General features: G+C 50.5%; 48 protein-coding genes, 14 tRNA genes and 3 rRNA genes (2 of these 65 cut by a window edge). 50 read left to right on the top strand and 15 right to left on the bottom strand.

Annotation, left to right across the window (positions count from 1 at the left end; genetic code table 11):
* Positions 1-589, top strand: the 3' portion of a protein-coding gene (locus tag MKZ24_RS00560) for an ABC transporter ATP-binding protein (RefSeq protein ID WP_042232619.1). 428 nt of this gene lie to the left of the window's left edge; the window shows 589 of its 1,017 coding nt (coding positions 429-1,017); the start codon falls outside the window, past its left edge; it ends in the stop codon at positions 587-589.
* The gene (locus MKZ24_RS00555) at positions 586-1,611 is read left to right on the top strand and encodes an ABC transporter ATP-binding protein (protein ID WP_042232621.1); all 1,026 of its coding nucleotides are present in this window, start codon (positions 586-588) and stop codon (positions 1,609-1,611) included. The genes MKZ24_RS00560 and MKZ24_RS00555 overlap by 4 nt, the downstream gene beginning before the upstream one ends.
* A 128-nt stretch (positions 1,612-1,739) precedes the next feature.
* Here MKZ24_RS00555 and MKZ24_RS00550 read toward each other — a convergent pair whose 3' ends face one another.
* Positions 1,740-2,387 (bottom strand): TetR/AcrR family transcriptional regulator, encoded by a 648-nt coding sequence (locus MKZ24_RS00550; protein ID WP_042232623.1) that lies wholly within the window; start codon positions 2,385-2,387, stop codon positions 1,740-1,742.
* 173 nt (positions 2,388-2,560) lie between these two features.
* Between MKZ24_RS00550 and MKZ24_RS00545 the strand changes: the two genes are divergently transcribed.
* The 3 genes from MKZ24_RS00545 to MKZ24_RS00535 all read left to right on the top strand — a co-directional run bounded on the left by MKZ24_RS00545 (position 2,561) and on the right by MKZ24_RS00535 (position 5,581).
* Entirely contained in the window at positions 2,561-3,313 is a 753-nt protein-coding gene (locus MKZ24_RS00545; protein ID WP_042232625.1) for an SDR family NAD(P)-dependent oxidoreductase, read from the top strand.
* A 138-nt stretch (positions 3,314-3,451) separates the two neighbouring features.
* The gene (locus MKZ24_RS00540; RefSeq protein ID WP_042232627.1) at positions 3,452-4,903 is read left to right on the top strand and encodes a hypothetical protein; all 1,452 of its coding nucleotides are present in this window, start codon (positions 3,452-3,454) and stop codon (positions 4,901-4,903) included.
* Positions 4,904-4,927: 24 nt separating this feature from the next.
* The gene (locus tag MKZ24_RS00535; protein WP_042232628.1) at positions 4,928-5,581 is read left to right on the top strand and encodes a M48 family metallopeptidase; all 654 of its coding nucleotides are present in this window, start codon (positions 4,928-4,930) and stop codon (positions 5,579-5,581) included.
* 23 nt (positions 5,582-5,604) lie between these two features.
* On the opposite strand, the gene MKZ24_RS00530 is transcribed toward MKZ24_RS00535, so the two are convergent.
* A complete protein-coding gene (locus tag MKZ24_RS00530) occupies positions 5,605-6,489 on the bottom strand; it encodes a GNAT family N-acetyltransferase (RefSeq protein WP_340780957.1) in 885 nt (294 codons plus the stop codon).
* A 13-nt stretch (positions 6,490-6,502) separates the two neighbouring features.
* A complete protein-coding gene (locus MKZ24_RS00525) occupies positions 6,503-7,090 on the bottom strand; it encodes a GNAT family N-acetyltransferase (RefSeq protein WP_340780955.1) in 588 nt (195 codons plus the stop codon).
* Between the two features lie 281 nt (positions 7,091-7,371).
* Between MKZ24_RS00525 and MKZ24_RS00520 the strand changes: the two genes are divergently transcribed.
* The 6 genes from MKZ24_RS00520 (at position 7,372) to MKZ24_RS00495 (ending at position 13,074) form a co-directional block, all read left to right on the top strand.
* The gene (locus MKZ24_RS00520) at positions 7,372-9,297 is read left to right on the top strand and encodes an asparagine synthase-related protein (RefSeq protein WP_340780954.1); all 1,926 of its coding nucleotides are present in this window, start codon (positions 7,372-7,374) and stop codon (positions 9,295-9,297) included.
* A 29-nt stretch (positions 9,298-9,326) separates the two neighbouring features.
* Positions 9,327-9,452, top strand: coding sequence for a paeninodin family lasso peptide (locus MKZ24_RS00515; RefSeq protein ID WP_042232634.1), 126 nt, complete (start codon positions 9,327-9,329; stop codon positions 9,450-9,452).
* A gap of 116 nt (positions 9,453-9,568) precedes the next feature.
* Positions 9,569-10,504, top strand: a complete 936-nt coding sequence (locus tag MKZ24_RS00510) for an aldolase (RefSeq protein ID WP_340780952.1) — start codon at positions 9,569-9,571, stop codon at positions 10,502-10,504.
* A gap of 2 nt (positions 10,505-10,506) precedes the next feature.
* On the top strand, positions 10,507-10,806 hold the full coding sequence (locus MKZ24_RS00505; protein ID WP_042241519.1) for a lasso peptide biosynthesis PqqD family chaperone: 300 nt from the start codon (positions 10,507-10,509) through the stop codon (positions 10,804-10,806).
* On the top strand, positions 10,803-11,261 hold the full coding sequence (locus MKZ24_RS00500; RefSeq protein ID WP_042133659.1) for a lasso peptide biosynthesis B2 protein: 459 nt from the start codon (positions 10,803-10,805) through the stop codon (positions 11,259-11,261). Before MKZ24_RS00505 ends, MKZ24_RS00500 begins: the two co-directional genes overlap by 4 nt.
* Positions 11,262-11,274: 13 nt before the next feature.
* Positions 11,275-13,074 (top strand): ABC transporter ATP-binding protein, encoded by a 1,800-nt coding sequence (locus MKZ24_RS00495; protein WP_042232636.1) that lies wholly within the window; start codon positions 11,275-11,277, stop codon positions 13,072-13,074.
* A 553-nt stretch (positions 13,075-13,627) separates the two neighbouring features.
* Here MKZ24_RS00495 and MKZ24_RS00490 read toward each other — a convergent pair.
* Positions 13,628-13,765 (bottom strand): hypothetical protein, encoded by a 138-nt coding sequence (locus tag MKZ24_RS00490; RefSeq protein WP_156122929.1) that lies wholly within the window; start codon positions 13,763-13,765, stop codon positions 13,628-13,630.
* Positions 13,746-14,936 (bottom strand): nucleotidyltransferase domain-containing protein, encoded by a 1,191-nt coding sequence (locus MKZ24_RS00485; RefSeq protein WP_340780949.1) that lies wholly within the window; start codon positions 14,934-14,936, stop codon positions 13,746-13,748. The genes MKZ24_RS00490 and MKZ24_RS00485 overlap by 20 nt, the downstream gene beginning before the upstream one ends.
* 330 nt (positions 14,937-15,266) lie before the next feature.
* Between MKZ24_RS00485 and MKZ24_RS00480 the strand changes: the two genes are divergently transcribed.
* Positions 15,267-15,977 (top strand): DUF554 domain-containing protein, encoded by a 711-nt coding sequence (locus MKZ24_RS00480; RefSeq protein ID WP_042232639.1) that lies wholly within the window; start codon positions 15,267-15,269, stop codon positions 15,975-15,977.
* 41 nt (positions 15,978-16,018) lie between these two features.
* Here MKZ24_RS00480 and MKZ24_RS00475 read toward each other — a convergent pair whose 3' ends face one another.
* Positions 16,019-16,960, bottom strand: a complete 942-nt coding sequence (locus MKZ24_RS00475) for an NADP-dependent oxidoreductase (protein ID WP_340780946.1) — start codon at positions 16,958-16,960, stop codon at positions 16,019-16,021.
* Positions 16,961-17,219: 259 nt separating this feature from the next.
* On the opposite strand from MKZ24_RS00475, the gene MKZ24_RS00470 reads away from it, so the two are divergent.
* From MKZ24_RS00470 to MKZ24_RS00455, 4 genes are all read left to right on the top strand, one after another.
* A complete protein-coding gene (locus tag MKZ24_RS00470; protein ID WP_042232642.1) occupies positions 17,220-18,473 on the top strand; it encodes an MFS transporter in 1,254 nt (417 codons plus the stop codon).
* Between the two features lie 135 nt (positions 18,474-18,608).
* Entirely contained in the window at positions 18,609-19,049 is a 441-nt protein-coding gene (locus MKZ24_RS00465; RefSeq protein ID WP_039306501.1) for a HEAT repeat domain-containing protein, read from the top strand.
* Between the two features lie 268 nt (positions 19,050-19,317).
* Positions 19,318-19,890, top strand: coding sequence for a hypothetical protein (locus MKZ24_RS00460; protein ID WP_042232645.1), 573 nt, complete (start codon positions 19,318-19,320; stop codon positions 19,888-19,890).
* A gap of 108 nt (positions 19,891-19,998) precedes the next feature.
* Entirely contained in the window at positions 19,999-20,889 is an 891-nt protein-coding gene (locus tag MKZ24_RS00455) for a CPBP family intramembrane glutamic endopeptidase (protein WP_042232647.1), read from the top strand.
* A gap of 155 nt (positions 20,890-21,044) precedes the next feature.
* On the opposite strand, the gene MKZ24_RS00450 is transcribed toward MKZ24_RS00455, so the two are convergent.
* On the bottom strand, positions 21,045-22,580 hold the full coding sequence (locus tag MKZ24_RS00450; RefSeq protein ID WP_042241523.1) for an acyl-CoA synthetase: 1,536 nt from the start codon (positions 22,578-22,580) through the stop codon (positions 21,045-21,047).
* A gap of 365 nt (positions 22,581-22,945) precedes the next feature.
* Here MKZ24_RS00450 and MKZ24_RS00445 point away from each other — a divergent pair, with 365 nt between their 5' ends.
* Positions 22,946-23,485 carry a GNAT family N-acetyltransferase gene (locus tag MKZ24_RS00445; protein ID WP_340790020.1) on the top strand — a complete coding sequence of 180 codons (540 nt, stop codon included), beginning with the start codon at positions 22,946-22,948 and terminating at the stop codon, positions 23,483-23,485.
* Positions 23,486-23,609: 124 nt separating this feature from the next.
* Positions 23,610-24,326, top strand: coding sequence for a stalk domain-containing protein (locus MKZ24_RS00440; RefSeq protein ID WP_042232648.1), 717 nt, complete (start codon positions 23,610-23,612; stop codon positions 24,324-24,326).
* 156 nt (positions 24,327-24,482) lie between these two features.
* Here MKZ24_RS00440 and MKZ24_RS00435 read toward each other — a convergent pair whose 3' ends face one another.
* Entirely contained in the window at positions 24,483-24,608 is a 126-nt protein-coding gene (locus MKZ24_RS00435; protein WP_076248006.1) for a DUF4023 family protein, read from the bottom strand.
* Positions 24,609-24,884: 276 nt separating this feature from the next.
* Here MKZ24_RS00435 and MKZ24_RS00430 point away from each other — a divergent pair, with 276 nt between their 5' ends.
* From MKZ24_RS00430 to MKZ24_RS00335, 20 genes are all read left to right on the top strand, one after another.
* Complete coding sequence (locus MKZ24_RS00430) at positions 24,885-25,532, top strand: TetR/AcrR family transcriptional regulator (protein WP_052415974.1); 648 nt, start codon at positions 24,885-24,887, stop codon at positions 25,530-25,532.
* Between the two features lie 40 nt (positions 25,533-25,572).
* The gene (locus MKZ24_RS00425) at positions 25,573-26,748 is read left to right on the top strand and encodes an Acg family FMN-binding oxidoreductase (RefSeq protein WP_231637767.1); all 1,176 of its coding nucleotides are present in this window, start codon (positions 25,573-25,575) and stop codon (positions 26,746-26,748) included.
* 400 nt (positions 26,749-27,148) lie between these two features.
* Positions 27,149-28,706: ribosomal RNA gene (locus tag MKZ24_RS00420) — 16S ribosomal RNA — on the top strand.
* Positions 28,707-29,092: 386 nt separating this feature from the next.
* A 23S ribosomal RNA gene (locus MKZ24_RS00415) occupies positions 29,093-32,021 on the top strand.
* Positions 32,022-32,098: 77 nt separating this feature from the next.
* Positions 32,099-32,215: ribosomal RNA gene (gene rrf / locus MKZ24_RS00410) — 5S ribosomal RNA — on the top strand.
* Together the 16S, 23S and 5S rRNA genes with 14 tRNA genes alongside form the textbook arrangement of a ribosomal RNA operon.
* Positions 32,216-32,278: 63 nt before the next feature.
* Positions 32,279-32,355: transfer RNA gene (locus MKZ24_RS00405), tRNA-Ile, on the top strand.
* A 3-nt stretch (positions 32,356-32,358) separates the two neighbouring features.
* Positions 32,359-32,434: transfer RNA gene (locus tag MKZ24_RS00400), tRNA-Asn, on the top strand.
* A 3-nt stretch (positions 32,435-32,437) separates the two neighbouring features.
* A tRNA-Ser gene (locus MKZ24_RS00395) sits at positions 32,438-32,527 on the top strand.
* A gap of 168 nt (positions 32,528-32,695) precedes the next feature.
* A tRNA-Glu gene (locus MKZ24_RS00390) sits at positions 32,696-32,770 on the top strand.
* Between the two features lie 116 nt (positions 32,771-32,886).
* Positions 32,887-32,962, top strand: a tRNA-Val gene (locus MKZ24_RS00385).
* 33 nt (positions 32,963-32,995) lie between these two features.
* A tRNA-Met gene (locus MKZ24_RS00380) sits at positions 32,996-33,069 on the top strand.
* Between the two features lie 7 nt (positions 33,070-33,076).
* Positions 33,077-33,154, top strand: a tRNA-Asp gene (locus MKZ24_RS00375).
* A gap of 94 nt (positions 33,155-33,248) precedes the next feature.
* Positions 33,249-33,323, top strand: a tRNA-Gln gene (locus MKZ24_RS00370).
* 27 nt (positions 33,324-33,350) lie between these two features.
* A tRNA-Lys gene (locus tag MKZ24_RS00365) sits at positions 33,351-33,426 on the top strand.
* Positions 33,427-33,442: 16 nt separating this feature from the next.
* Positions 33,443-33,526, top strand: a tRNA-Leu gene (locus tag MKZ24_RS00360).
* Between the two features lie 7 nt (positions 33,527-33,533).
* Positions 33,534-33,608: transfer RNA gene (locus MKZ24_RS00355), tRNA-Gly, on the top strand.
* A gap of 10 nt (positions 33,609-33,618) precedes the next feature.
* A tRNA-Arg gene (locus MKZ24_RS00350) sits at positions 33,619-33,695 on the top strand.
* Between the two features lie 152 nt (positions 33,696-33,847).
* Positions 33,848-33,921, top strand: a tRNA-Pro gene (locus MKZ24_RS00345).
* A 12-nt stretch (positions 33,922-33,933) separates the two neighbouring features.
* A tRNA-Gly gene (locus MKZ24_RS00340) sits at positions 33,934-34,004 on the top strand.
* Positions 34,005-34,261: 257 nt separating this feature from the next.
* On the top strand, positions 34,262-35,212 hold the full coding sequence (locus MKZ24_RS00335) for a helix-turn-helix transcriptional regulator (RefSeq protein ID WP_042232652.1): 951 nt from the start codon (positions 34,262-34,264) through the stop codon (positions 35,210-35,212).
* A 94-nt stretch (positions 35,213-35,306) separates the two neighbouring features.
* Here the strand turns inward: MKZ24_RS00335 and katA are convergent, their stop codons facing one another.
* The 3 genes from katA to glgP all read right to left on the bottom strand — a co-directional run bounded on the left by katA (position 35,307) and on the right by glgP (position 39,631).
* Entirely contained in the window at positions 35,307-36,758 is a 1,452-nt protein-coding gene (gene katA, locus MKZ24_RS00330; protein WP_340780934.1) for a catalase KatA, read from the bottom strand.
* Between the two features lie 343 nt (positions 36,759-37,101).
* Positions 37,102-37,626, bottom strand: coding sequence for a discoidin domain-containing protein (locus MKZ24_RS00325; protein ID WP_042232656.1), 525 nt, complete (start codon positions 37,624-37,626; stop codon positions 37,102-37,104).
* A 388-nt stretch (positions 37,627-38,014) separates the two neighbouring features.
* Positions 38,015-39,631 carry an alpha-glucan family phosphorylase gene (gene glgP / locus MKZ24_RS00320; protein WP_340780933.1) on the bottom strand — a complete coding sequence of 539 codons (1,617 nt, stop codon included), beginning with the start codon at positions 39,629-39,631 and terminating at the stop codon, positions 38,015-38,017.
* A 292-nt stretch (positions 39,632-39,923) separates the two neighbouring features.
* Between glgP and rbsK the strand changes: the two genes are divergently transcribed.
* Both rbsK and aroD read left to right on the top strand, forming a co-directional pair.
* Entirely contained in the window at positions 39,924-40,892 is a 969-nt protein-coding gene (rbsK, locus tag MKZ24_RS00315; RefSeq protein ID WP_340780932.1) for a ribokinase, read from the top strand.
* Positions 40,893-41,086: 194 nt separating this feature from the next.
* Positions 41,087-41,851 carry a type I 3-dehydroquinate dehydratase gene (gene aroD / locus MKZ24_RS00310; protein WP_042232661.1) on the top strand — a complete coding sequence of 255 codons (765 nt, stop codon included), beginning with the start codon at positions 41,087-41,089 and terminating at the stop codon, positions 41,849-41,851.
* Between the two features lie 189 nt (positions 41,852-42,040).
* Here the strand turns inward: aroD and MKZ24_RS00305 are convergent, their stop codons facing one another.
* Positions 42,041-42,448: a carboxymuconolactone decarboxylase family protein gene (locus MKZ24_RS00305; RefSeq protein WP_042232662.1), complete on the bottom strand. Its 408-nt coding sequence runs from the start codon at positions 42,446-42,448 to the stop codon at positions 42,041-42,043.
* A 101-nt stretch (positions 42,449-42,549) separates the two neighbouring features.
* Here MKZ24_RS00305 and MKZ24_RS00300 point away from each other — a divergent pair, with 101 nt between their 5' ends.
* On the top strand, positions 42,550-42,927 hold the full coding sequence (locus MKZ24_RS00300) for a MerR family transcriptional regulator (RefSeq protein ID WP_042232664.1): 378 nt from the start codon (positions 42,550-42,552) through the stop codon (positions 42,925-42,927).
* Positions 42,928-43,087: 160 nt separating this feature from the next.
* Here the strand turns inward: MKZ24_RS00300 and MKZ24_RS00295 are convergent, their stop codons facing one another.
* Positions 43,088-43,855: a MerR family transcriptional regulator gene (locus tag MKZ24_RS00295; RefSeq protein ID WP_340790018.1), complete on the bottom strand. Its 768-nt coding sequence runs from the start codon at positions 43,853-43,855 to the stop codon at positions 43,088-43,090.
* A gap of 267 nt (positions 43,856-44,122) precedes the next feature.
* Positions 44,123-44,875 carry a 3'-5' exonuclease gene (locus MKZ24_RS00290; protein WP_039310164.1) on the bottom strand — a complete coding sequence of 251 codons (753 nt, stop codon included), beginning with the start codon at positions 44,873-44,875 and terminating at the stop codon, positions 44,123-44,125.
* A gap of 281 nt (positions 44,876-45,156) precedes the next feature.
* On the opposite strand from MKZ24_RS00290, the gene MKZ24_RS00285 reads away from it, so the two are divergent.
* The 8 genes from MKZ24_RS00285 to MKZ24_RS00250 all read left to right on the top strand — a co-directional run bounded on the left by MKZ24_RS00285 (position 45,157) and on the right by MKZ24_RS00250 (position 55,220).
* The gene (locus MKZ24_RS00285) at positions 45,157-45,519 is read left to right on the top strand and encodes a nuclear transport factor 2 family protein (protein WP_042232666.1); all 363 of its coding nucleotides are present in this window, start codon (positions 45,157-45,159) and stop codon (positions 45,517-45,519) included.
* 199 nt (positions 45,520-45,718) lie between these two features.
* The gene (locus MKZ24_RS00280) at positions 45,719-47,818 is read left to right on the top strand and encodes a helix-turn-helix transcriptional regulator (protein ID WP_340790016.1); all 2,100 of its coding nucleotides are present in this window, start codon (positions 45,719-45,721) and stop codon (positions 47,816-47,818) included.
* 243 nt (positions 47,819-48,061) lie between these two features.
* Positions 48,062-49,684, top strand: a complete 1,623-nt coding sequence (locus MKZ24_RS00275) for a methyl-accepting chemotaxis protein (RefSeq protein ID WP_042232668.1) — start codon at positions 48,062-48,064, stop codon at positions 49,682-49,684.
* Positions 49,685-49,696: 12 nt separating this feature from the next.
* Complete coding sequence (locus MKZ24_RS00270) at positions 49,697-50,125, top strand: chemotaxis protein CheW (RefSeq protein WP_042232670.1); 429 nt, start codon at positions 49,697-49,699, stop codon at positions 50,123-50,125.
* Positions 50,126-50,147: 22 nt separating this feature from the next.
* Positions 50,148-52,709, top strand: a complete 2,562-nt coding sequence (locus tag MKZ24_RS00265) for a chemotaxis protein CheW (RefSeq protein ID WP_340780925.1) — start codon at positions 50,148-50,150, stop codon at positions 52,707-52,709.
* A 3-nt stretch (positions 52,710-52,712) separates the two neighbouring features.
* Entirely contained in the window at positions 52,713-53,057 is a 345-nt protein-coding gene (locus MKZ24_RS00260; protein ID WP_042241535.1) for an STAS domain-containing protein, read from the top strand.
* Entirely contained in the window at positions 53,050-53,463 is a 414-nt protein-coding gene (locus MKZ24_RS00255) for an ATP-binding protein (protein WP_042232673.1), read from the top strand. Before MKZ24_RS00260 ends, MKZ24_RS00255 begins: the two co-directional genes overlap by 8 nt.
* Positions 53,460-55,220, top strand: a complete 1,761-nt coding sequence (locus tag MKZ24_RS00250; protein ID WP_340780922.1) for a SpoIIE family protein phosphatase — start codon at positions 53,460-53,462, stop codon at positions 55,218-55,220. The genes MKZ24_RS00255 and MKZ24_RS00250 overlap by 4 nt, the downstream gene beginning before the upstream one ends.
* On the opposite strand, the gene MKZ24_RS00245 is transcribed toward MKZ24_RS00250, so the two are convergent.
* Positions 55,186-55,923: a spermidine synthase gene (locus MKZ24_RS00245; RefSeq protein ID WP_340780921.1), complete on the bottom strand. Its 738-nt coding sequence runs from the start codon at positions 55,921-55,923 to the stop codon at positions 55,186-55,188. The genes MKZ24_RS00250 and MKZ24_RS00245 overlap by 35 nt on opposite strands.
* 695 nt (positions 55,924-56,618) lie before the next feature.
* Here MKZ24_RS00245 and MKZ24_RS00240 point away from each other — a divergent pair.
* On the top strand, positions 56,619-57,671 hold the beginning of the coding sequence (locus tag MKZ24_RS00240; RefSeq protein ID WP_340780920.1) for a beta-mannosidase. Its footprint extends 1,482 nt past the window's final position; only the first 1,053 of its 2,535 coding nucleotides appear in the window; the start codon lies at positions 56,619-56,621; its stop codon lies beyond the right edge, outside the window.

The following is a 57,671-nucleotide window of genomic DNA, read 5'->3' as shown; positions in this document are numbered from 1 at the left end:
CCCGGCCCCGGAGATCCGTGCCAAGCAGTATCCGCATGAGCTGTCCGGCGGGATGTGTCAGCGTGTGGTAATCGCCATCGCTCTGGCTTGCAAACCTGAGCTGCTGATCGCCGATGAGCCGACAACAGCGCTCGACGTAACTGTGCAGGCCCAGATTCTGGATCTGCTGCGCAAGCTTCAGTCCGAACTCGGGATGTCCATTCTGCTAATCACCCATGATATGGGCGTAGCGGCGGAGATGGCAGACCGCATCGCTGTAATGTATGCCGGAGCCATTGTGGAGGAGGGGACTGTAGAAGAGATCTTCGACCATCCCAGCCATCCGTATACGGTTGGACTGCTCCAGTCGATTCCGGGATTTGAAGGCGGACGGGGAGGCGAGCTCTACACCATCCGGGGGACGATTCCTCCGATTGGCCAGCTGCCATCCGGCTGCCGCTTTAATCCGCGCTGCCCTCATGCCATGGATATTTGCAGGAATCAGGAGCCGCCGGATTTCATGATCTCGGATGATCACCGGACGGCCTGCTGGCTGTTCAAGGATAAGCCGGTGCAGGCGGATTACAGTAATGAGGTGAAACGCGCATGATGAATGAAGCTGTAACCAAACCGGTAAGAGCACATATGCCTTCTTCAGAAATATTGCTCGAAGTTAAGGACGTGAAGAAATATTTCCCGATCACCAAGGGTCTGCTTAACCGCACCGTTGGACAGGTCAAGGCTGTGGATGGCGTTAATTTATCCATCCGCAAAGGAGAGACCTTCGGGCTGGTCGGTGAATCCGGCTGCGGCAAATCCACGTTCGGCCGGGTGCTGCTCCGGCTGCAGAGTGCAACCGGGGGAGAAGTGTTATTCAAGGGGAAGGATATCCATTCCCTGAGCTCAGGTGACATGCGGAAGCTGCGGGAAGAAATGCAGATTATCTTCCAGGATCCGTTCGGCTCACTGAATCCGCGGTTCCTCGTTAAGGATATTATCGGAGAGCCGCTGCGCATTCACCGGAATATGTCGGGGAAGCAGATCGATGCCCGGGTGGTGGAGCTGATGGAGCTGGTGGGGCTGGATGCCAGCCGCCGGAACCGTTACCCGCATGAATTCTCCGGCGGACAACGCCAGCGGATCGGGATTGCCCGGGCGATTGCCCTGAATCCGCAGTTTATCGTTGCCGATGAAGCTGTATCGGCACTGGATGTATCGGTACAGTCCCAGGTAATCAACCTGCTCATGAAGCTGCAGAAGGAACTGGGGTTAACCTTCCTGTTCATTGCGCACGGCCTTAATGTGGTCCGGCATATTTCGGACCGCGTCGGGGTGATGTATTTGGGCAAGCTGGTGGAGGTGGCTGAGACGGAGGAGCTGTTTGCAGCTCCGCTGCATCCTTATACTGCCGCCCTGCTCTCGGCGATTCCGAAGCCGACACCAAGACGCAAGCAGGACCGCATTGTGCTGGAGGGGGATGTGCCATCGCCGGCTAACCCGCCGTCCGGCTGCCGGTTCCATACCCGCTGCCCGTTTGTTCAGGACAAATGCCGCCAGGTGGAGCCGCTGCTTGAAGAGGTTGTTCCAGGCCGTCCGGTGGCCTGTCATTTCCCGTTGCTTCCAAATTCGTAGATAATCCGCGATTTCCTAAGGATGTCCCGCAGATTAAGGGGGTGACCCCGCAGCCATATCCACAACTGGCTGCGGGGTCACCCCCTGTTTTTGTATCTCTGGAATAGTCATTGCCCTGCATAAGTGCTCTATGCGAGGGGCTTCAGATAGTCGAGAAACACCCGCTTGAGAATATTCAGCTGGAGCTCTGTCGTAAGATCCGCTTCAAGCATAGGGATGTTCTTCTGCAGTGAGAGCTTCTTCGAGAAAATGCCGAACGTGTTAATTAATGTAGTTAAAGTGTCGCGTACCTCAAGATCAGAGCGGATGGAGCCGTCTTCGATGCCATTCTGAATGATCCGGGAATAAACCTGCGAAATTCTGCGGGTCAGAGCATTGAAATGATGAATATCCTCCAGCGGTTCCGGGAAATGGGCGGCGTAGCTTTCGAAGTCAACCATGAAGGTTGTGCTTAATTTATAGTGATCCTCAATGAAAAAATCAAATAATGCTTCAAGCTTGTCCAGGCATGGCACAGGCAATCCGGCCACATATTCAAACCGCTCCAGCATCGGCTCCAGCAGCCGGGTAGCAACGGCGACAATCAGCTTTTCTTTCTTGGGGAAATATCTGAACAGGGTAGCAATGCCGATATTCGCGTCAGTTGCAATATCCTGCATCGTGGTTTTCTCAATCCCCTTCTGATTAAATACGCGTTCTGCAGCTTCCAGAATCAGGGATAAACGCTGCTGTTTGCCGTCAAGGCGTTCCTTCTCATATCTTGTTTTGGGATCCATAAGAGCTTATACCCTTTCACCATCGGTATTTGAACTACCAGTAGTATAGCTAGTGGTTATTCATTAAGCAAGGAGGGTTTGAGTTTATTCGCACAAAGTGATATGATAAATATCACAATGATAGTTTAACTATCACCATATAGTTTAACTCACACAACGAAGGGGATACAGCTATGAATCGACTGAAGGATAAGGTTGCTATTATTACCGGAGCCGGCAGCGGCATGGGACGTGAAGAAGCACTGCTTTTTGCACGGGAGGGTGCCAAGGTTGCCATTACCGATATTAATGAAGCTGCGCTGCAGGCTGTAGTGAAGGAGATTGAAGCTGATGGCGGTCAGGCTACAGCTTATGTGCATAATGTGGTCTCTGAAGAGCAATGGGTCCATGTGATCGAAGAAGTGATGAAGACTTACGGAAAAATCGACGTGCTGGTTAACAATGCGGGAATTTCGCTTGCAACCGGACTTCTGGATACAACTATGGAGCAGTGGAACAAGGTCATCAGCATTAACCTGACCAGCACCTTCCTTGGAATGAAATACGTCGTTCCGCATATGCAGGAGCGTAACGGAGGCTCAATCGTCAATATTTCATCGATCGCAGGACTGACGGGAAGCAGCGGTGCAGGGGCTTATACAGCCTCCAAAGGCGGGGTCCGCATGCTGAGCAAAGCGGCGGCTGTTGATTTCGGTAAAGATAATATCCGGGTCAACTCTGTGCATCCCGGCTTTATCGAAACACCGATGAGTGCTGAGTTCGTGAATGACGAACAAAGGCTGAAATGGTTCCTGTCCCAGACGGCGCTGCCGCGTGTCGGCCGTGCCTCCGAGGTGGCGGAAGCTGTGCTGTTCCTCGCTTCCGATGAGTCGGCTTATATCACTGGTGTAGAACTGCCGGTAGACGGCGGTGTTACAGCGAAATAAGTGCCGAAGCCGGGCTGCCGGGAGGGACAAACTTGAAATAGATGAAGAGGAGTGCTGCCGGGTTTATGGGCAGCGCTCCTCTTTGCTTTTGATAGCGCCGTAAACTAATTATTGTGTAAAAGCCACTTCTATAAGAAAATGAGAAAAAGACTGATTATTGTAATTCTAATCCTAATCAATGCCGCAATGGATGCGGAACCGGAGGCTATGGTGAAAAAGGTCGACAAAGCAGTTTCAGCTCTCTTTATTCTCATTATGATTGTGGCCGCATGGAGATGGGCGGTATCCGTGCATACATGGAGCCTGATGGGGACACTTGCCTCGCTAGTCTGTCTGGGGCTGTTTGTCTGGACAGGGCTGCGGGCCATTCCCGCTTTGACCGGATACATAAGTTCATGGAATATGCAGGAACCGGTAAGTATCAACAATCTGCCTGAGGAGCGGCAGCGGACATGGTGGAAGATTGTGCTCTGGGTGGTGGCCAGCCGTGTGCTGCTCATTGTCATAGCCTATGTATTCTGGACGCTTAAAGACGGGGGATCCGGAAGCCTGTTCTCCCGCTTTATTGATACCTGGCATATCCGCGGAATTGATGCTATGTCTTACCTGGGAATCGCCGAGCACGGGTATGTCACGGAAGGAGACTCCCGGTTCCACATTGTGTTCCTGCCTCTGTTTCCGGTCGTCATTAAGCTGGCGCAGTTTTTCACAGGCAATTATATGGTTGCCGGCTTTGTTGCCGCTAACCTCTGCACCCTTGCTGCGGCGTTATTCGCTTATGAGCTGGCCAGGCTGGACATGGGACGCAGCAATGCGCTGCGGGTCGTGAAATATATTTTCATCTTCCCGTCGGCGTTCTTTTTCTTCATCCCCATGACGGAGGCGCTGTTCCTGCTGCTCTCCCTGATGGCATTGTATTATGTGCGCCAGAAGCGCTGGCTGCTTGGCTGTCTCTGTGCGGCGCTGGCCGGCTTCACCCGTTCTCCGGGGATACTGCTGGCTGTACCGGTTGCCGTGGAATTTGCCCGGGACCTGGCAGCAGGCTACAGACAGCTGGAGCGGAAGGCTTTTATTAACAGACTGGTCAAAGCAGTGCTCTCTCTTGCTACAGTCTCCTTCGGTCTGCTGGCTTATCTCTATATCAATTACAATGTTACGGGCAACGCGTTCCAGTTCAGTATTTATCAGCGGGAACACTGGTCGCAGCAGTTCTACTTCTTTTTCGATACGGTGAGATATCAGATGGAGTATGCCGTGAATACCTTCAAGGATGCGGACTTCCGTTCCTTCCTGGGGTTGTGGCTGCCGAATTTGATGAGTATCTTCCTGGTGCTCTTGATGATGTTCAAAAGCGCAAAGAGACTTCATCCTGCTTATATGGCGTATTTAATCGTCTATTTCGTCTACGTTGTGGGTCCGACCTGGCTGCTGTCCGCTCCGCGTTATTTCGCCGTGGCTTTTCCGCTGGCCTTCGCGGCAGTAGTGTTGACCCAAGATAAGAAATGGAAGGATATCGCGCTTACCTCCTTATTCATTGCGGGGAGCCTGCTGTATCTGGCAGTGTTTGTAGCCGGGTATCCGGTATATTAGAAATTACAGAGGGCGATGGTGGCTATGCAGATTCAACTCGAAGATCAGATGATTACGCTCCATGTTCAATATGCCAAGCGCAAGAAAATGTCCGTTCAGATTGACGGATCAGATCTCATTACCGTTAAGGTGCCTACAGGAACAAGTGAAGAGAGTATCCGCAGTGCGGTGGAAGGGCTCGGCCCGAAGATTCTGGAGAAGCTGCGCAGCAATGCGGCGGCCAGGCAGGTGCCGAAGGTCAAGGAGTATCAGGGGGAAGAGAGATACCTCTATCTGGGGAAGGAATATGCGCTGCATGAGTTGATTGCCGTCAATGATATGGATGCGGAGGGCCTGAAGCTTGCGCTGAAGAAGTTTTATTTCAATAGTCTGAAAAAAATCGTTGCAGAGCGCATCACCCGTTATGGGGCACAGCTGAAGGTGAAGCCGAAGAGTATCGAGATTGTGGAATCGCGGACCAAATGGGGGAGCTGCAGCTTTGATAAAAAACTGACCTTTAACTACCGCCTTGCCATGGCGCCGCCTGAGGTGATCGACTATGTCATTATTCATGAGCTGTGTCATCTGCTGCATATGAATCATGACCGTTCCTTCTGGCGCCGCCTGGGAAGTGTAATGCCGGACTACAAAGAGAAGGAAGCATATCTGGCCCGGCAGGGGCAGTTCATGACACTCTGAATCCTATGTGATGACTGCTTGGCTTAAGCGATGGATGTTGCCGGAAGTTTGACGTTCGCAGGGTACTGCAGACTGCTCTGATTCCGCACAAACAAACCGCTAGGGCAGCTCCTGCCCACCAGTTCAAGGTTATCGTCACTTGGCGTGAAGTGGAAGACTATAGTCTCCGTGGCGTTATCCGCAAGCTTCATGGCGGTTTCGCGGACGGCGACGGGCTTCCTGCTGATCAGATCGTAAATCTCTAACCGGCCGCTCTCCTGCAGGCAGATGGCGATGACCTCCTCGTCCTCCAGGTAATATAGATTGCCGCCGAAGACGTTCAGGCAGTAGAACATCAGCAGTCCATCGGTGCCGCTGACGCCAAGGCGTTCAGATACCGGCTGCCGCTGCGCTGCGAAGGTGGTGACCAGGCTCAGATCACAACTTATGGACAGATCCAGCTTGCGGATTCCCGCAGATCCTGCGGACCCGGCTGAACCGGGAGGGCAGTTCATAGAGAAGATCTGCTCCTCTACGGGCTGGAATCCGAACTTGGGATAGAAGTCCATTACCGTATCATTGGCAAAAAGATACATGAATTCACACTGTGGTCCGTAAACCTCCAGCACTTTGATCATCAGCCGGGCGGACAGGCCCTGTCCCCGGTAGTCAGGATGCGTCATCACCGTCCCGATCTGCACTGCGCGGGACTTCACACCATAAATAATCAGCTCAAGCAGGTTCACCGAGACATTTGCAATTACCCGATGTCCCTCCGCGTAAGAATAAGGAATGTACCGTTCCCCCCAGAAGCCCTGCTCATACCAGCGCTCCAGCTCAAGTTCAAACGTATCAGCAGCCAAAGCGAAAAAGCTGTTTCTTAGCGGCTCCTGATCTTTATAATTACAGACAAATTGAAGATCATCCATGGTAGCTGCTCCTTCAGTAATATTCAACCCCGCGAACCTTCGAATAAATCATATTGTCTCTTAAGGCGCCTTGTACATCTAATTTGTCATTCCGCAGAATGCCTTCCAAAGTGAAGCCTGCACGTTCAGCCACCCGCGCACTCTGTGTATTGCGGGAATCACAGCGGATCTCCAGCCGGGCCGCCTGCAGCTCCTGTACGGCGAAATCGGCAATGGCACTTACCGCCTCCGTGATATAACCTTGTCCGGCGCAGGAGGTGCGGACCCAATAACCGATTTCAAATTTCCGCACCTGCCAATCGATCCGGTGCAGGCCGCTGCTGCCTACCAGATGACCGGTCTCCTTGTTCACGAGCAGCAGCCGGATATCCTTGCGCTCCAGAAATTGCAGCCGTGACTTCCGGAGGGAGGCTTCGGATTCCTCCACGGACGGGATATGCTGTGCCCAGGGCATCCAAGGGCTTAATTCGGCTATGCTCTCTTGGACGGCTTCATTTACAGCGGCGCCGTCTCCCCATAGAGCGGCACGGATCAGTAGGCGGCTGCTTTCAAAGCTCTCCGGCATGGAGATGAGGATCGGGTCAATCGGATGAATAGGCATAAGTTCAGCTCCTAGAGAGATATGTATTCTAAGCGTGAGTATTATATAGAGTTACATATTAATGAAGCTAATCAGTGAAGCTATTTTTTTAGCAAACTTATATAGGTCTTCACTCAGTTGCTATATATCATATAGCTAGTGATAAGTCAATACGCTGAAGGCTACCTAAAAGTACTCTCTGGTACTATTCACAATCAATGGAAAGAACGTTATCTTATATAGTAAGAAGTGTTCATTATTAAGAACGAATATCGAATTCTTAGACAGCTGGAGGTCGTACAATGAGCGCAATCGCCGGGATCTATTCTATGCAGCATGGGCCGCTGGACCCGGAGCTGGGTCCGCGCCTTATGCAGCAGCTGCAGCGTTATCCGGCTGATGATGACAGATCCTGGAGGGCGGAGGGACTCTTCCTCGGCTGCCGTTCGCAGTGGATTACCCCACAGTCAAGGAATGAGATTCTCCCCTATTATGATCCGCAGCGCGGGCTGGCGATTGTGGCTGATGCAATCATTGATAACCGCAGCGAACTGTTCGGACAACTTCAGGTTGTCCGGGAAGATCGTGATTCCATTCCAGACAGTCTGCTGATTCTCTTGGCCTATGAGAAATGGGGGGGAGAGGCGCCGGTTCATCTGGTCGGTGACTTTGCCTTCATGATCTGGGATGCGCGCAAGCGGACGCTGTTTGGGGCCAGGGATTTCTCGGGTAACCGGACGCTTTACTTTCGCCGTTCCGGCAGAGAGTTCTCCTTCTGTACCGTAATTCATCCCTTGCTGGCTTTGCCTGATGGTCAGCAGGGTGTGAACGAAGGCTGGATTTCAGAGTATCTGGCGAGCCAGGCCCGGAACGATGTGGCAGATATGTTCTCCACGGTTTATCAAGGGGTGGAACAGCTGCCGCCTTCCCACTCGGTTACAGTCAGCGCGAAGGGGGTTTCCTTCTCCCAGTATTACACCTTCCGGACTCCGACTCCATTAAGGCTTCGCGGTAACGGGGAATACGAGGAAGCGTTCCGTGAGGTATTTGGGCAGGCAGTCAGAGATCGGCTGCGGACCCATCTCGCCGTAGGCGCCAATCTGAGCGGCGGACTGGATTCCGGCTCAGTGGTCAGCTTCGCTGCAGAGGAGCTCCGACGCCGCGGCAAGCCATTATTTACATTCAGCTCTTATCCGCTGGACAATTTTACAGGTTTTAAACTAGGCCAGCGGGTCACCGATGAGCGTCCATATATTCAAGAGACCATCGACCATGTGGGGAACATTCAGCCCAGCTTCTTGAACTTTCCTGACCGGAGCCCTTATGGTGAAATTGACGAATGGCTGGATATTATGGAGATGCCCTACAAATTCATAGAGAATTCCTATTGGCTCAAAGGCATATATGAACAAGCACAAATGAAAGGCGCCGGTGTTCTGCTCAGTGGACAACGGGGCAACTGGAGTATCTCCTGGGGGCCTGCACTGGATTACCAGGCGAAGCTGCTGCGCGAATTTCACTGGATCTCCTTCTACCGGGAGAACAAGCTTTACAGTCGTTCGATGGGGGCAAGCCGCAAGAAAATGCTGAAGATTGTCGGCCGCAAGGTGTTCCCCGGCCTGGGCCAGCTGATCTCCGGGAAGCAGGAGGCCCCTCCAGAGCTGATTCATCCTGAATTCGCACGGCGGACAGGGGTGCAAGAGAAGCTGAGAGAGCTTGAGGGAATTCCTTCGTCTCAGACGGTATACGATATCCGCAGACAGCATTTCCAGCAGCCGCATATCTGGAATGTGAATGGAACGGCAGCTACCAAGCTGTCGCTGAAGTACAGGGTATGGGATCGTGACCCTACGAATGATCTGCGTGTCATCAACTTCTGCCTATCTGTCCCTGAAGGGCAATACGTCCAGAACGGAGTGGACCGCTCGTTAATCCGCCGGGCCATGGAAGGACGGCTGCCGGACAAGGTCAGACTAAACCAGACGCGGCGCGGTATACAGGGAGCAGATGGGATTACACGTATGCTGCCCCAATGGCAGATGTTCCTGCAGGAGCTAAAGGAGATGCTTCAGGACCCCCGGATTTCCTCTTACTTGAATCATGCCGGGCTCGCCGGGTGTTTAGACCGGCTGGGTAGTGAGCCCGCACCATTATTAATATTCAACACGGATTTCCGCCTTCTTACGAGAGGACTGGTGTTCTACCGCTTTCTGAAGCGTGTGACCTGATGGATGTTTCTTGAAAGGGGGTGACAAATATGAAAAAGGAATACAGCAAGCCTGCATTGGAAGTTCTGGATGTTAAAATGACTATGGCTGGACCTGGGATCGCTATTGCCGACTCCTTCCAATCGGATCCGGAAGAAATCGTTAATCACTCCTAGTTTTGCTTGGCAACATCCCGGCCCTCATCCCTCTTAGCTTGCTGGAGGGGGATAAGGGCTATCCTCACATCACCGGCAGGCAGCCGGGTGAAATTGATAAAGGTGGAGTGAACCGTATGGCGAGCACAGTGCAATGCCTGGGGTATAAGGCTTTTGGTCTGCAAATTCTCAGTGAATTCCCCTTGCCGGAACTTCCCCGTACGGAGCAGCCCGGAAGGTTGGGCAGCGTATCTGTTGTGGAGGCTGATTTGTCTGAGCGCTGGGAGGCGATACCGAAGATTTCACGGAATCTGGGTATGGCAGAGCAAGAAGTGATGTTCATGGTTAAAGGCACAGCTGTCTTTTCCATACAGAATGGCAGCACCATTACCGTATCTCCCGCAGTCCATGCTGATCCGGATAGCATCCGCCTGTTCATTCTGGGCAGCTGCATGGGTGTTCTTCTGATGCAAAAAGGCGTATTGGCTCTTCATGGAAGCTCACTTGTTCTGGAGAATAAGGCTTACGCGCTGGTCGGGCGTTCGGGAGCGGGCAAATCTACGCTTGCCTCCTATTTAATGGATCAGGGACATCTCCTGGTCAGTGACGACGTTATTCCCGTGTTGGTGCATAATGGAACTCCATTAGCTGTTCCAGGTTATCCGCAGCAGAAGCTGTGGCAGCAAAGCCTGGACTATTTGGGAATGAATTCGTCTGCATACCGCCCGTTGTTTAAGCGGGAGACCAAGTTTGCCATACCCGTTTATGACCGGTTCCAGACTGAACCGCTGCCGCTTGCAGGAATATTTGAATTGTCCGTACAGGACGGGCCGGTGTCAGTGGAGGCTATCAGCGGCTTGGAGAGGCTTCATACCTTATATAATCATACTTACCAAAAAGCGCTGGTGGACCCCATGGGGGTCAGGGAATGGCATTTCAGTATGCTGGCCTCATTCGTTAACCGGCTGCCGATGTACCGGCTGACCCGTCCGGAGCAGGGCTTCAATGTACCGCAGCAGACGGAGCTGATCTTTGAGACGATTACCCAAAAGGTGAAGGAGATGAAAATATGAATATGGATACAGCAGCAGTCCTGTCCCTTGATTCGGTTCTGGTTCAGCGGGAAGGCAATATCGCCAGTGACATGGATGGCGAGAAGGTGATGCTGAATGTGAAGAACGGTAAGTATTACAACCTTGGCGAGGTCGGGGGCGAGATCTGGGAAGCCTTGGCTTCACCGGTGTCCATCCGCCGGATTGCCGAGATCATGCAGGAGATCTTTGAGGTTCCGGCGGAGCTGGCACAGCAGGACGTAGTTGATTTTGTGCAGAATCTGCTGAATGAGGATCTTGTCGCCATCGTCAACGGGCCATGATTACCCTCCGGCGCATCGGTTTACTGCTGAAGTATGACAAAGCCGCGCTGGCGCTGATTCCTGAGGCGTTATGGCGGCTTTTCCTGGTTAGAATCCAGCTGCTATTTCCTTTTGCCAAGACGGCTCCGCAGCTCGGGGTGAAATCCCTGGAGACTCCGGCGGTATCCAAAGACACGGATATTCCCCGCATTCAGCAGATCACGAAGGCCATTCGGGTGATCAGCCGCTATACGCCCTGGAAAAGCACCTGTATGGTCAGAGCCGTAGCCGGTCTGAAGATGCTGGAGAAGCGGGGGATTGAGAGCACCCTCTATATGGGGGTGGCGCGGGATAAGCAGGGACAGATGATTGCCCATGCCTGGCTGCGAAGCGGGGCGTATTATGTCTCCGGTGATGATGCCATGCAGGGATTCGTGGTTGTGGAGAAATTCGCCAAAGTGTTACAAGCTGAGTGATCGAGGTGGGCCCATGCAAGCGATAATCTATTATTTCCGGCAGCTTCAGCGCTTGTCGGGAGCTAAACTATATCTCAACTTGTCCGGTATGGTGATCAGTGGTCTGCTGGAGAGCTCTGCCATATTGCTGCTTGTACCTATGCTGGGTATGGCTGGTATTCAGTTAGGCGGCACAGCCACCACCGGTCTTCATCTTCCGATGCTTGGCTTCATCTCCGAACTGCCGCAGACCACGGCGCTCCTGCTGGTGCTTGGCAGTTATGTATTGATTGTGCTCTGCCAGAATCTGATCTCACGGTCCGTGGCCATCCGCAATGTGGAGATTCAGCAGACCTACGGCAGACAGCTGCGTTATGAGGTATACAGCGCGTTGCTGAGGGCCGAATGGTCTTTTTTTCTGAAAAAGCGCACCTCCGATCTGATCAACGTGATGACCACGGAACTGGCCAGAGTGCTTGCCGGCATCAGCTGCTTCCTGCAGTTTCTTACCTCGCTGCTATTCACGCTGGTGCAGATCGGCTTCGCCTTCTGGCTGTCCCCCAAGATGACGCTCTCCGTACTCGTCTGCGCTGTCCTGCTGTCCCTGTTCTCCCGCCGCTTCATTCGTAAGGCTAAGAAGCTGGGCAGCCGCAGCACGGAGCTTGGCAAGACCTACTTGGGCGGAATTACGGATCAGCTGAACGGAATCAAGGATATCAAAAGCAATAATCTGGAGCATTCCCGGCTGGAGTGGCTGCATGCCTTCACCGGAGAGGTGAAGCAAGAGCAACTGGACTATACCCGCCTGCGTTCGAACTCACAGCTGCTGTACAAGTTGTCCTCTACACTGCTGATTGCCGTGTTTATCTTTGTCTCCTTCCGGTTTATGCAAGCAGAGGGTCCTAATCTGCTGCTGGTTATTCTGGTATTTACCCGGCTGTGGCCGACATTCTCTACCCTGCAGTCGCTGATGGAGCAGCTCGCCTCCGTACTGCCCTCCTTCAAGCAGCTGCAGCTGCTGCAAGACGAATGTCTTGCCGCTGTGGAGCATGACCGGGTGGAAGGCGGGGAAGCTGTAGCCCCTATGATCTTGAAGCATAGTCTTGAAGCTAGAAATGTTGACTTCCGCTATCATCCGCATGAATCGGAGTATTCGCTTCAGAACGTAAATGTCTTGATTCCGGCCCGGAAGATGACCGCCATAGTTGGACGTTCGGGCGCCGGGAAGAGCACGCTCGTTGATCTGCTCATGGGACTGATGCAGCCGGAGACCGGCGAGATCCTGGCTGACGGTGCGCCTATCACAGGTGAGAGGCTGCTGTCCTACCGGAGATCCATCGGGTATGTTGCGCAGGACCCTTTTCTGTACAATGCGACCATCCGCGACAATCTGACGATGATCAAGCCGGATGCGGAGGAAGCGGAATTGTGGGAGGCGCTGGAGTTTGCGTCTTCGGCTGACTTTGTCCGCAAGCTTCCGGATGGACTGGATACGCTGCTCGGCGACCGCGGCGTACGCCTGTCCGGCGGGGAACGGCAGCGTCTGGTGCTCGCGCGCGCGATTATCCGCAAGCCGTCCATCCTTGTGCTCGATGAAGCGACAAGTGCGCTCGATACCGAGAACGAGAAGCGGATTCAGGAGGCGCTGGAGCGCCTGAAGGCTTCCGTGACGGTCATCGTCATTGCCCACCGCCTGTCCACCATCCGGGGAGCTGATCAGATTCTGGTCATCGACCAGGGACGGGTGATCCAGCAGGGGATATACAGCGGCCTGGCTTCAGAGAAGGGCGGCATGTTCAGCCGTCTGCTTAGCGGGCAGGAGGAAGCAATATAGGGGAGGGGCTAATTAGCCCCTCCCCTATATTGTCTTTGGCCTACGCTGGACGTCACTGCGGTGGAGCTTAATGAAAAACAGATGCGGATACGAAGAAAAAGACGTGCCGGAGAGCACGTCCAAGGAAAAGGCGTTAGCTTATTACTTGAAACAAATCGAAAAGTTAGGCTTAACGGTTCAAGTGACGTCCCCCGAAACGAGCTGATTTTTAAAAAAATCGCTCAAAGATTGGGTTAGGGGGACTTTTTGCGCCTTTAAGAGTAAGTTTATCCCGAAAGAGTTACTTTTAAAACACGGGCTAAGCTCATGCCTACTAAAGCCTGCGTTTATTTTCGTATAAAAATGCAGCATTTCGCCGTTCTCAAGCGGCTTTGCAGGATTATTCTTGTATTTTGTACAACAATCCTCCCGCAAACCCTGCGATCCAGAAATCAAAGTTGCAAAACGTACAACATTTCTGCCTATATTGCTTACTTAAGGTTACACTTATGTCCGCATTGACTCGATTTTGCCGGCAATCAATCAGAAGTGAGGGTTTTTAGTGTTTAAGGGTTTAAGTGTCTATTCCGTTAGTCCCGCCCGCAAGTCCCAGCAGTCTGCCCAGTCCCGCCAGCGATTGACCGGCAACTCGCGTGGTTGTTGAGTAAAGTGCGGTTACCGCATCCCGCTCGTTATACCCGTTTCTCTGCACCCGTCATCTTCCGCCAGCTCCACAGGAAAGGACGCAGGGGGAAATACAAGAAATGCAGCACCTCCGGCAGCGGCAGTGTCTTCGCATCCGCTGCGTAAGGATACATAAAGCCGGTTACATAGAGCACCTGATGCCAGCGGGATAGAATCGCCGGCTGATAATATTTATAATGACGCTCGACCTCCGGCTCCAGCGGAGGGTTGTGCAGATTGACCATCCGTGCCACATAGAACAAGGCGCGCTGCGCTAAACTGCGGGCTTTGGGTTGGTCCGTCAGAGCGGACAGTCCGGGCTCTATCTCTGCGTCCAGCAGACCGGCTGCCAGAATAAGTGCCTGTCCGCCTACAGCGCTGTAATTGTAGCGCCGCAGCAGCCGGGTCAATACAGCGGAGTCCGGCTGCTGCAACAGCAGCATTTTGATGTCCAGCAGCCATCTCAGCCGGGACCATCCATGTCTGGCTCCATGGGCAGCCAGGAACAGGAACAGATCCTCCTGGCCCAGATAATGGACATTGCGGCCGAATGGGCTGCTTGTCCGCGCATGCTTCCACAGGGTATCGAAATCGGGTTCTTTGGATGGCCCCGGGCTTAATCTCCAGTGTACCTCCGCCTTGATCTTACTGACCGGATGATTGAATGTAGTATGATGCTCACGCCATTTCCAGTCTCCGAGTATGCTCTCGAACGTCTCTTCCTTCACATACCCCAGACGGATCAGCAGGGCTTCCGTATCCTGCAGCTGCGCCATCGGCACCAGGAAATCAAGGTCCCGTGAGGTCCGCAGCGAGATATCTCCGTACAACGCCTGCGCAAGCACCGGACCCTTGAGGAACAGGCAGCGGATATTCAATTCGGCCAGCTGAGTGCCGAGATTACTCATTTCACCGCTGAGCTGAAGCATCTGGACGGTATTGCGGCGATATTCCATTTTTATCCGCTCCAGGACGCTGGCAGGAATCACATCCCCATCCATCCGGCTGAGCTTCGGGTACAAATATGGATATACCCGGTGATGCAAGGTAAGCCGCAAGAATACATCCCAGTCCAGGCCCGTGAACAGTTGCGGATTCTGGTGTGCCGTTTCATTGATATTCTCAGAAGTTAAAAGCGCAAGAAGAAGTAATGTTTCCTTAGATAAGCTCCCCTTATCGAGGGTAGGCCGTTCACTCATAGAGACTCTCCTTACTTGGCTTTGAACAGATCCGCACCGGATTTGTTCAAAGATAAGAATATATATGCCTGACGCATTAAAATGTCCTTATCTTTCCCGCTTAAACGGATACCGTCCTTCACAGGAAGGCTGGCCGTTTCTACTTGTATTTAGAGAATGATATTAGTGAGCGTACCATCGTTAACAGAAATCTGTCAATTTAATCTGGCGATGTCATCCTGATAGGCGCTGTGCATCTGCTCAGCCGGCAACACTCTTGACGCTACGGTGCCTGTTACCCCTATAATGCTAGGATAAGAGAGAAATTATAGTTAGGGGAACTGCTGAGCGATGGTGCTGTTGGGAGCTTTGGTGAATGGAGTAGCTATTATTATCGGAACAATGCTGGGGAAGCTGCTGGAACGCATACCGGAGAGCATGAAGAATACGGTGATGAACGGGATTGGACTGGCGATTGTCGTGCTTGGGGTGCAGATGGGCCTCAAAAGCGGGAATTTCCTGATTGTCATTCTAAGCCTAGTGATTGGAGCGGTAGCTGGTGAATGGATCAACATTGAGGACAAGTTCACCCGTGCAGGGAATTGGCTGGAGCGCAGAGTGGGGGCAGGCGGACAGGGCAGCATCTCGCTGGGATTCGTTACGGCAAGCTTGGTGTTTGTTGTCGGTGCAATGGCTATTCTCGGAGCGCTGGACAGCGGCATCAAAGGTGATCATCAGATTCTGTATACCAAAGCGATTATGGACGGATTCATTTCGATTATTCTGACCTCGACGTTGGGGGTAGGGGTTCTGTTCTCGGCCATCCCTGTTGTTCTATATGAAGGAATTATTGCTCTACTCGCTACACAGATCACCCGGTTTGTGCCTGATGCGCTGTTAAATGACATCATTGCAGAGATGACCGCTGCGGGCGGCATTATGATTATGGCAATCGGCCTGAATCTGCTGGGAATTACCAAGATCAAGGTAGCCAATCTTCTGCCCGGCATTCTTGTGGCTGTGCTGCTAGTCGTGCTGGTGCAGGGATTTCAACTGAATTGAGGGAACCTGGGCGATGAACGGGCATGTGCATTGCCGGACCGTTATTTGATAGTGATGGCGATTTTGCCCTGAACCAGCCGGCCTTCACTGAGCAGATGTGCGCTGCGCAGTCCTTCTGCAGTGAGCGGGAAGGACTGGCCGATTAGCAGCTTCAGCCGGCGCTCGGCCGTCAGCCGGGCCAGCTCGGCTAACTGAAAAGGGTCGGCGGCGGGAGTGAGGTACGCTGCAGTGATGTCCCCGGCCGCCGCTTGTACCGGGTCAGGCCGCTCCGCAGTGGAGATCAGCCTCCCGCCGCCTGCAAGAACTGCGAAGCTCCGGTTCAGGATGAGACCTCCGGCGGTGTCGATTACAACATCTATGCTCTGGCCGAGAATGGCGGCGAAATCCTGCTCTTGGCAGTCTATCGCCTGGTCGGCCCCGATGCCCCAGACCAGATCAAGCTCATCGCCGCTTACCGTCGTAATCACGGTAGCTCCCCGGAGCTTGGCAAGCTGTATAGCCAAGCTGCCTATACCTCCCGCACCGTCATGAATCAGCACGCGGTCCCGGCTGGAGACCTTGGCACTGGCCAGTGCCTGCCAGGCGGCAAGTCCGGCAGCCGGCAGAACCCCAGCTGCTTCAAAGGATAAGCCCGGGGGAATCGGCGCCAGCTCCTGACCGTGTGCCAGTGTATATTCCGCGTAGGCACCGCCTTCCATAACCTGCATCAGCCCAAACACCGCATCACCCGGTTTGAACCGGCTTACTCCACTGCCTGTACTCACTACCACTCCGGCAACGTCTATTCCGGGGATTAGCGGAAAGGATGCAGTATGACCGCTACCAGCGTACAATAAGCCTTCCCTGACCTTCATGTCCGCCGGATTAACAGAAGTCGCATACATTTCAATCAGAATTTCTTGATCACCCGGAATGGGAACAGGGATATCAAGCTCTATTAAGTTTCCAGCGGGGCCGAACTCAAGAATGGCGATGGCTTTCATGGATGGTATGCCTCCTATTACTGCGTGCTGATCAGTTTATACATACTATACTTTTGCAGATTTATTTAAAAGATAAGAATTTATATCCCCTGCGCATGAATTATCCTTATCTTTATCCTTATCTTTCTCGCTGAAACGGTACCGCCCTAAAAAAAGACGGAAAAGCCGTTACTGCTTAATCAAAACCATTAGGTAGCGCTGTGGAACTATGCTAGAATATGACTCTAAAGTGCTGAGAAAGAGGAGGAATCCCCTGACAATGAACACTGACTGGAAGAAAAATATTGCCTTTTTCCTTACCAGCCAGACCGTCTCGCTATTCGGGTCTTCACTGGTCCAGTATGCGATTCTCTGGTATATTACCCTGAACACACAGTCCGGAGTCATGATGACGTTAGCGATTATCTGCGGATTTGTGCCGATGTTTCTGCTGTCGCCCTTTGCAGGCGTCTGGGCAGACCGTTACAGCCGCAAATGGCTGATTGTCCTCTCGGATTCCATTATTGCAGCTTCGACGCTGGTTCTGGCGATATTGTTTCTGCTGGGATACGACCAGATGTGGCTGCTTTTTGTGGTGTCTGCCCTGCGGGCGCTTGGAGGCGGAGTGCAGACACCGGCTGTAGCGGCCATGCTGCCGCAGCTGGTGCCGGAAGACAAACTGACCCGGATCAGCGGAATCAACGGCAGCATTCAGGCGATGGTAATGCTGCTGTCCCCGATGCTGAGCGGAGCCCTGCTGAGCATGGCAAGTATTGAAATTATATTTTTCATCGATGTGATTACTGCTGCAGTGGCGGTTATGACGATGTTCTTCTTCGTGCAGGTGCCGCTTCATGCCAAAGCTGCTGCAGAGCAGACTCTCAGCTATTTGAGTGATCTGCGCCAGGGCTTCAGCTATATCCGGCAGCATGCTTATATTAGAAGCTTTTTTATTTTCTGTGCTTTTTTCTTTGTGCTGGCGGCCCCGGTGTCGTTTCTGACTCCGCTGCAGGTTACGCGAACCTTTGGCGGGGATATCTGGCGGCTGACCGCCATTGAGATTACGTTCTCGATCGGGATGATGCTTGGCGGGCTGCTGATGGCCGTCTGGCCGGGGTTCCGGAACCGGGTTCATACGATGACCCTATCGGCCCTTGCCGTCGGGTTATGTACGTTTGCGCTGGGTGTAATTCCGGTCTTCTGGATTTATCTTGCCGTAATGGGGCTGGTGGGACTGGCGCTGCCGTTCTTCAATACCCCCTCCACAGTTCTGCTGCAGGAGAAGGTGGAGCCGGATTACCTGGGCCGGGTCTTCGGGGTGCTGGGTATGATTTCGAGTTCTATGATGCCGCTGGGCATGCTGGTCTTCGGGCCGTTGGCCGATCTCATACAGATTGAATGGCTGCTGATCATTACGGGAATGCTGCTGTTTATCCAAGGCTTTTTCCTGCTGGGTAATAAGGTGCTTATCGAGGCAGGCAAGCCTGCTGCTGTTCCTGGTGTTGAGGCGGGGAATGCCGGAGGAAATGAGTAAGATCTGCCGGTTGCTCCGGAATCGCATGAATGTTTGTACAAAAGATTGAAATCAAGGAGTACAGTACTGTAGAATTGCACTATGTAAGATAAACGTTCTATATATCAGATTTAACCAAGAAGGGGATTGTATCGTTTGAATAATGAAGAAGTAATCCAAGAGCTGCCAGAGAATTATGAGGAACTGAAGAAAGCCGCCGGCCGCTCCGCAGATTGGAGAGCGCGTCTTGAAGCAGTGGAAGAGCTGGGCCGCTACAACCACAAACAAATTATTGATATCCTTAATCGTCTGATGATCAGCGATCCTGTATATACCGTTCAAGAAGCCGCGTACAACAAGCTGAGAGCCTTCGGCGAAGAGGTCAAGGTTCCGTCGAAGAACAAGGCCGAGCTGTTCAGAGGGGTATCGAAGATTATTCTGCGGATTAAGAAGAGTCTTCCGAAAGACCATTCTTACGAAGAGTTCAAAGAGAAGCTCAAGAAGATGCGGATTGACGTCTACGATGCCTACGAAGGCGAGAAGGGCGAGAATTTCGATGAATGGCTGGAGAAAATGTGGGTTTCGGCTACCAAATAGGTAGAGCACAGCAAGCGGAGAGATGGGGGGTCCTTCCTTATCGATCCGCTTTTTGGTGTGATAAGTGGAAGGATTATGAGTATTGGAAGGATGCTGTGGACTGGGAGTCATTTCCACCAGGGGGATGATTGCGGACCGGCTGCGGGAAGAAATTCATAAGTATAAAAGCCTGCCGGCTCCCAACCGGGATGGCCGATGATGTTCATACAGGTGCACTGTAAGCCGGCATTTGCTATATAACTATTTCACTCAAGAAAAGGATGATTTCATGCTTACTCCTAAATTTCAGGAATTCCTGGAGCTGTCCGCGCATTTGCGGCCCGGCTACACCGCCAGTCTGGGCAAGGCCCAGGCAGGAGGTAGTGCCGCTATTTCAGAGTATGCCCCCGAGGTTCCTCTGATTTTACAGGCAATCTATGACACTGTTCTGGGAACGGGCAGCAGCGAAGAGGACCCCAGCCTGGTTGAATTCATTCCGGGCTACCGGCTGATTCATATCGGGGAATACGGCCAGGAGGTGGCGCTACTGTCAGGTATCCTGCAGGAGAAGGGCTATGCCGGCGGCGGGGTCGTGCTGCCGCTGCTGACGAACTACGGCAGTGATTTTATCTGCTACTACCGGTCTGAGGATGGGGTCGAGCGGGTATGCGACCTGCTGCATGACTACGGCGATTTGGTGACCATGTATGATTCACCGGAGAAATTCCTGGAGACCCTGTGCGAATTCTATAAGCAGGAGGTATATTTCCTGGATGAAGAGGGCTACCTGGACTGTGATCTGGTAACGGAAGGCGAGGTAGGCGCGACACTGAATCCGGATGCGAAGTACTGGTCGGAGTAAGAAGCTGCAGCTCTGGATTATTTGGCATATATTCAATTGTTTTGCAGGGCCCTTCCCTTTCGGTCCGTCTAAAGGATGAGAGGATGAGGAAGGGAAGGGTGACTGCACATGCAATTTCTATTCAGGAACCGGAACGGGCAGCTCAGAGCAGGCTGGGAGATTTTATGTGTCGGCGGGGCTATTGCGCTTCTAACGGTAATTGTCTCCTTTGGTCTATCGCTGCGCGTGGGTTCCACAGGACTATTCGATCCGGACGGCTGGGTGCGTGTCTTCAAATCTACAGCCATCTATTCGTTTATTGCCGTGTGTTATACGGTACGAATAATACATAAGCGTCCGCTGTCCAGCATTGGACTGTCCAGGCCTGACGGCAAGAGATTCGCTGCCGGCTTCGCAGGCGGAGCACTGCTGCTATCCTCCATTCTGCTGGTGCTATGGGGTCTGGGGAATGCTTTGGTTCAGGGAGAGTGGTCACAGCCCCGGTTCGGACAGCTCGATGCGGCGGATATTGTGATTACGGCACTGCTGGCCGGAATCTGCGAAGAGGTGATATTCAGAGGATACCTTCAGCAGCTGCTGTCCTCAAGGCTCGGTATTCCGGCCGCAGTGGGCCTGACCTCCATCTTATTCTCGCTTGCCCATATGGCGAATCCCGGATATAGCTGGATCAGTGGACTGAATATCGTGATTATCGCTTTAATCTTCTCTTGGGTTACTCTCCGGACAGGCAATTTGTATGCTGCGATGGCGCTGCATATTTCCTGGAATCTGTTCCAGGGCTACATATATGGCGTTGCGGTGAGCGGGAATACGCCCAAAGGGATCTATTCGATATCCTTACAAGGAAATGATCTGCTGACCGGGGGCAAGTTCGGCCTGGAAGGGAGTCTGGTCACCACACTTATTCTTGTCATTCTGTATACAGCGTTGCTGCTTCTGTCCAGCGGCAAATGCGGTACAAGGATACAGAGACGGGAAGGTTCGATTCGTATTCGATAGAGCTTAAGGCTGTCTTGAGGTAAAAGCACAAAAATCCCCGTTCCTACGTCACTGTAGGAACGGGGATTTTATTGTTTCCGCTAGTTAGAAACTGCCCTTACCGGCGCGCTTCCAATCAACAGGAGCCAGCCTGCTGCTGCCGGCCAAGCTGCTGCCTACTCTTGCGCAGCCTTCTTCTCCTGCTCACGCAGCTCGATTCTGCGGATTTTGCCGGAGGTTGTCTTCGGTAGATCCGTAATGAATTCGATTTTGCGCGGGTACTTGTAAGGTGCAGTCTGTTCCTTGACATGGGACTGCAGCTCTTTGGCCAACTCCGGTGTGCCGGCATGGCCGTCCTTGAGCACGACAAAAGCTTTGACGACCGAGCCGCGGATCTCGTCAGGACTGGCTACCACTGCGCATTCCTTGACCAGGCTATGCTTCATTAATGCTTCTTCTACTTCAAACGGCCCGATGGTATAACCAGAGCTGATGATGATATCATCCCCGCGGCCTTCGAACCAGAAGTAGCCGTCCTCATCCTTGCGCGCCCGGTCGCCGGTTACGAAATACTCCCCGTGCGAGCAGTTTGCTTTGCGCTCCGGATCTTTGTAGTAATTCTGGAACAGGGCAGGCATGCTCAGATGCACGGCGATATCACCTACGACCCCGGCAGGAAGCGGATGTCCTTCCTCATCGATTACTTCAACAATACCGGGAGCGATTGATTTACCCATGGAGCCGACACGGATCGGCTCATCCTTCAGCGCCGCGATGATCAGGGTGCTCTCAGTTTGTCCATAGCCGTCGCGGATCGTAATATCGAAGTGCTGCTGGAAGGTGTGAATAACTTCCTGATTCAGCGGCTCACCGGCGGATACCGCACAACGCAGATTCGACAGATCGTACTGGGCGAGGCCTTCAGTTTTGGCCATCAGACGGTACTCTGTAGGTGTGCAGCACAATACCCCGATCTTCTCATCCTGCAGCAGCTGAAGATAACGGTCCGGATGGAAAGGGCCATTATAGACGAAGCCGGTAGCCCCGTTGCCGAGTACAGTGAGGAATGGACTCCAGATCCACTTCTGCCAGCCCGGCGCGGCCGTTGCCCAGACAGTATCCGATTCACGGATATCCAGCCAGAGGGAAGAGGTGATCCGCAGATGCGCATATCCCCAGCCGTGGGTATGGACTACGGCCTTCGGGTTGCCGGTTGTGCCGGAAGTATAGGCCAGGATGGCGATATCGTCCCGGCGGCTGGCAACCGCAGGGAAGGAGTCGGATTGTCCGTCCATCAGGCCTTCCAGGTCTACCCAGCCGTTGCCAAGCTCAGCTTCGCCGACAGACAGGCGATAGTCCAGTGAAGGCAGATCTTCGGCGATCTTGTTTACTTCACCGGTAACCTCCGACCAGACAATGACCGCGCGGGCTTCGGAGTGGCGCAGCCGGTAGGACAGATCCTTGGCCCGCAGCATTTCAGAAGATGGAATAACGGCAAGTCCCAGCTTCAGGCAGGCCAGATAGATGACGTAGGCGATAATGCGGCGTGGTACCATAACCAGGACACGGTCCCCTTGCTTCAGACCGAGACCTGATAGCCCCCCGGCCAGACGGTTAGCCTGAGCCATAAGCCGTCCATAGGTGATTTCTTCGAAATCCCCGTTCTCTTGTAACCATTTTAGGGCAACCTTATCTTCAGGATGCTGCTCCATTTCCGAAGTGAGATTGTAGAATTCAGGTGCGATCCAGCGTTGATTATCCAATTGAACCTCTCCTATGCAAACATGATGATGTATCTGATAAATATAGTATAGCACGTTCTCCTAGTACCAGATGCTAAATCGCCATAACGGTACCGAAGAATGTTCTGTGACAGCTTTTATTTTTGATCCTAAGGTTCCGGTAGGCGCATCTATGGACTAGGCCCATCAGATGATGCCTCCGGGTATCTTTTATATAAGCAGGTCCAGACATGTCTAATGTAGCTTCCGATGAAGTTATTCAGACAGGAATTACGGGTAAAATAAAGAGCAAGACGCTTCACACAATAGAAACAGCAGAAAGCGGGCAGCAGAAAATGAGCAATCAGTCGCCAATCAGCGGAACAACCTTTGATGAGATATTCGCCATTATGGAAGCTTCTTTTCCGGTAAGTGAGATCAGAACCTATAGCGGGCAGCGGGCTTTGCTGGCGAATCCGAATTATCACCTGTATACCGACAAGGATGCAGAGAACCGGACGCTCGCTTTTATGGCCGCCTGGGAATTCCCTGAATTGCGGTTTGTTGAGCATATTGCCGTTAACCCGGATATACGGGGCGGGGGAATCGGCAAGAAGCTGATGAACCGCTATATCAGCCGTTCGGACAAGCCGGTGGTGCTAGAGGTGGAGCCGCCTGAGGGGGAAATGGAACAGCGGAGGATTGGATTCTATGAGCGGCTGGGCTTTTATCTGAATCCGTACCCTTATGTGCAGCCGCCGCTGCGCGCGGGTCAAGCTGATCTGCCGCTGCGCATCATGACCTATCCCCGGCCAGCTACTCTGAAGGAATTCCAGCGGTTTAGAGATATCCTGTACACCGAGGTGTATCAGATTACGGTCCCGAACAGACGTTAACCCCTGGTGCAGATTCGGAATTACTTCTTTACAATCCGGATACAAGTTAGAAACAAGTTAATGGTTTAATGAATCTATAGCAAGGGACACTACAAACAACACACACACAAGGGAGACGATAATAATGAAGAGCAAAAAAATGATCATAGCAACCATGGTATTCGGAATGGCTATTACGGGTTCAGCAGGTGTATATGCAGGAACGAATATGCAGAAGATCAGCGCGTACCTGAACCACAGCATCGGCTTCAAAGTAAACGGAGCGGCTTACACGCCGGTAGACGGCAATGGCAAAACACTGTCACCAATTACTTATAATGATACAACTTACCTTCCGGTCCGGGCGCTGGCGGATGCACTGAAGGTGCCGGTAACCTTCAATGCTTCTACTAACCAGGTTATTCTGGGCAGCGGAACGGCAACACCAACACCAGATAACGGTTCTGCTATAACTTTAACGGCAGTACAATACAGTGCAGCGCAAAAAGAACAGATCACCAAGGCGTTCGCTAACTTCGAAGGCTTCGAGACCGCTTATGCTCCGGCACAGATGATCAGCGGCGATGCGTTCCAGAAGGTTGTAGGCGGCGATGACGGCGTGAGCTTCCTGTTCAATAAAATGCGGGTGAATGTATCACCGCGTGACTATTCTTACGATTATGACGGAACTACCGTGAAGCTATCCAACGGAACTGAAGCGAAATGGTACACACCTTCAGATACAGCTATGCTGACCTTTGCGCTGGCAGACCGGTTTGTAACGATCAGCTCACCTGACAAAACACTCAGCAAAGCACAAATCGAGAAAGTAGCCGTAAGCGTTGCGAAGTTGAATAAATAATCACTACTGCTTCTATAGAGATAGAACACACAGAGAAATCTTCAGAAGCATATTTATAGCATGTTCTCATAGTAAAAAGGGATGTCCGCAGAGCCAGCTGAACTGGTCCTTGCAGACATCTCTTTTTGATATACAGCTCTTGCTGAATGTTGTAGCCTATTTATTGGTGCTGTGCTGTTTGTTCGCAAGGCGTGCGCCCGGTGTTCCTTTGCCCCGGTTTCTGTTCTTCAGCGCTTTCCGCTGATTCTCCTGGAATTTCTCCACGAATTCATGAGTGTCCATTACGGCGGTCCTCCTAAAAGTTTGCTCAGCTTAACCCCAGTGAATATACATTGAACAAAACTCACTCCGGAAGCATAAGCTTCAGTGTTGTTAAGCATAGCTATGAAAGCATACGCTTACGTTTGGTGTAGTTAATTTATCCACTTCGGACTCTTCTCATGCATGCTTATTTCTTTCGAATGTAACCAACCTCACAGACATCAGGACCCCAAAAAGCGCAAAGTAAACTCATAGTTTACTTAATTACATTGCGGTGCAGATTGAGGGGGCGAGACTGTGGGAAGCGTCGAACGCAGAATGAAAGAGAAGGAGATTCGCAGGAACGACATTATAGAAGCAGCGGAGACAGTCTTTTTTGCCAGAGGGTATCAGAATACGACCATGGATGACATTGCTACAGCGGCAGAGTTCAGCAAGAGAACGCTATATGTATATTTCAACAGCAAGGAACAGCTTTACTTTGAGATCATGATCAGGGGCTATAGATTGATGCAAGGGATGCTGCAGCAGGAATTGCTCGAGACGAAGACCGCTAATGCCATAGAAAGCCTTATGCAAATGGGCGAGGTTTTTTACCGTTTCAGCAAAGTGCACCCGGAATACTTCAAGGCCATTATGGAATACGAGACCGCAGAGATTGACTTCGATAGGGGAATCACGGACGCCTCCAGAGAGGAATGTTATGCCTTGGGTGAGACGATGACAGAGTACTTAATCGGGCTAACCCGCAAAGGGATAGAAGAGGGCGTAATCCGTACAAGCCTGAATCCAGTCCAAACCGCGCTGGTGCTGTGGTCTTGTGTGATCGGTGTTTTGAATACAGCGCGGAAGAAGGGGAATTATCTCAGGCAGATGCATTCGACAACACCGGATGAACTCGTAATGGCAGCCTTCCATCTGATGCTTGAGTCTATAAAAGTCTAGAGGAGCGGGTCCATTGAAAGGAAAGAGGCGCATTAAAATATTGAAGCTAATTATTTCGCTTATTGCCGGGCTAGTCCTTGCCGTGTTTGCCTTATTAATGCTCTTTAGCGGGGTCTTCAGACAGCAGCATTACTTGCAGCCTTGGAAGCCGGGCTACTCCGCAGCTATGACAGATCCCAGATTGAGACTGGCCGCACATGGTCTGCTGGCTGCAAGCGGGCATAATATGCAGCCTTGGCGGATCAAGCTGGATCAGAAGAATGATAAAGTGTTTACGCTATATGCCGACAACAGACGTCTGTCTCCGGCGGTCGATCCTGAAGCAAGACAGTTCATGATTTCACAGGGAACCTTTCTGGAATATGTACGGATTGCAGGACAACAGCTGGGTTATCAGGTAGATATCAAACTGTTTCCTGAAGGCGAGTATGATGAGAGCAGACTGGAAGAGAGTATGGCTAGCAAACCAGTTGCACGTCTTACGCTCAATAGCATAAGTCTGGTGAGCCAGCCGCCGCTCTACAATTATTTGTTCCAGCCGGATACCAACAGGGGACCTTATACTTCCGATAAGCTCAGCCTAGCTCAATTGAAGGGACTGCAGAGTATTAATGATATCAGCGGTCTACATATGAATATTGCTCAGGATCCAGGCAATATGAAGATATTGGGGGACTATGCCGTGGAGGCGGCAGTAATAGAGGCTGGTGTAGATTCTGTGATGCAGGAATCCGCACGGATCTTCCGTGCCAATGAACGGGAGAAGAATCAATTCCGTGATGGATTCTCTGTAGAAGGACAGGGGACTAGCGGTATTATGCGCCATATCCTTCAGGGTGCAGTAACTCTGTTTCCATCCATGAACGAAGGGAAAGCCGCTTCGAAGCAGTTTATCAACTCCACAACGGCTTCGGTCAACAGCACACCTGCGTACGCGCTAATTATCAGCGATGACAACAGCCGGATCAGTCAGGTCCGGAGCGGCATGCTCTACAGCCGGTTAACCTTGACCGCCCACCTCGAGGGGCTGGCGATGCAGCCGTTAAGCCAGGTGCTGGAGGAATATCCGGAGATGAGTGTGCTGTACAGCGGAATTCACAGCGTGTATGCCGCTCCAGGTCAGACGATTCAAATGCTGGCTCGTGTGGGTACTCCGCTTAAGACAGCGCCGCTTAGCATGAGGCGGGATGTGCTGGAGCTACTGGACAATAATTAAATCCGTAAATCTGCTAGAGATAGGAACAAGCCTTCACTCTGTGGATATTCTCTATCCTGTTGGATCAAATCCGTGAAGAACCTGGAGTTCAAGGTAATGTACAAAATAGTTTCAAAAAAATGCTTGCAATCACAATCCATACATGATATATTCTATTTCTGGCCGCGAAACATCAACGCCGAGCTCGAAAAGAAGTTGAAAAAAAGAGCTTGCATTGATCGGTTGGATGTGATATATTATAAGAGTTGCTGGTGACGCGGTAGTCGTTGCTGACAACGAGCTTGATCTTTGAAAACTGAACAACGAGTGAGTACCTGGAGATCGCTTCGGCGAGATCCAAAATAGAGAATGAAAATTCTCGTCAGATGTTTCAAAATGAGCAATCGCTCTTTCTAAAACCAATTTGGAGAGTTTGATCCTGGCTCAGGACGAACGCTGGCGGCATGCCTAATACATGCAAGTCGAGCGGAGTTCATTTGAAAGCTTGCTTTCAAATGAATTTAGCGGCGGACGGGTGAGTAACACGTAGGCAACCTGCCCTCAAGACTGGGATAACTACCGGAAACGGTAGCTAATACCGGATAATTTCTTTCCTCTCCTGAAGAGAGAATGAAAGGCGGAGCAATCTGCCACTTGGGGATGGGCCTGCGGCGCATTAGCTAGTTGGTGGGGTAACGGCTCACCAAGGCGACGATGCGTAGCCGACCTGAGAGGGTGAACGGCCACACTGGGACTGAGACACGGCCCAGACTCCTACGGGAGGCAGCAGTAGGGAATCTTCCGCAATGGGCGAAAGCCTGACGGAGCAATGCCGCGTGAGTGATGAAGGTTTTCGGATCGTAAAGCTCTGTTGCCAGGGAAGAACGTCCGGTAGAGTAACTGCTACCGGAGTGACGGTACCTGAGAAGAAAGCCCCGGCTAACTACGTGCCAGCAGCCGCGGTAATACGTAGGGGGCAAGCGTTGTCCGGAATTATTGGGCGTAAAGCGCGCGCAGGCGGTCATTTAAGTCTGGTGTTTAAACCTTGGGCTCAACCTGGGGTCGCACTGGAAACTGGGTGACTTGAGTACAGAAGAGGAAAGTGGAATTCCACGTGTAGCGGTGAAATGCGTAGATATGTGGAGGAACACCAGTGGCGAAGGCGACTTTCTGGGCTGTAACTGACGCTGAGGCGCGAAAGCGTGGGGAGCAAACAGGATTAGATACCCTGGTAGTCCACGCCGTAAACGATGAGTGCTAGGTGTTAGGGGTTTCGATACCCTTGGTGCCGAAGTTAACACAGTAAGCACTCCGCCTGGGGAGTACGGTCGCAAGACTGAAACTCAAAGGAATTGACGGGGACCCGCACAAGCAGTGGAGTATGTGGTTTAATTCGAAGCAACGCGAAGAACCTTACCAGGTCTTGACATCCCGATGAAAGCATTAGAGATAGTGCCCCTCTTCGGAGCATCGGAGACAGGTGGTGCATGGTTGTCGTCAGCTCGTGTCGTGAGATGTTGGGTTAAGTCCCGCAACGAGCGCAACCCTTGACTTTAGTTGCCAGCAGGTAAGGCTGGGCACTCTAGAGTGACTGCCGGTGACAAACCGGAGGAAGGTGGGGATGACGTCAAATCATCATGCCCCTTATGACCTGGGCTACACACGTACTACAATGGCCGGTACAACGGGAAGCGAAACCGCGAGGTGGAGCCAATCCCAGCAAAGCCGGTCTCAGTTCGGATTGCAGGCTGCAACTCGCCTGCATGAAGTCGGAATTGCTAGTAATCGCGGATCAGCATGCCGCGGTGAATACGTTCCCGGGTCTTGTACACACCGCCCGTCACACCACGAGAGTTTACAACACCCGAAGTCGGTGGGGTAACCCGCAAGGGAGCCAGCCGCCGAAGGTGGGGTAGATGATTGGGGTGAAGTCGTAACAAGGTAGCCGTATCGGAAGGTGCGGCTGGATCACCTCCTTTCTATGGAGAATCGTTTCCTGCAACGGAAACATTCAAATCGGAAGTATTACTTCCAAAACTCAGGTTTAGGCCTGTTACTCACTCGTTGGTCAGTTTTGAGAGTTTAAGCTCTCATCTTTAAACGGTCTGAATTTTCGAACATCACAGTCGTGATTGTCCCGAAATTTCAGCACCTTGATCCTTGAAAACTGGATACCGAAACGAATTTGCGTTTTAGAACATCTTTTAGCTGAAACTTGTGTAAGCAAGTTGAAATAGTTATTAGTCATGCTGAGCGATGGTTTTGGATTATGAGCGACTTTTGGCTTTAAACAGACTAGCGGACGGATTCATCCGGAAGCGCTGTTTAAAACAAGATGAGCGAATGAGCCAATACCGGAGCGATTGGTTAAGCTAATAAGAGCACACGGAGGATGCCTAGGCGCCAGGAGCCGACGAAGGACGTGGCGAACAACGAAACTGCCTCGGGGAGCTGTAAGCAAGCTTTGATCCGGGGGTGTCCGAATGGGGAAACCCAGCTGTGGTAATTCGCAGTTACTCGTATCTGAATACATAGGATACGCAGAGGCAGACCAGGGGAACTGAAACATCTAAGTACCCTGAGGAAGAGAAAACAATAGTGATTCCGTCAGTAGCGGCGAGCGAACGCGGAACAGCCTAAACCAAGGGGCTTGCCTCTTGGGGTTGTGGGACGTCTCACATGGAGTTACAAAGGAATATGGTAGGCGAAGAGGTCTGGAAAGGCCCGCGATAGAGGTAAAAGCCCTGTAACCTAAACTGTGTTCTCTCCGAGACGGATCCCGAGTAGTGCGGGGCACGTGAAACCCCGTATGAATCCAGCAGGACCATCTGCTAAGGCTAAATACTACCTGGCGACCGATAGTGAAACAGTACCGTGAGGGAAAGGTGAAAAGCACCCCGGAAGGGGAGTGAAATAGAACCTGAAACCGTGTGCTTACAAAAAGTCAGAGCCCTATTACTGGGTGATGGCGTGCCTTTTGTAGAATGAACCGGCGAGTTACGTTTAACATGCAAGGTTAAGTCGAGAAGACGGAGCCGCAGCGAAAGCGAGTCTGAATAGGGCGAATGAGTATGTGGACGTAGACCCGAAACCGTGTGATCTACCCCTGTCCAGGGTGAAGGTGCGGTAACACGCACTGGAGGCCCGAACCCACGCATGTTGAAAAATGCGGGGATGAGGTGGGGGTAGCGGAGAAATTCCAATCGAACTCGGAGATAGCTGGTTCTCCCCGAAATAGCTTTAGGGCTAGCCTCGGTGAATGGAGTGGTGGAGGTAGAGCACTGATTGGGTGCGGGGCCCGCAAGGGTTACCAAGCTCAGTCAAACTCCGAATGCCATTAACTTCTTGCCGGGAGTCAGACAGTGAGTGCTAAGATCCATTGTCAAAAGGGAAACAGCCCAGACCATCAGCTAAGGTCCCCAAGTGTGTGTTAAGTGGGAAAGGATGTGGAGTTGCACAGACAACCAGGATGTTGGCTTAGAAGCAGCCACCATTGAAAGAGTGCGTAATAGCTCACTGGTCGAGTGACTCTGCGCCGAAAATGTAACGGGGCTAAACACACCACCGAAGCTATGGCTAGATACTTTGTATCTGGGGTAGGGGAGCGTTGTATGTGGGTTGAAGGTGTACCGTAAGGAGCGCTGGACAGCATACAAGTGAGAATGCCGGTATGAGTAACGAAAAGATCAGTGAGAATCTGATCCGCCGAAAGCCCAAGGTTTCCTGAGGAAGGCTCGTCCGCTCAGGGTAAGTCGGGACCTAAGGCGAGGCCGAAAGGCGTAGTCGAAGGACAACAGTTTGAAATTACTGTACCACCGTAATCCGCTATGAGCGATGGGGTGACGCAGGAGGGTAGTGACGCGGACTGATGGATATGTCCGTCTAAGCAGTGAGGCTGATGTGTAGGCAAATCCGCACATCAATAAGGCTGGGCTGTGATGGGGAGCGAAAATTGTAGTAGCGAAGGTCATGATCTCACACTGCCAAGAAAAGCCTCTAGCCAGGAGAAGGTGCCCGTACCGCAAACCGACACAGGTAGGCGAGAAGAGAATTCTAAGGCGCGCGGAAGAACTCTCGTTAAGGAACTCGGCAAAATGACCTCGTAACTTCGGGAGAAGAGGTGCCTCGGTAGGGTGAATAGCCCGAGGGGGCCGCAGTGAAAAGGCCCAAGCGACTGTTTAGCAAAAACACAGGTCTGTGCGAAGCCGCAAGGCGAAGTATACGGGCTGACGCCTGCCCGGTGCTGGAAGGTTAAGGGGAGTGGTTAGGGGCAACCCGAAGCTGTGAACCGAAGCCCCAGTAAACGGCGGCCGTAACTATAACGGTCCTAAGGTAGCGAAATTCCTTGTCAGGTAAATTCTGACCCGCACGAATGGCGTAACGACTTGGGCGCTGTCTCAACGAGAGATCCGGTGAAATTTTAATACCTGTGAAGATGCAGGTTACCCGCGACAAGACGGAAAGACCCCATGGAGCTTTACTGCAGCTTGATATTGAATTTGGGTACGATCTGTACAGGATAGGTGGGAGCCGTAGAGGCAGGAGCGCAAGCTTCTGCGGAGGCGCCGTTGGGATACCACCCTGATCGTATCTAGGTTCTAACCTAGTACCCTAAGCGGGTACGGGGACCGTGTCAGGCGGGCAGTTTGACTGGGGCGGTCGCCTCCTAAAGAGTAACGGAGGCGTTCAAAGGTTCCCTCAGAATGGTTGGAAATCATTCGCAGAGTGCAAAGGCATAAGGGAGCTTGACTGCGAGACCTACAAGTCGAGCAGGGACGAAAGTCGGACTTAGTGATCCGGTGGTACCGCATGGAAGGGCCATCGCTCAACGGATAAAAGCTACCCTGGGGATAACAGGCTTATCTCCCCCAAGAGTCCACATCGACGGGGAGGTTTGGCACCTCGATGTCGGCTCATCGCATCCTGGGGCTGAAGTAGGTCCCAAGGGTTGGGCTGTTCGCCCATTAAAGCGGTACGCGAGCTGGGTTCAGAACGTCGTGAGACAGTTCGGTCCCTATCTGTCGTGGGCGCAGGAAATTTGAGAGGAGCTGTCCTTAGTACGAGAGGACCGGGATGGACGTACCGCTGGTGCATCAGTTGTTCCGCCAGGAGCATGGCTGAGTAGCTACGTACGGACGGGATAAGCGCTGAAAGCATCTAAGCGTGAAGCCCCCCTCAAGATGAGATTTCCCAACTAGTAAGACCCCTTGAAGACGACGAGGTAGATAGGTTGGAGGTGGAAGTGCAGCAATGCATGGAGCTGACCAATACTAATCGGTCGAGGGCTTATCCAAATTTCTTAGAGCGCAGATTCGTTTCGGATTCAGTTTTCAGGAATCAATTCCTGAAGCATTTACGCTGTAAATGCCCGTTTGGTGGCGATAGCGGAGGGGTTCCACGCGTACCCATCCCGAACACGACCGTTAAGCCCTCCAGCGCCGATGGTACTTGGACCGAAGGGTCCTGGGAGAGTAGGACGCCGCCAAGCGGACAATCCACACACATTGTGGTATTTTTTTTGCCCTTATTAGTTAAATTGGTGTATGAGAACGGGCCTTTAGCTCAGCTGGTTAGAGCGCACCTCTGATAAGGGTGAGGTCAGTGGTTCGAGTCCACTAAGGCCCACCATATTCCCTGATAGCTCAGTTGGTAGAGCACTCGACTGTTAATCGAGTTGTCACAGGTTCGAGTCCTGTTCGGGGAGCCATCTGGAGAGGTGTCCGAGTTTGGCCGAAGGAGCACGATTGGAAATCGTGTAGGCGCCACAAGCGTCTCGAGGGTTCGAATCCCTCTCTCTCCGTAGCTTTACCTTCTCTGTATAGGGATGAGAACCCTAAGTGGTTCGTTGGAGCATAAGCTTCGATAGCAACAGCTTCGCAATCTCGTAACGAAGTGAAGAGTATCCCTCTCTCTCTCCGTAGCTTTACCTTCTCTGTATAGGGATGAGAAAAACAATTTTAAACAGCATGGCTCGTTGGTCAAGGGGTTAAGACACCTCCCTTTCACGGAGGTAACATGGGTTCGAATCCCATACGAGTCACCAATTTCTTCTTCGATTAATGGGATGAGAATTCCCTGGGTTCGTTGAAGCATAGGCATCGTAAGGAATACATCGCAATCTCGTAACGGAGTGGAGAGTATCCCATACGAGTCATACATGGAGGCTTAGCTCAGCTGGGAGAGCATCTGCCTTACAAGCAGAGGGTCGGGGGTTCGAACCCCTCAGCCTCCACCATCTATCTTTAACAGAATAGATCTTTAACATTGACGCGGGGTGGAGCAGCCCGGTAGCTCGTCGGGCTCATAACCCGAAGGCCGCAGGTTCAAATCCTGCCCCCGCAATTAATTTGGAACCGTGGTGTAGTTGGCCTAACATGCCTGCCTGTCACGCAGGAGATCGCGGGTTCGAATCCCGTCGGTTCCGCCATTTTTATTGTATGAAGGTATCAGGGATTGAGCATCCTATATCTCGAAGTATAGAGTATCCACCCGATTCCGTAGTGTCTGCTAATTATTAATATTGGGGATTAGCCAAGCGGTAAGGCAACGGACTTTGACTCCGTCATTCATAGGTTCGATTCCTATATCCCCAGCCATTTCATTTATGTTTATTTCTCTTATGAGAGCCATTAGCTCAGTTGGTAGAGCACCTGACTTTTAATCAGGGTGTCGAAGGTTCGAGTCCTTCATGGCTCACCATTTTCTTATAAAGTGTGCGCGTGTGGCGGAATGGCAGACGCACCAGACTTAGGATCTGGCGTTTCACGACGTGGGGGTTCAAGTCCCTTCACGCGCACCATGTTTTTGCGGACGTGGCTCAGCGGTAGAGCATCGCCTTGCCAAGGCGAGGGTCGCGGGTTCGATTCCCGTCGTCCGCTCCATATAGATTTTGCGCCCTTAGCTCAGCTGGATAGAGCGTTTGACTACGAATCAAAAGGCCGGGAGTTCGAATCTCTCAGGGCGCGCCATTTATAACTTCATTGGATCATCAAAGTGTCCCCAGATTCGAACGAGTTCGTTGGAGCATAGACTTCGATAGAATAACTTCGCAATCGGATGCGAAGCATCCGTATCTCTCAAGGCGCGCCATTATTACTTTGCAGTATAGCTTTTATATTTACGGGATGTAGCTCAGCTTGGTAGAGCACCTGGTTTGGGACCAGGGGGTCGCATGTTCAAATCGTGTCATCCCGATATTTCACCTTTGCGGGTGTAGTTCAATGGTAGAACTTCAGCCTTCCAAGCTGATAGCGTGGGTTCGATTCCCATCACCCGCTTAAATAATAGTTGCAGAAACCCTTGATATTCAAGGGTTTTTGTTTGTTTTATTCCAGGGACACGACAGGTTGATGCTGTTGTGTTTTTTTAGTGTGGGGCGGAAGTGTTACTTACTAAAAATACATAGTATATGCTGGTGGCCGCCCTATGGGCTGGTAATGCTATATTTTGCAGACAGCCATGTTTATATAGACCTGTTATATTAGAACTATGGAAGTACAGGCACTATTTACTTGGAAGTTGAGGAGCATTTATTATGACAGACAAAGTAATACGGATCTTCAAGATTATTAACGCCATCCAGTCGAATCCCGGGATTACGGCTGCGGATCTGGCATTCCGGTGCGAGGTGAATATTAGAACGATTTATAGGGACCTGGATGTGATCAGTCATTTTGCACCGGTGATGAATGAGGGGAGAGGAACGGGGTATAAGTTTATGGGGAAATTCTTCTTATACCCGCTGGATTTCTCCGAGCAGGAGGCGATGGCTTTCTCTCTGTTGCCCTCCGTGCTGGCTCCCGGCAAAATCCCCCCAGGTTTTCTATCTGCCTTTGACAAAGTCATGGGCACACATCTGAAGGAGAAATCCAAACAGAATGGAATGCTTGAGAATATTTCAGATATTATTCAAATGGGCAAGCCTGCGTACCGCAAGGAGAGCCGGAATTTCCTGCAGCCGCTGATCGGGGCGATTATGGAACAACGGCGGATTCGTACGGTCTATCACTCGCAATTGCGGAACGAGACAACGCAGCGGGAGATTGATCCTTATTATTTGATTCCGCGTGACCAGAGATTCTATCTGATTGGCTATTGCCACCTGAAGAGGGCAATCCGCACGTTTCGCATCAGCCGTTTTCAGCAGGTTGAGGTGACGGATACCTCCTTCGACAAAAGGGATTTTAATATTAAACAGTATCTGAAAAACACCTGGTCGATCGACCGGGGCAATAAGAATACGACCTTCAAAGTGCGGTTTCATCCGGAGGTAGCACGTTACATCAAAGAAGAGGAATTGTTCGTTCATCCACGGATGACCGACGAAGAAGACGGAAGTCTGCTGTTTGAAGTCACTGTCAATAATGACAAGGAATTTATCAAGTGGATTCTGCAATATGGTCCCAACGCCGAGATTCTTGAGCCGGCATCCGCGAGACAGGGACTGAGGCAGCAGCTGGAGCAGTGGATGAATGTGTATTATTAGGGAATATACATAGAAAAATGCAAATACGATGATCCCAAGAAACCCCTGACTTATGAAGTCAGGGGTTTCTGTGCGCTGAAGGGTGCAAGTGGAGTTACTCCGGTACCACCAGTCCCAACCCGTCCGCAATACGCCGGCCAAATTCCGGATCAGCTTTGTAGAAGTGACCAATCTGGCGAAGCTTGATCTCATCTGACTCGACTGGAGTCATCGCGCCTACAATATTGCGTACGAGCCGGGCACGCTCCTCTTCACCCAGCAGACGATAGAGATCACCCGGCTGGGTGTAATGATCGTTGTGATCATAAGGGACACTATCGGCTTGGCCGGAGACTGCAAAAGCAGCCGGTTTATCCTGCGGCGATTCAGTTGCCCCGCCGAAGCTGTTAGGCTCGTAATACACGGAGCCTCCGCCGTTATTGGTGTGATTCAGCGCGCCGTCCCGCTGATTATTGTTCACCTCGGTGATGGGCCGGTTAATCGGCAGGTGGTTGTGATTCGCTCCTACCCGGTAGCGGTGGGCGTCGCCGTAGGCGAAGAGGCGGCCCTGGAGCATTTTATCAGGAGAGGCTTCTATCCCTGGCACAAATGATCCCGGAGAGAAGGTAGCCTGCTCTACTTCGGTGAAGTAGTTCTCAGGATTGCGGTCCAGCACCATGCGGCCCACCTCAATCAGCGGGTAATCCTTCTGGGACCATACCTTGGTAACATCAAACGGGTCGAAACGGTAGGTGTCAGCATCCTCTACAGGCATGATCTGCACATGCAGTCTCCAGGCGGGGAAATCCCCTTTGTCGATCGCATTGAACAAGTCCTCTGTATGATAATCCGGGTTATCGCCGGCAATCTGCGCAGCCAGATTAACATCGAGATTCTTGACGCCCTGCTCTGTTTTGAAATGGTATTTCACCCATACTGCCGCGCCTTCTGCATTCACCCACTTGAACGTATGGCTGCCGAAGCCGTGCATATGACGGAGGGTGGCCGGTATGCCACGGTCAGACATCAGAATGGTAACCTGGTGCAGGGATTCCGGGGAGAGCGACCAGAAATCCCACACAGCGTTCGGGTTCTTCAGATGCGTCTGCGGATGGCGTTTCTGAGTATGGATAAAGTCCGGGAATTTAATTGCATCACGGATGAAAAAGACAGGTGTATTGTTGCCGACGAGGTCGTAGTTGCCTTCTTCGGTGTAGAATTTCACGGCAAAGCCGCGCGGATCGCGTACGGTATCGGAAGATCCCGATTCTCCGGCTACAGTGGAAAAGCGGATGAACATCGGTGTGCGTTTGCCGACTTCAGACAAGAAGGAAGCCTTCGTATATTGGGAGAGATCATTGGTGACTTCAAAATAACCATGGGCACCGGCGCCTTTGGCATGGACGACACGTTCAGGAACACGCTCCCGGTTGAAATGGGCTAATTTCTCCAGCAGATGAACATCCTGCAGCAAAGTGGGTCCGCGGGAACCGGCTGTCATAGAATTCTGGTTGTCACCTACCGGGGCACCCCAGCTTGTCGTTAGTTTGTTATTGCTCTCACTCATGAATATAGTCACCTCGTATTAGGATTTGATTTTAGATTAAGTATAAGTTTTATAATAACAAAAAATTAAATAAAATCAATCCTTTTTTATAATTATTATAATTAACTATATGCGGAAGAAGTTGTGATCATGATAATGCGGACTGCCTCTGGGCACGGAATATATCTCGCAATATTGGATGGCAAGGGCAAGGGCAAGAGCGAGAGAGAGGGAAAGGGAGGTATGAAGCTGAAGAAGTAAGGTGACAACGTCAAAAACCCTCTACGTTAGGCGTAAGAGGGTCTCTATTGCTGCCATCAGTCAGGAAAGCGGCCTGTATCAAATAAGCAGATGTGAGCGTTAATTATTCGTACAGTTCCAGCTCGCCTATAGAAGTGGAGTAAGCGCCGTTGTTGGCGGTAATGACCAGCCTGTAGCTGGTATAGTCACCTGTTGAAGAGAGGTTGAAGTAGTAAGAGGAACCCGGATAATAAAGGCCGGACTGGCTGCTCAGAACGACCCAGCTGCCGCCGTTACTGGAGCCCTGTAGGGTCCAGGTTTTTGGCACATTCGCCTGAGGCTGGGATGAGGTGGTAAGCCTATAGCTGCGTACCTTTTTGGAAGTGCCAAAGCTGTATTGCAGATATCCTGAGCTGCCGCTGGAAGTGGAATAATAGGTGCTGTAATCATGGTCAAAAGCTTTGTAGGCTTCATGGAATGCCCATTCGCTGCTGGCGGAGGCGGTACCCGCCGGACTTGTGTTGGAGGTCATCACTGGAACAAGATTTCCGGCAGCACTAGCTCCGGTTAAGCTGATCGCAGAAGCCATAAGCAGAGTCCCCAAGCCGATACCTACTTTTTTGAAGCTGCCCATTCGTTGCAATTGCATTTGCCCATCTCCCTTTGTAGTGGTTTTACCTGCTTCACTTGTGCGTGTTTGGCCTAAATGAACTCCCGGGAACTTCTAGCCGCTCATCGCCTACCTTATTGTGCAAACGTTTGTAGCACAGTATCACTGTAACCTAAGTGAACTGAAAATATTGTCGGAATTGGACAAGCAGCCAAAAAAAATTGGTTTGGGAAACTGATTTCACTAAGAGTAGGATATTTGCCCGGAATTCCGCTGAAAAGCAGATTAAATGAAGATGATTAATGTTATTAAAGATAAAGAATATGAACTAAAAACTCGTGAAACCTAAAAATTCCCGCCCGCTAAAGCGGGCAGGAGGGAACGAAGAAAGGGCATATAGGAGGAAGCTGCAGAACTGCGACGCGAATCAGCCTTTGATGTACATCCGGTTATAGTATTCATCCAGCATGCGTTTGGTGGCGAACTCGGTGCGGGTGGTCTCAATGCTGCGGTGCATCATCTGCACCCACTTGTCTTTGTTCTCATAGAAGGTCGGCAGAACGCGGTTCAGGAGTGTATCATACAGGGCATCGCTATCGTGCTGGTCAAGTACAGCAAAATCAGTAGTCTCAAAGCCGTCCCCGATCTGCCAGCCGTTCTCGCCGTCTATACAGGCCTCCGGCCACCAGCCGTCAAGGATGGAGCAGTTGAGGACGCCGTTCATGGCGGCCTTCATACCGGAGGTTCCGCTGGCTTCCAGCGGTCTGCGCGGATTGTTCAGCCAGATATCGGAGCCGCGGGTGAGCTGGGCCCCGATGGTCATATCGTAGTTTTCCAGGAAAACTACACTTTTCGGGTATTTTTTCATCATGGCTACGAGGTTGCTGACGATTCTCTTGCCGTTATCATCCAGCGGATGCGCTTTGCCGGAGAAGACAATCTGAACTTTGCCGCTCTCCAGGTAAGGCTCAATCACCTCGGGCTGGGAGAAGATCAGGTCACTGCGTTTGTAGGGAGCCGCGCGGCGGGAGAAGCCAATGAGCAGATTGTCTGCATTCAGGGCAATCCCGGAACGCTCTTCGATGAAGCTGATCAGCTCCTGCTTGATCTCCTTATGCACAGCCCACAGGTCGCCGCCTTCTTCAAAAGCACGGGTCATCCGTTCATCTACCCAGGTAGGCGTATGAATTGCATTGGTAATGCCGATGATCTCGGACCGGCCGGCGACTTCCTTCCACATTTTATTAGCGGTGTCGGCATGGAGCTGGGCAACGGCATTCGAGATGCGTGACAGGCGCAGGCCGGCTACCGTCATGTTGAACGGTTCTCCGCCGATCCGTTCCATCTGGGCGCGGGTTAAGCCGTTAAATGCACCCATGTACTCCAGACGGTCGAGCGGATGGGTCTCATTACCTTCCTTGATCGGTGTATGTGTAGTGAACACAACCTCTTCCCGTGTAGCTTTCCAGGCTTCCTCAAAAGTACTGCCGCCGGACATCTTCTCACGGATCAGCTCAATTGCAGCAAGGGCCGCATGCCCCTCGTTGAAGTGATAGACATTAACCGGAATTCCCAGAGCACGCATGGCTTTGACGCCGCCGATCCCCAGGACAATCTCCTGGGCAATGCGTTCTTCCCCGAACCAGCCATACAGCTGGCCTGTAATCCAGGCATCACTGTTCTCGGGAATATCGGTATCCAGCAGATAAAGCGGGCTGTTGCCGAAATGCTCTGTTTTCCACACTTTGCAGACGACATCGGTTTTTCTGACTTTTACCGTAACCTTGACGCCGGTATCTTCAAGGAACTCATACTCATAATTATGGTAGGAGTCGTACGGATTGCCGTTTGCATCAATTTTCTGGTCCGTGTAGCCTTGTTTCCATTTGAGTCCGATGGGGATGACGGGAGCTCCTATATCCTTGGCACCTTTGATGTAATCTCCGGCCAGAATGCCCAGGCCTCCGGCGTACATTTTGAAGTCGGAATGGAGCCCGTACTCCATGCTGAAATAAGCTACTGACGGCAGTTGGTTCTCGTTCACTTGATAAGCCTCCTAAATATGATTTAGATTATTATTGGCCAAGCTGCAGGCTTTATCTAAGATGCAAACGTTTGCTCAAAAGAATATGTTAGGCTCTGGAAGCGATTGCACACCTATTCTAGCATATTTGTCTTTAAAAAGCACAACGAAGTTTTGATAAAAAAATTCTTCAAAGCTTCCATTCATAAAAATTTGATTAACCCGGCTGAAGGCCATAAGATAAGAGGATAACAACCAGTAACGCCGGTGCCGTCCCTTCCATGGAGAAGGTAGCCTTAATGGCGAAGAAACAATGGAAATAAACCAAGTGGTGGTGTTCATGTTGAGTATAGTCGTAATTGGAAGTCTGAATATGGATATGGTAGTACGCACGAAACGGGCTCCGGAAGCGGGCGAGACGCTGTTTGGCCAGGAGTTCGCATTGTCCCCCGGCGGGAAAGGTGCCAATCAGGCCGTTGCTGCAGCCAGACTTGGCGCGGAGGTAACCATGATCGGCAGAGTGGGCCGGGACTCTTTTGGCAGCGGACTGCTGGAGGTTATGACACAGGAGCAGGTTCACACCGGATATATCACGCAGAGTGAGTCACAGGCTACAGGAGTCGCCTCCATTGTGGTGGACGGAGAAGGCGAGAACCGGATTATCGTGGTGCCCGGTGCGAATGTCGAGATGAAGCCGGTTGATATTGAAGCACTTGAACCGGTTATCCGCCAAGCCGGAATTGTCGTCATGCAGCTGGAGACGGACCTGACGATGGTAGAGGCTGCGGCTGCCGTTGCTTCCCGCCATGGAATTCCGGTGATCCTCAACCCGGCACCGGCTCAGCCGCTCGGAGATGAATTGCTTCATCATGTGACTTACCTGACTCCGAATGAAACAGAGGCGGGCATTCTGGCCGGTATTTCGGTAGGGAGTGTGGATGATGCGGAGCGTGCGGCACGGATTTTGCTGCAAAAAGGGGTTCAGCATATTATTGTCACACTGGGCTCCAAAGGGGCGCTGATTGTGAATGCCGCCGGCAGCCTGCATGTTCCCGGGTTCCCGGTACAAGCTGTAGATACAGTGGCGGCGGGCGACTCCTTCAACGGGGCATTGGCTTGGCAGCTTACCCGCGGGAAAACGCTGGATGAAGCGGTCAGATTCGCGAATGCGGTCGGTGCACTGGCGGTTGGCAAAGCGGGAGCGATTCCTTCGCTTCCAAGATTGCAAGAGGTGAAGCAGTTCCTGCAGGAAGCTGCTGATGCCGAGCCGGGCGCACAGTAGATTTAGCGTAAGGAACGTGTAAACGGTCCTTTGAGATTCGTAAGTTCATTCTGTATAAGGATTCTGGTTAATATATTGCGGGGATTGTTGTATTCTGTGCAGGATTGTCTAACTAACCAGACACGGAATGCTGCGGATAAGCGGGCCGGGCGGTTAATTCACAGGCTTAGCCTGATACCTAAGGAGCTGGAGCGATGAGCGGTACAGTAACCGTTAAGAATGTAACCCTCGGGGAGGGGATGCCCAAAATCTGCGTTCCGCTGGTCGGAACAACGTTATCCGAGCTTCGGGAAGAGGCGGAGGCCCTTAAGGCTCTGGCTCCGGATGTGGTGGAGTGGCGGAGCGATTTCTTCAGCCAAGTGGAGGATATCGCAGCGGTAACGGAGGTATTGGAGGAAATCCAGCGTGTTCTGCCGGAGGTTCCGCTGATCTTCACGTTCCGCAGCGCCCAAGAGGGCGGGGAGAAGGAAATCTCCACGGAATATTACTTCCGGCTCAACAAAGCTGCTGTGGAGAGCGGATACGTTGATATTGTGGATGTGGAGTTGTTTAACGAGGAACAGGAGGTCCGCGGGCTGATTGCCACAGCGCATGACAATGCGGTATTCGTGATTATATCGAATCATGACTTCCATGGCACGCCGTCACAGGATGAAATCGTCTCCCGGCTGCGCAGAGCACAGGAGCTTGGCGGAGATCTGCCGAAGATTGCTGTGATGCCGCAGAGTGCGGGGGATGTGCTGACCCTGCTGGCAGCGACAAACAAGATGCAGGAGCAGTATGCGGACCGTCCGATCATTACGATGTCGATGGCCGGAGAGGGCGTAATCAGTCGGCTTGCCGGTGAAATCTTCGGCTCGGCGCTGACCTTCGGGGCGGCGCATAAGCCTTCGGCTCCGGGTCAGGTAGCGGTTGCCGAGCTGCGCAGTGTGCTGGAGCTGCTGCACCGCAGCTTATAATCAAGAATAGAGAAGGATGTTCCCGGGCCTGTGAAATGGCGGGAGCATCCTTTTTCGAAATATAAGAATTTATATGCTTCACGCTATCAATTATCCTTCTATTTCTCGCTGAAACGGTACCGCCCTTGTGGAATGATGGCATATCATACTCGGTCTTTCAGTACGGCACCCCGACATACCTGCAAACAGCTACAACTCAGGGAGGCTGCTGCTGTCTATTTCCAGTCCACGCTCCATAAATACCTCTTTGGCCACAAAAGTAGCATTAAGCACACGCGGAAATCCGGCGTATGGCACGCAGTGCAGAATGGCCTCGATAACCTCTTTTGGGGAAAGTCCTACATTAAGGGCGGCATTGATGTGAACAGTGAGCTGGGGCTCGCAGCCGCCAAGTGTTGTCAGGGAGGATAGGGTTACTAACTGCCGCTGCCGCAAATCCAGCCCTTCACGGGAGTAAATGTCCCCAAAGGCAAACTCGATCACAAATTTCCCAAGATCGGGAGAGATGTCTTTTAGGGATTCGATTACCTTTGCTCCTCCAGTACCATCCACCTCCATCAGCTTCTTCCAACCACGTTCATAACGTTCTGTAGTCATAGGTTAACCTCCATTTAATTTCGTTTTGTTGTCCTGTATTCAGGTTACAGCTTAGAGCGCGCTCTAATGCAACCTTTCATTTGGTGTGCTAAGATTGGGCAATGGAGAACTTACTAACAATTCAGGAAATGTCCCGTCTTACGGGACTGTCGGCACATACGCTGCGGTATTACGAGAAGGAAGGGATGCTGGAGAATGTGGCGCGGAATGAACAGGGCTATCGGGTATATTCGGAGGCTGATGTCTCTTGGGTACAATTCCTCGTTATTTTGCGGGAGCTGGATATTCCGATCCGTGAAATGAAGCGGTATTCCAATCTGCGCAGTCAAGGGCCATCTACCGTCTATGAGCGGCGGCTTATGCTGGAAGCCCACCAGAGCAGGGTTGAGCAGCAGATGCATAAGCTTGGTGAGAATCTGGACAAGGTCGCCAGTAAGATTAGGTATTACAAAGAAATGGAGAACGAGGTTCGAAAATGACTTAGAGGAATGTCAAATACACTTGTAGCGTTAAAACGCTACAAGTGTATAAATGAAGTTAAAGGACTCTGTGAACCCGTATCTTATTCGTTAACAAACGGGAGCTCCAGTTGTATGGAAATTCAGGCGATATAGTGTTAGTGTGGATTCCTTGGTTTCCTTATTCCTGCTTGGTTCCAGTGTAGACATGTACTGCATCCCGCAGGAACCCGGCCAGTCCAGGACGGCGTTTGTCGTAATAGGCGGTAAAGCGTTCATCATCGACATACATCTGCGCTACCCCTGCGTGAGCTTCCTTGGTGTAGGTATCCCAGTAGAAGCTAAGCCACTGGCGGTGCAGATCAGCTGCCTTCTGCGCAAGCTCACCCGCCGAATCTCCGTCCTCCATTGCCCGCTCCAGCGAAGCGAACATGTCTGCTTCAAGCTGCTGGATGGCAGCATACTGCTCCTCGGTCATGTTCTTCAGCTTGCGGTTCGACTTCTCTACGGCGTCTTCGCCGTACTTCTCCCGGATCTCCTGCCCGTACTTCTGCTCGTTATCGTCAATCAGCTTCTGCTTAAAGCCTGCGAATTTCTCATCATTGCTCATTATGATTCTCCCTTCTGTGTGTGCAAGTGTCTGCTCGACGTTCGCGATCAGCTGGTCCAGCTGCTGTCTCCGCTGAAGCAGCTTGTCATGGTGCTCGCGCAGCGCGCGGGCTCCATCGAAGGAAGGTGATGTGACAATCTCCCTGATTCCCTCCAGGCTTAAGCCCAGCTCCCGGTAAAACAGAATCTGCTGCAGCCGGTCCACCTCGGCCTGGCCGTAGATGCGGTATCCCGAGGAATTGATTCTGGCCGGCTTCAGAATCCCGAATTCATCGTAATACCGCAGTGTCCGCGTGCTGATTCCCGCGAGTGCTCCCAGCTTCTGAACAGTGTACTCCATTGTCATTTCAGCCTCCAACTCTGTCTTGGCGTATACAGCATGGACGTGCTCTAGCGTCACCGCCGTGTAAGCTGCTGCTTACAAAAACTACTCTACACCTTCACGTAACGGCAATGTCAAATCCTAATTTTAGGATAACCCAAGGGCTGGCCGGATAACCGGATAACCGTATAATCTCTCAAATAGCAAATAGCAAACAGCAAACAGCGGCCGTCTCCGTAGCTGCTGCTAGGAAACTGCCGCTGTCGGGCAGAGCATGGGGGATGTCTATTTCTTGCCGACTTGGGCGGCGAAATACGCCTGCAGTTCCGCTAGCTTCCGGGGATCGGCCAGAGCATCTTCAGCAGGGAAGTAATGCTCGGCCACAAGCTCCCAGGTGGGAACGATCTTCTGGGAGGTCATGGCTTTGATGGCGATCTTGACGGTCTTGCGTTCTCTGGCGTTGGAGAAGGTGTCGATATAGTGCTGAGAGCGCCCGAAATCGAGTTCATTGAAGACCGCACGGAAAATATCGGCCGTCATCTTGGCATCGTCCAGCGCGCGGTGTGCAGAGCCTGAAGGCTCAAGGCCGAACAGGGCCATAGCGCCTTCAACGCTGATGTCATTGCTTAGGCCGCGGGCGCGGAGCACGCCTTTGAGCAGATCAAAGTAGGTCGCTTCCATCCAGTAGGCATCATCGATTTTGTGCATCCGCACGTCCTGGATGATCCGTTTCATATCCTCGCCGCCCCAAGTCAGCAGCAGCACGCCGTCCGTGCTCTGATCAAGCCAGGCTCTGAAGGCGGCTATCACCTTCGGGAACCGGTCGGCGACATCGATATCCTCTTGGGGGATGCCGGTTTTTTTCTTGATAAAGGAATTGAGGGTGGAGAAGTATATGGGTTTGATTAAGGCAGAGAACTCGCCCTTATATTGCAATGAAGCGTCTAGACGGACAGCTCCGATCTCAATGACCTCCATAGGGTGCTCACTGGCAAATTTGCGGCCGTTGAATTCGATGTCCAGAATAATATAATCCACAGGTAATGCCTCCGTTTCAGTGACTGGCGCCGGATTGCCCGTAATTGCGCCGACATTTCTATTTTAACAAAAAAAGTGCTTGTGTGGGGAATTCGGCGGTGAAATGGCAGATTGATGCAGGAACGGCGGCAATTCGGTGTCGAATAGCTTAATAGCAGGTAATCTATTGGATCGGCGGTTCGGCCTGTGCCGGAAAAAGTACGCTAGCGAGGTGGCGGGCCTATTGTTGTGAAGGGGAGTCAGCTGCTGCCAGCGGCTCTTGTAAAAAGGAGGAAATTAATATGACAGCTAAAGAATGGCTGGCAGACCATATCTGCGATCTCGAGGAACTACTGCTGAGCAATGAAGTGCGTACGAATCCTGAAGCGGTGTCACTGCTGATCGCAGATGATTACACTGAATTCGGAAGTTCAGGCAGGGTATGGCGGAAACAGGATCAGGTTGGTGAAGGGGGCGCAGGCGAGGTACGGATGACCTTGAGTAACTTTGAACTTCATACATTGTCTGAGGATAATGTACTTGCGACCTACCGGACCTTCAACGAAGAGTCCGGTATGCATTGCCTGCGCAGTTCAATCTGGAAATTCCGCGATGGACGCTGGCAGATGTTTTTTCATCAAGGAACACCGGCCCATGAAATTTAACGCGGATACTACGTATAACAGCATAAAAGTTGCATTATTATGCATTTTTATATGAAAATTTTGGGTATTGTATCTTTGTTTGTAATTTTATATATAGGTAAAGCAGGAGAATAGTCATAATACGTCGAATTTCTACCTTATGCAGTAGGCAGGAAGAGAGGTATGTATGATGAAGAACAAGCTGAAATCGAATTTGCAGATGCTGCAGAATGCTTACTCTTCTTTATGCGGATTGACGGTTATGATAACTAATCAAGCGGACGAACGGTTAACTGAGCCTTCCGGAATGACTGATATGGTTGGCTTATTATTAGGTTATCAGAGTAACTCCACTGAAGATACCATAATGAAAATTATCGAAAAAGTACGGGGCATTTCCAAGCCGATTATATATGAAACCATCTCAGGGTTTAAGCTTCTGGTGGCCCCCGTGCAAATTAGAGAACAAACGCCATATTATATTCTTGCAGGTGTTTGGATTGATGGAAGTACTAAAGAATTGATTACCGGCAAAATAAAAGAAACGATCACTCCGGAAGAATGGCAGCATTGGATTCGCGCCCTTGATAGGGTTGAAGTATATGACAAACAAAATATTGATAATTTCTTCATTCAACTGGAAGCGCTTGCAGACACAGTGGCGGCTTTACTCGAGTGTGAGCAGAATGGAAATAATTCTTCGAATAATCTGCAGCTGCTGAATCTCGTACATCTGCTGGATTCAGGAAGCCCAAGCTGGATACAAGGTGTGCTGGGCATATTTGTACGTGTGCTGGGACTTGAATTTGCGGGGTACGCCAGTAATGTTACGAATAGTGAACAATTTACTGTAATTGAAACAACCGGGATTCATGGGGATAATCTGCTATTTAGATCTTCCTTTTATGTAGGGGAAGGCTTTTTGGGGCAGGTAGGGCTCTCCAGGCAGATGGGGTATTGGGAGAAGGTCGACCGTGACCCGCGGGTTTCTTTTTTTACTTCAAAGGGAATTAAGCCAAAAGTGATCATCTGTTATCCCATAAAGTATAAAAATAAGCTGTTCGGGCTGTTGTTTGGCGGAGATTCCTTAAGGCAGGAAATATCGGAAGAGCAGGCGGATATGGGTATGCTGATAGCCCAGCAATTCTCATCTACCGTATATCATATGGATAACGAAGCAGAATACGAACGGCGAAGAATGCGGATTGATGCCTTTCTCGAAATCACCCAGACAATGGTCTCCATCCATAACAGGGAGAACTTCCTGCAAATGGTTATGGAAACCGTACAGCAGCAGGTTCAGAGTTCTTTTATTTGTTTGTTATTGCACCTGCCGGATGGTGAACGAATGGAAATATACACAGCCTCGACTGCTCCTAGTGAACAATATAACGTTTATGCTTCCGATGTTGAAACAACCTATTTTGGAGACGGGGTACCTATCGTTAATATGCTGCGCAGACCTATACAGCGGGAATGGAGGGGAAGGGAATTAATAGAATTCCCGTTGGCCTTTGAGCAGAGACTGCTGGGGCTGATCACGGTCCAATTTAATAATGAAAGTCATCATAAGGAATTTACTACATTTCTTCGGGGAACCTCTGGTTTGGTAGTCACTAAGCTGCTAGGGGTTTCAAAAGAAATCCTATCTGATAAAAAGGATATTCTAAAATTGCTTCTGGATACATTGCTCATGTGGAGACCGGAATCCTATAATAAGGGAATCCTGGTAAAGGAACTTGCGCAGGGCCTGCTACAAGAGTTGAATCGTCCCGCTGAAGAGGTGGAATGGATAGGACAGGCCAGTCTGCTCAGCGAATATGATCCGGAACTGCTGGCGGGGTATGTCGGGGATATCCCGGCTGTAAAGCTGCTGCGTCAATTGCAGCGCTACAGGTCGGGCCAGACTAGAGAGGATGAAGTAAGAGACAACTCCTATACCTTCCTGGGAAAAGCGTTGCTGATGGTTCACTTGTATATCGAGCACGGGGAGAAAGAATGGAAGGAATTCCTTCCTATTCCGATAGATGACCCTATCCTGCGATCCGTAGAACATTATTTGTCTGTCCAGTCTACATCGCCTATCTCTCTATCTCCCCTAGACAGCAAAGGCAGTCTGACCTCAAGGGAAGAGGGAATTCTGAAACTTGTCTTACTGGGATTCAATAACAAGGAAATTGCTGAGAAACTCTTTATTAGTACACATACCGTTAAGAATCATATCACTAAAATATACGAAAAGCTTGGTGTTAACGGCCGGGCCCAGGCGATTTCTCAAATGTATAATTCCTCCTTAACCTATACTTTGAAAAAGCAATGATACCGCATCATATGGTATCATTGCTTTTTTTTATCCCTAGGAGAGGGAAAATATTCCTGAAATAAACAGGAATATTTTGTCGAAGAACAGGAACTAGTGATGATAGGCACAAGGACCTATATAGGGGATAATGTAAGAGAAATATTTCACAATGTAAACCATTTTGAGCAAAGGAGTTTTCCCCATGAAGAACACAGGGGGATTTCACAATGGAATTAAATATATGCAGCGAAGTACAGTTGGATGAATTGTGAAAGTGAAAACAAAGAGAAATCACTAAAGGGAGTGTTTCATTTGAAATTAACGATCCGTACAAAGTTGTTGGGAAGTTTTCTGGGTATTGTAGCTTTGCTTCTATTGATTAGTGGATTGTCGATTGTGAAGATGGGGCAAATGAATAGCAATTCTGTCGAAATGCGCAGTTATAACTTTCCGGCACTGGTCCAAATGGAGAATATCCGCACAGATCTCTATAAACTACGCGGGGATTTGATGAAGATTATACTGGAGACGCGTACGGCAGAGTTCAGTAAAATACAGACAGCTATTCAAGAAGACCAGGCTAAGCTTGCTACCAGTATTAAATCCTATGGAGCGCTTGACCTGAATGAAGATCAAAGGTCATCCCTGGAGATCATCAAGCAAAGTGTGGAGAAGTATAATGCAATTGTTCCGGACGTTGTTGATATGGGAATGAGAAACGATAATGTGAATGCCTATCAAACCATGCTTGATTCAGTAGCTGATCTGCAAAAGGCGCAGGATACAGCGAATCTTGCCGCTGAGAATGTAATAACAGGAGCAAATAACACAATTGAAGCCAGTGTAGACAGCTATAATTCCGGAAGAACTACCATCCTTATCTTTGCTTTTCTGGCGACAGCGATTGCTATCGCGCTGGCTTTAATTATCTCTCAAGGAATCGTGGGCCCCGTATCCAAGCTTCTAGCTGTCATGATGAAAATGGCGGGCGGCGACCTCAGGGATCAAGTTACGATCAAAAGCCGTGATGAATTCAGCAAGCTTGCCGCGGCTACTAATGAAATGATATCCAACTTAAAAAAATTAATCGGAAATACCGCAGAATCTGCTCAGAATGTGGCTGCTTCCTCTGAGGAAATATCGGCAACCACCGAACAAATTGCCAGCGGCAGTCAGTCACAGGCTCAGGCCGCGCAGAACATCAATCAGCTGATTCAGGATCTGCTCAGAGGCATTGACGAGGTTGCGAAGAATGCGGAGCAGGTGTCGGAACTATCCATACTGACACGTCAAGGCGCCGAAGAGGGAAGTAACGCCGTACGGAATTCCAGTCTGGGCATGAATAACCTGTCGGAGAAGATGGAGCTGCTGGAGCAGGACTCCCAAAAAATTGGTGAAATTATTGAAGTGATTGATGAAATCGCCGAGCAGACCAATCTGCTTGCCCTAAATGCAGCCATTGAAGCAGCGCGTGCCGGAGAGCAGGGCAGAGGTTTTGCCGTTGTGGCCGATGAGGTCCGCAAGCTGGCGGAACGAAGCAGTGAAGCCACCAAACAAATTGCCTCTATTATCCGGGGAATGCAGAAGAATACGGTACTGAGTGTTCAAGCTGTGAGCGAGGTCTCGGTGCTGTCAGACCGGACAGAGGTGCTGATCAATGGCATCGTATCCCGTGTAAATGAGACGAACCAACAAATTGCCGGTATTGCGGCAGCATGTGAGGAACAGGCGGCGCAGACGAGCGAGGTATTAGTATCTATTGGGACTGTGGCTGCGGGAAGTCAGCAATCTGCAGCAGCAGCGCAGGAAACAGCCGCTTCCTCACAAATGCTCGCCACTCTGGCGGATGAGCTGAATGGCGCTGTAGCAGCCTTCAAGCTGTAAGGAGGAGAAGCCATGCTCACAGCGGAATCTGAACAATACATCGTATCCCGGCTGGGAGGCGAGAAGCATGCCATCAATATCCGGGATATTGATGAAATTATCAAGATGGAGCATATCACGGGAGTGCCTAACAGCAAGCCATTCATCAAGGGAGTCATTAATCTGCGCGGCAGGATTGTACCGGTGATTAGTATGTGTAGAAGATTTGGTATTCCTGAAACACCTGTAAAGGCACAGTCACGAATTATTGTGGTGCGATATAAGCAAGAGGCTATGGGCATTATTGTAGATGCTGTGGAGAAGGTGACTTCATTTCAGGAAATCGAGTCTCCCTTAGAATCCCACGAGTCAGATGGAGCGCAATACATGGATGGAATCGGGCAAAGTTCTGAAGGTTTAATTAGTATACTGAACATCGAGCGCTTGTTTGGTGAAGGGTGACGCTTAAAGGAGGGCTTAGAAGATGAATGAGTATCATAATTCCGCATACTTGGGAGTATTTCTGGATGAAATGCACGAGCAGCTACAATACTTGGATGAATCCTTATTAGTGCTGGAAAGTTCAGGCTGTCAGGATACCATCATCCAAAAAATATTCAGGGCGGCACATACCTTAAAAGGATCTTCGGCAGTAATGGGATTTAAGCAGCTTAACGGGTTGACGCATCAGATGGAAAGTGTGTTTGATCTGATCCGTGGCGGGCAGCTGGAGGTATCTCCTGAATTACTGAATATCCTGTTTGACTGTATAGACTTCATTAAGCAGCTGCGCCATTCCATCCTGGGTGGGGTGATGGAGGAAGGAGATACTTCAGACCTGATGAGCCGGTTGGAAGAAGTCAGAGTTTCGGCTGCAGTTGGAGCCGCGACACGTGAACCCGAGGCACGCCCACCCTCACCTGCCCTGCATATTGTGTTTAATGATGTCCACAGGAAACAAATACAGGAAGCCCTGGATAGCGGTTCAGAGGTAATGGCGATTCATGTGCAGTTGGCTGAAGAAGAATCGATGAAATATGTTCGCGCCAAGCTCGCGGAAATCAATCTGATGGAGCAGGGGGAAATTGCTGTCTGCTTCCCTGAGCTGGAGATGATTGAAAAGGATGAAATGTTTGCCGGAGCCATCGTTTATATACTGATTACCAGACAAATGCAGCAAGACATTATGGCCAGTCTGAAGCAAATCTCCCAAATAGACTCTGTGCATGTGGAATATATTACAAATCTGAATCTCAATACTTTTGTAGAAGGGAAAGTTGTGCCCCGAGTCGAAAAGGATAAAGATCACCAAAAGGATACACTTAAAGCAAAGGAAATAACAGGGGTACCTGAAACTAAGTTACAGGTGGCGCAAACGGTTCGTGTAGACGTAGAACGTCTGGAGGGTCTGCTCAATCTGGTAGGTGAATTGATCATTGATAATACAAGGCTGCACAGCATTAGCGTCAAATTAGGCGAGCAGCTCAAAAATAATAGCGATATCAATGTACTGAATGACATTGCCAATCATTTGAACATGGTTATTTCTGATCTTCAGGAAGGCATGATGAAAACGCGGATGCTGCCGATAGAGCATTTATTCGGCCGATTTCCGCGGATGATTCGTGATCTGGCGCAAAAGTCGGGTAAAAGTATTGAACTCGTCATTGAAGGCAAAGAGACTGAGCTGGACCGCACCCTCATTGAGGTGATAAGTGACCCGCTCATACATATTCTGCGGAATTCCGCTGATCATGGACTGGAGGCTCCGGAAGAACGTGCCGCCATGGGGAAACCACGCAAAGGTACCATAGTACTCCGGGCAAGTCATCAAGGGAATATGATCGTGATTACTATCGCTGATGACGGCAGGGGGATTGATGCCCATAAAGTAAAGGAAATGGCGGTCCGCAAAGGATTTGCTTCAGCTGAAGAGGTTGCCCACATGAGCGAAAAGGAGCTGGTTCTGCTTATATTCCGTTCAGGTGTATCGACAGCACAGCAAGTTTCAGATCTGTCCGGCCGCGGGGTTGGAATGGATATTGTGAAATCGCATATTGAGAAATTGAATGGCGTCATTGATATTGAAACGACACCGAATGAAGGAACCGTAGTTACGATAAAGGTTCCCTTGACCCTTGCGATTATCCGCTCCTTGCTCATTAAGCTGGGGACTAGCACTTTTGCAGTCCCGTTAGTAAATGTTATTGAAATTTTTAGGCTGAAAACATCTGATATTCTTACGGTACAAGGGAAAGAAGTATGTAAATTCCGCAATCAGGTGCTTCCGCTTGTCCGCCTGCACAGCAGGCTGCAGGTAGAGGAGGCGCAGGATGCCGCCCAAGACCGCTTGTTCGTTGTCATTGTCGGATTGGCAGATAAACGAGTCTGTCTGATCGTTGACCAAACGATTGGAAATCAGGAGATTGTAATCAAATCACTGGGTAATTATATCGGCAATGTGTCTTATATCGCCGGTTCGACTATTCTTGGAGACGGTCATGTAGCGCACATCCTGGATGTAGGCTCTATTGCTCGTGAAGCAGGTTCTTCCTATGAATCCATTCTGCTGTCTGAAGCCGCTGAAGGCGCAAAGCTGGATGAGGAAAACGGGAAATATGTAACCTTCAGGCTGTCGGAAATGCATTTTGCCATTCCAATCAGGAAGATGAAAGAAATTGTACCGGTACCGGAGATTCATCCGCTTGCTTCAGCTTCCTCCCATGTCCTGGGAATGATTAATTTACGCGGATTGTTATTTCCGGTATATGATATACGACTCCGGTTAGGTATGAGCACACACGACCGATCTTCGAGCTCTCGAATATTGATCTGTGAAGTATCTGGGCATGAGGTGGGGCTCCTGGTGGATGAAGTATCAGAGGTTCGACCGCTTCCCAAAGCACATCTGGATGAGACACCGGATCACGTACTGCGGAAATCCGAAATGCTGGAGGGCATTTATAAAAATGATCAGCAGTTCATTCATTTATTGAATTTAGAAAAGCTGATCAATCTGGAACCTAAAAGAAAAGAGGTGGGATGATTGATGGAGAATTCTTTACAGGGAAAGATACAACTGCTGAAGTGGAATAAAGACGTGACCTTAAAGAATGTCGATGAGTTCCGCGTGACGATTCTGAAGCTTATAGAAGGTGACTCTGCCGGGCTTATCCTTGAGCTCACTGATGTATCCTACCTGAACAGCGCTGGACTAGGTGTAATAGCAGATGCTGTGCTGACCGCAGGACGTATGGGCAAGGAACTCGTTATTGCGGGTGTACAATCCACCGTGGGTGAAATATTTGAAATTGTACATTTCAGTACACTCATGAAGATATTCGCGGACCTTAATGACGCTTATGATTATTTAAATGGTGTACGGAATGAATAGCGTCTCAGGAAGAACATATGGTCAAATTCTGGTTATTTATAGACGTAATGATATAGCCCTTGCCATAGATATTACCAGGAAAATTGCTCAAATCTCAGGATTTTCTGAGCATGAGTCGATCCTGCTTCAGCTGGTAACCGAAGAGGCCTGCACGAATGCATTTGAGCATGGGAGTTCTTCAGATATATGCAGATTCAGAATTTCCTGGCTGGTTGAATCGGACATCATGGAGATTAAGGTTTGTCAAAATGGCCCATCCTTTGAATTGCATAATGGAGAGGTCTTCCCGGTCGGACTGCATGGCAGGGGATTGATGCTCATTCATGGCATTATGGATGATGTAAGATTGATCTCCGAAGGTGCCTATGTGACACTCTACATGTGTAAGAAAAGGAGAGTGACATGAACAACAGATGGTTATACCGGTTGAGAGAATGGTCTGTCAAAAACAGATTTTTTCTTATTCTAGTCATAATAGTTATTTTGAATTTGTATAATTTTTTTTTCGTTGATAAAGTGTTCAGTTATGAATTTAGGGTCAGCCTTGTGACCCAATTTTTTATTCTTACCTCACTGATTATCTTACATAGCCAGTATGATAGGAGTACAAAGAAACTGAGGGACAGTGAGCAGCGGTATGAATCGTTATTTCTGTACAACAATGCAGGAATATACGTAGTGGATCTAAAGGGTTCAATCATCAGTGTAAGTCCTAATCTTCTTAATAATCTCGGATATTCAGAGGCGGAAATCAAGAACACCCCGTTTATCCATTTATTTCTACCGGAGGATGTACCGTTAATTCAGCAGACCTTTCAGAACATCACGAACGGTAGTATTCTTTCAACTTCACGAAAATTGCAGTTGATTAATAAGAGCGGAGAGACACACATCTTTGATTTATCCAGTGTTGCTCTCATGGCCGACGGAGAAATTCAGGGAGTTATCGGTTTTGCCAAGGATATTACAGAATTTGAAAGAATGCAGGAAAAGCTGGGGGTAGTACAGACCCAGCTGAATAATATTATGAGAAGTATTGATATTATTTTATGGTCCTATGATGTGACTCAGGATAAATTACTGACCATCTCACCAGCAAGTGAAAAGGTCTTCGGTTATACTCCGGAGGAGTATTATCAGTATCCCTATTTATGGTCGGCGCAGGTCTATGAGAAGGACAAGGATATGGTCGGTGCCAGAATAGCCGCCGCCGCCGCCGGGGAAACCTTTCAAAAGAATCTGGAATATCGCATTGTCCATTCAAGCGGGGAAACCCGCTGGGTTGAAAGCCGGCTATTTCCTTTTTATGCTACAAAAAATGATTCGGTTATTATGAATGGAGTTATATTGGATATTACCCATAAGAAGTTGATTGAGCAAAGTATTCGAATTGATCTGGACTTGGCCAGACAGGTACAAAAAAGCGTTCTTAGTCAGCCGATCTATACACAATCATTTGCCATTGATGCCAGATACGTTCCTTCACAGAACCTGGGGGGCGATATGTATGCCTGGTACCGGATAACTGAACACCGTTACGGCATTCTGATTATGGATGTAATGGGTCATGGGGTATCTTCGGCACTCATTTGTATGTCTATACGTTCACTGCTCAGAGGGATCATTCAAACCAGTACGAGCCCGGAAGAAGTAATTGAAGATTTGAACAATCATATGAATAAGCTGTTTAGTGAGTCAATGACAGCTGCCAATTTCTATTTCACAGCCATATATTTGATCGTGGACACAGAGACTAGTTCCATTGAATATATCAACGCGGGTCATCCCAGCGGTTTGCTAATCGACAACAGCGGGCAAGTATTCCATTTGAAATCATCCTGTCTTCCTATTGGACTTATTCCCCGCTTGAATGTGAAGAAACAAACGATTCAATATACAGGTAAGTCCAGAATCCTTCTGTATACTGACGGCCTAATCGAGAGACCCGGCCAGATGCTGAAGGAACAGATTAATCTGATCATAAATGAAATGAAACAAACGATATCGGAGCCGATTGCCGGAGTACTGGACAAGCTGCTTGTATCCGGTAATGATAGCAGTCTCGCCGGATCGGATGAACTGGATGATGTCTGCCTGATTTACATGGAGATTGGCAGTGAAACAGGATCTAATCCAGGATCACATGCCCTTGCCCAAGCGTAATTTCAACAAAACCAGCCATCTGGCGGGCTTGATAGCGGATGGGCTTGTCACTGGCCATCAGAAGGATGTTGCGGATGTCAGAGTGGCCTTCGGAGGGCAGGGCAAAAGCCTTGATATAGGCGAACTGTTCGCCAAGCGTAGTATGAATGGCGTCCATCAGCCGGTTGTTGTCGCTGCGGCCCATCAGGTTCATGATTACAGAACCGCGGCGCTGTAGCTTCTGGCGGGTAAGGCTGAAGAACCCGCTGGAGATTAAATGCTGCGGAGTTCCTTCGGCGGTGAACGCATCCAGAATGATGTAATCATAGGTATGATCCTGCTCGCTCTCCAGCAGGGTGCGTCCGTCTCCAACCCGCACATTATTTCCGGTATAGCCGAAGTATTGTCTACTCAGTTCAACTACCTCAGGATTCACCTCAGCGATTGTGAATCGCTTCTCCGCATAGTACCCGGCAATCGTTCCGATCCCGTGCCCGATGACAAATACATCCTCGAAATACGGTTCATTGCACTCCATCAGATGGATGATCGCCCGCGGATATTCAAAGACGATACGACGCGGATGCGTAAGGTCAAGCGCACCTTGAATCGCCTCGCCTGAGAACTGCAGCACTCGGAAGCGTCCTTTCTCGCCATATAGCTCTGTCGTATCATATACCTGGATTTCCTGATGATCTGTTGTCGAATGGAATAGTGGATGCAAGCGGATCAGACTCCTTACACAGATGAGATTCGTTCATATTCATTCGGCGTGACACCGACAACCTTTTTGAACAATTTATTGAAATAGGCGGGGGCGGGATAGCTGACATCGGTGCCGATTTCATGGATTTTGGGGTCTGGGGCATTCTTCAGCAGCAGCTTGACCACTGCTTAGGGCAGAAGCTAAGGAGGAAGATAACAGCTCTTCCATATCGGAAAAAGCCAAACGGGTCTCCAGCTGTTCCTCCAGCACCATAGTTAATCCGTCACAGTAGACCGACTCGAATTCCTGCACTTCCTTACGGTCAAGCTCTTCAATAGTAACATAATGCAGCGGCTGGGATGGGGATATTCAGCAGTCACAGGGACTGTTAGGGATGAATTGAAGATTATAAGGATAACAAAAGATAACGAAAATAACATATTGCTTATTATGTAGTTCTCTTTTTGTTTATTGTTAACGTTTCCGCGACTATTATAGCGCTGAATTATCCGATAAGAAGTGTATTCATTTATTATTTATTGTCTTTATTTGTTCTGTTTATAAGGTTATAATTAAGTTATTGCTAACAATAAAATAACAAAATAAAATGATGGAAGCGAATGCTGGAACAAAATTAAAGCGTATGCTTCCGAAGCGAGTTATGCGAAGTGGATTCGGAGAAGAATATGCTATCAAAACTTTGAGGAGGACTTATGAAACAACTGCACATCAACCTGACGAACTGGGAATTTAGAGCCTGCGGAGATGAAGCCTGGCTTCCGGCGGTCGTACCGGGAACGGTACATACGGATCTGCTCCGGAATGGAGTGATAGATCAGCCCTTCTATGGAACCAATGAGCATGACCTGCAATGGATCGACAAGAAGAACTGGGAATATAGAACCGCACTTACATTAGAAGAGAAATGGCAGACACTGGCGGTTACGGAGCTGGTATTCGCCGGACTGGATACGTATGCAGATGTGTATGTGAACAATGTGCATGCCCTGTCTGCAGATAATATGTTCCGTTCCTGGACTGTGAATGTGAAGGGGCTTCTGCAGGCTGGAGAGAATGAGATCCGCATCGTATTCCGCTCTGTAGTGACCGAGGATCTGCCGAAGCTGGCCCAGCTGGGCTATGATCTGCCTGCACCGAATGACCAGTCCGAGCTCGGTGGGCTTCAGGAGCAGCGGATCAGTGTGTTTGCCCGCAAAGCGCCGTACCACTATGGATGGGACTGGGGCCCAAGATTCCTGACCAGCGGCATCTGGCGTGAAGCCGTGCTGTGGGGCCGGGACATTGCGGTAATTAAGGATCTGTACATCCGCCAGAATGCGGTGAGTCCGAAGGAAGCGCGGCTGACGGCTGTAGTTGAAGTGGATGCTCCGGAAGCTTGGAGCGGCCTGCTGCGGGTAACAGCCGAAGGGCACGAATGGATGAAGGCAGCTTCGCTGGTTCCGGGCAATCAGGTGGTGGAGCTGGAGCTCGTCATCGATACGCCGCGCCTGTGGTGGTGTAACGGGCTGGGTCTACCTGAGTTGTACAATTTCCGTGCAGAGCTGCTGCAGGGAGAGGAAGCGGTGGCCGTGTCGGAAGTTACGACAGGGCTGCGGGAAATTAAGCTGGTCCGTACACCGGATGAGCATGGGGCTTCATTCCGTTTTGAGCTGAATGGTGTACCGGTCTTCGCTAAAGGGTCGAATCATATTCCAAATGACAGCTTCATAACTGAGGTTACGGAGGAACGTTACCGCCATGAGATT

The organism is Paenibacillus sp. FSL R7-0297 (assembly GCF_038009025.1).
GTDB lineage: Bacteria > Bacillota > Bacilli > Paenibacillales > Paenibacillaceae > Paenibacillus_AQ.
This window is presented reverse-complemented; position numbering and strand designations above follow the sequence as displayed.

What these genes read in the sequence shown, in the direction of transcription:
- MKZ24_RS00255 (WP_042232673.1), top strand. Translation starts at nt 53,050, where the DNA reads ATGAATAGCGTCTCAGGAAGAACATATGGTCAAATTCTGGTTATTTAT.
- MKZ24_RS00485 (WP_340780949.1), bottom strand. Translation starts at nt 14,936, where the DNA reads ATGAGTGAACGGCCTACCCTCGATAAGGGGAGCTTATCTAAGGAAACA.
- MKZ24_RS00300 (WP_042232664.1), top strand. Translation starts at nt 42,550, where the DNA reads ATGGAGAACTTACTAACAATTCAGGAAATGTCCCGTCTTACGGGACTG.
- aroD (WP_042232661.1), top strand. Translation starts at nt 41,087, where the DNA reads ATGAGCGGTACAGTAACCGTTAAGAATGTAACCCTCGGGGAGGGGATG.
- MKZ24_RS00455 (WP_042232647.1), top strand. Translation starts at nt 19,999, where the DNA reads ATGCAATTTCTATTCAGGAACCGGAACGGGCAGCTCAGAGCAGGCTGG.
- MKZ24_RS00530 (WP_340780957.1), bottom strand. Translation starts at nt 6,489, where the DNA reads ATGGATGATCTTCAATTTGTCTGTAATTATAAAGATCAGGAGCCGCTA.
- MKZ24_RS00250 (WP_340780922.1), top strand. Translation starts at nt 53,460, where the DNA reads ATGAACAACAGATGGTTATACCGGTTGAGAGAATGGTCTGTCAAAAAC.
- rbsK (WP_340780932.1), top strand. Translation starts at nt 39,924, where the DNA reads ATGGAAATAAACCAAGTGGTGGTGTTCATGTTGAGTATAGTCGTAATT.
- MKZ24_RS00495 (WP_042232636.1), top strand. Translation starts at nt 11,275, where the DNA reads ATGCAAGCGATAATCTATTATTTCCGGCAGCTTCAGCGCTTGTCGGGA.
- MKZ24_RS00305 (WP_042232662.1), bottom strand. Translation starts at nt 42,448, where the DNA reads ATGACTACAGAACGTTATGAACGTGGTTGGAAGAAGCTGATGGAGGTG.
- MKZ24_RS00435 (WP_076248006.1), bottom strand. Translation starts at nt 24,608, where the DNA reads ATGGACACTCATGAATTCGTGGAGAAATTCCAGGAGAATCAGCGGAAA.
- MKZ24_RS00480 (WP_042232639.1), top strand. Translation starts at nt 15,267, where the DNA reads ATGGTGCTGTTGGGAGCTTTGGTGAATGGAGTAGCTATTATTATCGGA.
- MKZ24_RS00470 (WP_042232642.1), top strand. Translation starts at nt 17,220, where the DNA reads ATGAACACTGACTGGAAGAAAAATATTGCCTTTTTCCTTACCAGCCAG.
- MKZ24_RS00275 (WP_042232668.1), top strand. Translation starts at nt 48,062, where the DNA reads ATGAATTGTGAAAGTGAAAACAAAGAGAAATCACTAAAGGGAGTGTTT.
- MKZ24_RS00510 (WP_340780952.1), top strand. Translation starts at nt 9,569, where the DNA reads ATGGCGAGCACAGTGCAATGCCTGGGGTATAAGGCTTTTGGTCTGCAA.
- MKZ24_RS00265 (WP_340780925.1), top strand. Translation starts at nt 50,148, where the DNA reads ATGAATGAGTATCATAATTCCGCATACTTGGGAGTATTTCTGGATGAA.
- MKZ24_RS00500 (WP_042133659.1), top strand. Translation starts at nt 10,803, where the DNA reads ATGATTACCCTCCGGCGCATCGGTTTACTGCTGAAGTATGACAAAGCC.
- MKZ24_RS00445 (WP_340790020.1), top strand. Translation starts at nt 22,946, where the DNA reads ATGAGCAATCAGTCGCCAATCAGCGGAACAACCTTTGATGAGATATTC.
- MKZ24_RS00555 (WP_042232621.1), top strand. Translation starts at nt 586, where the DNA reads ATGATGAATGAAGCTGTAACCAAACCGGTAAGAGCACATATGCCTTCT.
- MKZ24_RS00295 (WP_340790018.1), bottom strand. Translation starts at nt 43,855, where the DNA reads ATGGAGTACACTGTTCAGAAGCTGGGAGCACTCGCGGGAATCAGCACG.
- MKZ24_RS00270 (WP_042232670.1), top strand. Translation starts at nt 49,697, where the DNA reads ATGCTCACAGCGGAATCTGAACAATACATCGTATCCCGGCTGGGAGGC.
- MKZ24_RS00260 (WP_042241535.1), top strand. Translation starts at nt 52,713, where the DNA reads ATGGAGAATTCTTTACAGGGAAAGATACAACTGCTGAAGTGGAATAAA.
- MKZ24_RS00515 (WP_042232634.1), top strand. Translation starts at nt 9,327, where the DNA reads ATGAAAAAGGAATACAGCAAGCCTGCATTGGAAGTTCTGGATGTTAAA.
- MKZ24_RS00535 (WP_042232628.1), top strand. Translation starts at nt 4,928, where the DNA reads ATGCAGATTCAACTCGAAGATCAGATGATTACGCTCCATGTTCAATAT.
- MKZ24_RS00525 (WP_340780955.1), bottom strand. Translation starts at nt 7,090, where the DNA reads ATGCCTATTCATCCGATTGACCCGATCCTCATCTCCATGCCGGAGAGC.
- MKZ24_RS00505 (WP_042241519.1), top strand. Translation starts at nt 10,507, where the DNA reads ATGGATACAGCAGCAGTCCTGTCCCTTGATTCGGTTCTGGTTCAGCGG.
- MKZ24_RS00550 (WP_042232623.1), bottom strand. Translation starts at nt 2,387, where the DNA reads ATGGATCCCAAAACAAGATATGAGAAGGAACGCCTTGACGGCAAACAG.
- katA (WP_340780934.1), bottom strand. Translation starts at nt 36,758, where the DNA reads ATGAGTGAGAGCAATAACAAACTAACGACAAGCTGGGGTGCCCCGGTA.
- MKZ24_RS00440 (WP_042232648.1), top strand. Translation starts at nt 23,610, where the DNA reads ATGAAGAGCAAAAAAATGATCATAGCAACCATGGTATTCGGAATGGCT.
- MKZ24_RS00460 (WP_042232645.1), top strand. Translation starts at nt 19,318, where the DNA reads ATGCTTACTCCTAAATTTCAGGAATTCCTGGAGCTGTCCGCGCATTTG.
- MKZ24_RS00325 (WP_042232656.1), bottom strand. Translation starts at nt 37,626, where the DNA reads ATGCAATTGCAACGAATGGGCAGCTTCAAAAAAGTAGGTATCGGCTTG.
- MKZ24_RS00545 (WP_042232625.1), top strand. Translation starts at nt 2,561, where the DNA reads ATGAATCGACTGAAGGATAAGGTTGCTATTATTACCGGAGCCGGCAGC.
- MKZ24_RS00285 (WP_042232666.1), top strand. Translation starts at nt 45,157, where the DNA reads ATGACAGCTAAAGAATGGCTGGCAGACCATATCTGCGATCTCGAGGAA.
- MKZ24_RS00450 (WP_042241523.1), bottom strand. Translation starts at nt 22,580, where the DNA reads ATGGAGCAGCATCCTGAAGATAAGGTTGCCCTAAAATGGTTACAAGAG.
- MKZ24_RS00475 (WP_340780946.1), bottom strand. Translation starts at nt 16,960, where the DNA reads ATGAAAGCCATCGCCATTCTTGAGTTCGGCCCCGCTGGAAACTTAATA.
- MKZ24_RS00520 (WP_340780954.1), top strand. Translation starts at nt 7,372, where the DNA reads ATGAGCGCAATCGCCGGGATCTATTCTATGCAGCATGGGCCGCTGGAC.
- MKZ24_RS00540 (WP_042232627.1), top strand. Translation starts at nt 3,452, where the DNA reads ATGAGAAAAAGACTGATTATTGTAATTCTAATCCTAATCAATGCCGCA.
- MKZ24_RS00335 (WP_042232652.1), top strand. Translation starts at nt 34,262, where the DNA reads ATGACAGACAAAGTAATACGGATCTTCAAGATTATTAACGCCATCCAG.
- MKZ24_RS00280 (WP_340790016.1), top strand. Translation starts at nt 45,719, where the DNA reads ATGCTGCAGAATGCTTACTCTTCTTTATGCGGATTGACGGTTATGATA.